This window comes from Sabulibacter ruber, assembly GCF_017355955.1.
In the GTDB taxonomy this organism is placed as follows: domain Bacteria; phylum Bacteroidota; class Bacteroidia; order Cytophagales; family Hymenobacteraceae; genus Nibribacter; species Nibribacter ruber_A.
This window is the reverse complement of sequence record NZ_JAFFID010000006.1, coordinates 115,344-173,014: the sequence shown is the minus strand read 5'-3', so window position 1 is coordinate 173,014 and position 57,671 is coordinate 115,344. Positions and strand designations below refer to the sequence as shown.

The following is a 57,671-nucleotide window of genomic DNA, read 5'->3' as shown; positions in this document are numbered from 1 at the left end:
CCGTTCTTCTTATAGAGCGCCAGCAGTCCTTGTGATTCGGCTAAGTCTATGACCACCTTGGCTGCATCTGCCGCTCTTTTCCACTTCTCAGCGGAGAAAGAAGTATTCATCAATGGTGTTCCGTCTGGATTCACAAACCCGTTGTAATCCGGGTTCCCATTGAACAAAGGGCTGGCAGCGTACAGCAACATACGGCTCTTCACGGCCTGGCACAGCAGCCCTGTTGCTCTGCCGAAGTCTCGCTCAGGCTGCAAGGTAAAATGCAGAGGCAAGTCCTGGGCTGCCAGATCCAGCTCCTTCACAATGTATTCAACACAGGCATCAAAGGGAGTTCTGCTCATTTGCATTCCTGGGTTGTCGGTAGGCAGATCAGGGGCAATCTCCTCGTCACCTATAATGATGACTGGGCCGTACTGTTTTAAGAGCTCGAAATAGAAAAAAGCCCTCAAAAACCTTGCTTCGGCTTTGTATTGCCTGATTAGGTTTGCCCCCTCTCTGTCCTGCAAAATCTGCTGGTTACCATCTATGTGATTGAGGAAGGTGGTAGCCGAACGGATTCCTTTGTAGTAATGATCCCAGAAAACCCAGTAGTTGGAGGCCGCGCTCCAGTTACCCAGGTTCACCCGGTACGGGGTGTTACGCTGGGATACATCAATGTCGTCCGAGATCACATCCCAGGGCGTGTTGTTGGTTCTGTGCGCTTCGTCCCGCACGTAGTTATACACGTTGGCCAGGTAAGATTCGGAGAGGTCCTTCCTGCTGAAGACCTCCTCCAGCGTCATGATGTCATCCGGCACCTGGTCCAGGAAATCCTCGTTACATGCGGAGGAGATGAGCATGAGGCATGACAGAACCACAGCAGAGAAAAAACTTCCCCGCCTTTTATTTGATTTTATATTCTTCATCTTGATTCGGTTTTAAAATTTCAGGTCGATGCCCAGCGTATAAGAGGAAACATTGGGGTAGCTTGTGCCTCTTCCGTCCCCCAACTCCACGTCCCAGAACTCAAAGGGACTCCAGGTGAACACATTGAAGCCGGCCAAAAAGATACTGGCATTGTCTAGCCTAAGCTTCTGGGTGAACGTTCTGGGTAAACCGTAGCTTAACTGCACGTTCTTGAGGCGCAGGTAGCGTCCGTTCTTTACCCACCAGGTGCTGGTCGCGTAGTTGTTATTCGGGCTACCGTCTGAAAGCCTTGGGTAGAAGGCGTCCTGCCGGGGGTTGTCAACTGTCCAACGGTCTTCGATGTTGCTTAAAAGGTTGCCACGGCTCATGGAAACCGGGAAAGGGGTCACTCCCTCGCCGTTCATGTAGATGTCTACATTCCCTACTCCCTGGAATAAGGAAGAAAGCGTGATGTTCTTGTACCCAAGGGTTAAACCAAAACCATACACGATCTCCGGGATGGTACCGTGACCTATCGGAATGCGGTCGAAGTCATCTATTCTACCGTCTCCGTTTACATCCTGAAACTTTATGTCTCCTGGCTGTACTGTGCCGGGGTGGAGTGGCCCATTGGCGATTTCCTCCTCAGTTTCGAACAGACCCAAGGCTTTCAGGCCAAAGCGCTGCCCCACCTTTCGTCCCCTCTGGTCCAGCCATGGATAGGTAGGCGCAGGCTGGTCGTTCTCAATAATCTTGTTTCTGCTGAAGGTGAAGTTTCCTATCGCCTGTACAAAAATGTCATTGAAGCGTTTGGAGTAGGTAAGGCTGGCATCCATCCCTTTGTTCTCGATTATACCGAGGTTTCCGTAAGGCGCTTTCTGTAACCCGACATAGGCCGGAACAGCACTTCTGTTAAGGAAAATACCCTCTCTTAGTTCCTTGAAGAAATCTACCTGCAAGTTCAGATCGCTGTTAAGGCTATATAAGTCCAGGCCCAAGTTGGTTTTGGTTGCCGTCTCCCAGCTTACATCCACTCCGTACTCGCCTATGTCATAGCCCTCGTAATTGTTTCCGCGGTCTTTCCCAAACGAGTATCCAGTGGTGGAGCCAATGGTGGACACATAGGCAAAGCGGCGGCCTGTAATCTGGCTATTTCCCACTATGCCGTGCGAGAACCGAAATTTCGCCATGGGGAAAATCCTGGAAAGAGGTTCAAAGAACTTTTCCTCGCTTACCACCCAGCCCAGCCCAACCGAAGGGAAGAAGCCGAAGCGTTTGGCCGGGGCGAAGTTCTCAGACCCGTTATACCCGAAGTTCAGCTCCAGGAAATACTTGCTGTCATACCCATAGGTGCCTCTACCGGAAACCCCCATGTAGCGGTAGGGAAGAGAACTGTTGAAGTCTCCGGCCTGGGAGTTCAACATATCGCTCTGGTTGTACAGCAGCATACCTTTTACCTCGTGCTTCTTGAGGAACTTCTCGTAGTTGAGGGCGCTTTCAAAGTAAATGGTGCGTTCACCAGAACTGCTGCGGCTGAAGTTCAGGTACCGCTCTCCTCTGTAGGTCTCCTCATACAGCATGTTCCCGTTTTCATCGCGGCCGGTGGCCAGGAAAGTATCAGGTCTTTTGGTGCGGCGCATGCTGGTGTAATTGTACACGTCAAAGGAGAACATAGCGGTGGCAGAAAGGCCATCCACCAAGAACGGCAGGTCCTGGGTTACCCTCAGGTTGGAGAAGAGCTGGTTCCGCCACTGGTTGGCGTAGCCGGTGGCGGTCAGGTTCCCGTACGGGTTATCCAAGGCCCCGGAGCGTTGATCCGCAATCTCTCCGTTCTCGTAGCGTACTGGGTGGATGATGGGGGTGACGTAGTAGGCTTTCTCGAATATGGTCGCCTGCCCTGCCCCCGGATAATTTGCGTTGGCCAGGTACCCCTGTACCCCTAAGTCAACTTTGGTGGTGCTGGATGCCTTTACAGAGAGATTGGTGGTGAGGTTATATCGTTTAAAACCTACCTGATTATTGTAATCCACCAGATCACCCTGCCTGTACAGGCCCACCTCGTCAAAGAAGCTGGTTCCTACGTAGTAAGTAGCACTTTCCGAGCCTCCGCTGATGTTTAAGTTTGCCCTACGCTGGCGCCCGAAATCGTTGAAGAGCGCATCCATCCAGTCCACGTTCGGATACAAATAGGGATCCGTGCCCTGCTCGGTCATCGAGATAGCCTCACTACTGTAGATAGGCGCCCCTCCCCGGTTCATGATCGCCTCATTGGACATGCGCATATAGGTCGGGCCGTCCGCGAACTCGGGCAGTTTGGTGAATTTTGTCACGCCTTCATAGTAGCGGAAGGAAAACTTAGGTTTGCCAGGCGTTCCTCTTTTGGTTTTGATGATGACAACGCCATTCGCACCCCTAACGCCATACACGGCAGTTGCCGAGGCGTCTTTCAGAACGGTGAAACTCTCAATGTCCTCGGGATCCACGTTGGACATTTCCCTTGGGGTACCGTCTACCAGCACAAGCGGTTTGCTAAGCCCCTGGCTGAAGGTGGAGATACCGCGTATCCAGATGTCGGAATCATCAAAGCCGGGTTCACCGGTACGCTGCACCCCAATCACGCCTGCCACCCGCCCCGCCAGGGCATTGGTCAGATTTGCCGCCGGTACCTGTAACGCCTCCACCTCCACGGAAGACTGCGCCCCTACCAGACTGGCTTTTCGTTGCGTACCAAACCCAACGACCACCACTTCGTCCAGGGCAGCATTGTCCTCTTTCAAAGCGACATTCAGCACTTCCCTGCCCTGAACCTGAATACGCTGGGTCAGATATCCTAAATAGCTCACCACCAACACAGCATCAGAGTCGGCATCCAGGATGTAGTTGCCGTCCACATCGGTCAACGATCCTTTGGCAGTACCCTCCACCGCCACAGTTGCTCCGGGAAGGGCTACTCCTTTTTCATCCGTTACCTTGCCCCTGATGGTAATGTCTTTCAGCTTTTGGGCGGATGGGCGCGCAACTCGCCTTTCACTCACCCCAATGGTATAGTCTATCTGCTTGAAGTTAAACTTCGCCTGCTGGGAAACCGATTGCAGAAGGCTCTCCAGGTCTGTTTCTGTTTTGGATAAGGTGACCGTTTGCCTGAGATTCAAGTCACTTCTGTAGGAAAATTTGAATCGGGTCTGTTTCTCGATTGCTTGAAAAAGGTTTTCAACGGTAGGGGATTGTATATTGAGCTTAACGAAGGTCTCCCTAAGGTTCTGCCCTTTCACTTCACTTGCCAGGCTGATGGAGGTTCCCACAGGGGCTACAAGCCCTATGATGAAGACCCGTATCGTCAGCCGCAGGAAAAAGCTGCATAGATGTTTTCTCATATTCTCGGTTTCATTGTTAAATAATCCTATTTGTCAGCTAGCATAACCTTTGGGAAAGCACTATGAACACTCAACAGCCTTTGGCTTCTATGACGAGTTTCTTGCCTTCAACCTTGTAGTCGATATTGATGGAGAACTTGATCAACTCCATTAGTTCTTCCAGTGATAAGTTGGTATAGGTGCCGGTAAGCTGGCAAGGGGCACCGGACTCTACCTGCACCGAGACCTTTACTCCATACCATGCTTCCAGCTTCGGAGCTATTTCCCGTAAAGGCGTCTTATTGAAAACAAGCTTTCCTTCCACCCACCCGAAAACGCTCTCGGGATGGGTAACACCAGTCCTGGACAGTTCTCCATCACGGAGCATCCCTTGCTCATTTGGGAGGAGGAAAACGGCACTCTCTCGTTTCTTGTCCTCTACTTGTACTTTTCCGGTTCTTACCGAAACTATTTCTGAAGCAGATTTATATGAGGAAACATTGAAGGAGGTACCCAATACTTTCGTCCTCAATCCTTCTGTTTCGACTACAAAAGGCAGGTGCTCGTTTTTCTTTACTTCAAAAAACGCCTCTCCCTGGAGCTTCACTTTCCGCTCCTGTGAAAAATCCTGAAAGACTGTAAGTTGGCTATTACTGTTAAGGTAGGCGACAGAGCCATCTGGCAACACAAGCTTTTTTCTTAGGCCCGGGCCATTGCTGTACACATCGAATAAAGCCTTTCCCGATTGTGCAGCGGTACCAGTTGGAGTTTGGTACTGGTAGAAAAAGCCCAAGCCCCCGAGTAGAAGCAATATGGAAGCGGCAACGCTGATGTATGTGCGCGTCACCGTCTTCTTCTTTGCTGCAGGCGAGGGAATGTTTTTAAGGGTCTTTTTGAATAACTCCTCCCGAAACTGCTCTTTGCTCAATGTTGTATAAACAACTGCCTCCTGTTCTTCCTGCTCATGGTACCACTGGTCTAATATGGCTTTTTCCTCTTGAGAGATGGTGCCTCTCAGAGCTTTGGAGATAAAGAGTTCAATCTGTTTCTTGGTGGGCCTATCCGCTTTCATTGTAGGTAAGTGATGGAAAGGGGATATCACTACCTCTGTTTCTGGTTAAGCGTTTGTTAAAATTATTCCGTTGTATTTAACATAGACTTAACGCATGATTTTTGGCAAAATCATGCAGTTGTTATTGCCTAGCAGCCCAATGGTATGCCTGGCTCCTTTCCAAAAGCTTAGCTTGGTTTAGGAACGTTTTTCTGATAACAGCTCCAAAATATATGTCCAAACACAGCCTAGGGCCGGTAAGTGGCCAGCATTACGCGTCTTAAAAGCAAATAGAGGATAGGTTCACCGATTACCTTACACGATTTACCAGAACAGTAAACAAGAAGAATTTAAACAGTGTGTGTTGAATTTGGTTGCCTTGACAAGACCCGTGGCGGGCTAGTTAGGCAAAGTAAGGAGGAGGAGGAGCGGGGCATAGTCCTTAAGTTCTGCCCTTAGAATCGTCAGGGACTTGTGGAGGCTATTATGGACGGTTTGCCGCGATATTTGGAGTGCATCGGCTATTTCATGGCTTTTCAGCCCCTCAAAGCGACTCATTCTAAATATTAACTGTTGTTTTTCTGGAAGCTGATCTAATGCTACTTCCAAAATTCCATAAAGCTCGTTAAACTCCAGAGTAGCATCACAAACGCTTAGGTGCACGTTATCCAGAGTGTCAAGTTCCTGCTCCCATCGCCTGTTTTCAAGCACTTTGAAGACCCGGTACTTTACCGCAGTATGAAGGTACGCGCTCAGGTTTCCTGTGATCTGCAGTTCATTTCTCCTCCTCCAGATGTCGGTGAAGACCTCCTGAACAACATCGTTGCATTCATCCTGTGACTTCAACCGCTTGAGAGCAGAGGCATACAGCGTCTCCCAATATCTATCAAAAATTTCTTTGAAAGCGTTGGAGTCATTCAGCTTTATTCTCTCAATCAATTCTATATCTGCCCTATGCACTTCCATCACTATGTTTTCCCCAAAGGTATTGGAAACAGAAATTCAGTGGGATTACATGTACTTTACTAAATTGTTAAAAAGGCTTTTCCATTGCTCTATAGTTCCCCTTCTGTTCAGTGCTTAGGTGAGCAGACTTGCCCCGCACTACTTGCCAAGCGCCTCCCTCCCGGCTATAGGAAAGTGCGTATTGGGGACCTATGCTAAGATAATTGTTTTGTCGCATGTTTTCCGGAGAGGCTCCACCGGAATCCCTACTTTCAATAGCTTCTCCCAAGCAAGATGGACTCCTCAGGGTTTCCTCAGTTTCTCTGTTGCCGATAGGCGGGCGTGGAACAATCATCACCGATGAGAGCGCCTTGTGTGGAAGTAGGCAAGACGTGTGAATGTCCTTTGATGTCTGATCGAGTTGAAAGTAGGGATGAATGGTCTCTTTGGGAGAGGAGATGTTCCCTGGATTGTCTGCATCGTTCCGGATCCATTTCTGGTCCTGTATTAATACTAATTGAGAGCACGGTGGGTTTGTATCCAATATGTTTTATATCCATCGGATAAATGAATTACTTACTTGTGAGTATAGCTTCCCTATATAATTTAAAGTAATTTGAAAATAGGAATCAAGTCCGAAGTATTCGCTGCTTGATTCCACGGCCCGGCTACCAGTTTTACCCCACACGAAGGATTATGTGACAGCAAGTAATCACCCAACCGGAAGAGCAAATGAAAAAGGCATGCCTTATCCTCATTTTTACCTGGGTATGTTTCTCTGATGGGCATTCCCAGAAGAAAAGCTCCCTTCAGGAGCTAAACCTGAAAGGTAATGTGGTTGCAGTCTACGAGAACGTCTTCAAGGCCGAATATAGGGGTGGGAAGTGGGAAGAAGGCGAGAAGGACTACATGGGGCATACCCTCACCCATTTCAACGAAGAAGGGAATATAACCGAAAGCGTTGAGTTCGATAGGGATGACAGGGTCATAAGAAGGCAGGTATATCTTTATGACACCGACGGATACCTGAAAGAGGGGCTGACCTCTGACTCCACCTCAAAGCAGATCACAAGGCAGGTGCATATCAGAGACTCGAGGAACAGGGTTGTGGCTGTGCAGAATTATGAAAGAGATGGAGAAATGGGCCTCATCCATACCACCGAGTACAGCGACAGTGGAAAGCCGGCCGTCAAAAAGATCACCAACCGTGAGGGCACGGTGTATTACATCCAAAAGTATGAGTGGGATGGGGACCACATGAAGGCCCAGACAAACCACCGCTCCTCAGGGGAACTGGAGGCCACGGTATACTTTACCCGGGACAAAGGAAGCAGCGAGGTAACAGGGATCCATATCATCACGGCTAACGGAACGGTTGTGAACGACCTGGCGCTGTGTTACGAATTCGATGAGAATGGCAATTGGGTGAGTAAACTCACGGTTGACAGAGTGGGGAGGTATTCCACCTTCACGAAAAGAAGGTTTGTTTACCGATAGTATCTGTGAATACTATCTATGGAGATTTATCGCCTCGACAAGGGAAGCTCGAATTGGAGTCGAAGTTATAGGAGGTGTATCCAATAGTTCCTCTTGTTCTTCTTCCTTATGCCACCTAGGATTCTATAAGAAGAAATATTTAATGGTTCTACTACTTTCAGGGGGAGGACTACAAAGCACCCCGACTAATTGAGGTTATGGTTTGTCGGTCAACTGCTTATGCATCATATAGGCGGTGCGCAGGGACAGCTATGCTACTTTGTGACAGTTTCATGTGTTTCTACCAGTACTTAACTGTCGCACAACGGCCTCGTGCATGAGGCGTGCAAAGCCGTCGCTGTAGCATGGTTTATGCACCAGGAGGACCGTCGCTTAGTACCAAATCGCCTATAAGCATACAGACAATGTTAACTTTTAATATAAGGGAAAGTAACGAAAATGATTTTGAGCCCATATTCGATATCTGGGTGAAAAATCAAGGCCAAGCTTTAGGCAAACCCCTGCCCCTGGAGAATATAGGAGAGTTTAAACAAGAACTCTTTCGGGTATTTTCAAACGTCTCCCAATCTGTTTTCTATGTTGCGCATCTTGAATCAGGTCAAATAATCGGTTGGCAGGCCTTGACACCGGTATTCTCAAATCCGCTCCTGAGCAAGCTTATCGCTCAGTCCAGCACCTATGTAGATAAGGAGTTCTTCAAAGAGAATGTAGGCCAGAACCTTTTCAACTATGCGGTCAATGATGCCAGAAGAATCGGGATTAGTCAAATCTATGGCTGGGTAAAACCAGGTAATAATGCAGCGGAGAGAATTGCCGAAAATTTCAAGCACCATAAACTATTCATACCTAACCCAGCCAATGGTAATGTTCCAGCCTTCAATCTGTATGTTATAGAAGTTGAATAAACCGATGCAATTGCTTGCCCTGAATTAGGTCGTTGCGATTCTTTTCCTTGGGTATCTGCTCGCATACTAGGGCGCCCGTTTACAAATTCAGTTATTGGTTCAGAGCGAAGCCTCCGCCGCCCCTACTTTTCAGAAAGGCGCCTAGTTAGCTCTTCCCGGTAATGGGAAACATTCTCAGTCTGCGAGACGTGGATTCCGCAGCAAGCAAGCAAGCAAGCAAGCAAGCGTTTTAGGGATTGTTGGTGTGGCCCAATAATACCGTCGGCATCTGAGATGGGACAGTGCCTCAAAATCCCGCTTCGACTTATCTAATCAGGACTTTCCTGGTCAAAGGGAGGTCCAAACCGAGGATCCTCAGGAAATACATGCCTTTCGGTAGGGATGCTGAATTCAGCAGCACCCCCTGGAGCAATTCCGGGCCATTCGCGGCCCGGTTCAGAACCACTCGGCCCGACCCGTCATAGAGTACCAGGTCGACCCGGCCGGCAACGGAGCGTGCATCCCCGTACCTCACGTAGAAGTCCCCCTGGGTAGGGTTAGGGGAAAGCACCAAAGGAGAGGCGAGCTTACCCGCTTCCTCCTCGGTCCCGGTGACGGTCTTCGCCTGGCTGCTTATCCTGACTACCCAGTAGTCATCCATTCCCCGCCCGTCCTGCGTTCTGTCCCAACCCAACCCGGACAGGGAGTATCCCCCGACGAGGAAGTCCCCTCCCGGCGTTTCCAGCAGGGAAGTCAGCAGCTCATGTTCGTGCCCTCCCAAGGTTTTGTCCCATTGCTTCCCCGCGTCGGCGCCGAGTTTGACCACCCAGTAATCATAGGTGCCCGTGTTTCTCGATGCCTCGGTCTTGTCCCGGGTTCCGTCCGAGGAGGACTCCCCCCCTACCAGATAGCCTCCGTCGGAGGTCGGGATGATCCTGGTGATACGGTCGGACCCATGCCCTCCGTACCTCCTTGACCAAAGGGTGTGGCCGCCCGGGTTCAGCTTGACGAGGTAGAAATCCTCCAGCGCGGTCGTGTTCGGCGTTTCACGGGCGTACGTGTTGCCCCCCAGCAGGTAGTTTCCGTCGGAGGTGAGGACAGCGGAACCCAGTTGGTTGTCCCCCTCCTGCACAATCGTCCGGTCCCACGCCTTGTTGCCGTTGGCGTCAACCTGGACCACCCAGAAGTCTTCGTCCGAGGAATTCGCAGTCTTGTGGCCGCTCGCCTTTGAGTTAGAGTATCCACCCAACAGAAAGCCTCCCTGGGGAGAAGCCACCAGGGAGGTAAGGAACTCGGAATCATCCCCGCCGAAGGTCCTGTCCCATTGCTTCTCTCCCCTGGCATCGACCTTTACTACCCAATAGTCCATGTACCCCCTGGTGGCCTCCGACTTGTCCAGCCCGACACTTGAGGTGGAGCTACCCCCGAGCAGGAACCCCCCGTCCGGGGTGGGGACCACGGCAGCCAGGTAATCCGACCCGTTCCCCCCGTAGGTTCTGTCCCATTGCACCTTCCCCGCCTTGTCTATCTTGAGGACCCAGTAGTGCCAAAGCCCTTTCCTCGGGGATGTCTTGACCCCGCTGACCGAACCGTCCGAGTGGCCTGCCAGCAGGTATCCCCCATCGGGCGTCTTGACGATGGACCTGAGCATGTCAGTTCCAAGGGAGCCGTAGGACCTGTCCCAGTCCTTGCTGCCGTCCTCCCCTATCTTCACAAGCCAGAAATCCTCGTATCCCCAGGAACCATGGTACTCGGTCCTGTCCCCGCCGATCTGGGAATTGGAGGTTCCTCCCAGGAGATACCCTCCCCCGTGCGCGTTGACCATATATTCCAGCCTGTCCCCGCCGCTCCCCCCAAAACGCCTATCCCAAATCTTGGTGACGGGGACAAGGCTTGGCAGCACCTTGTCCGTAGGCTTCACTTTCAGTACCCATATATCATTCCCGCCCCTCGGATAGCCGGATTTGTCACCGCCCTCGTCCGACTTGGAGTAGCCACCCAGAAGGAACCCGCCGTCAGGGGTGGGGAGCGCGGCACCCAATACATCAGCCTGGGTGCCCCCGAACGCCTTGTCCCATTCCTTGTTGTACTCCCGGTCAAGTTTGAGGACCCAGAAGTCGAGATCGCCCCTGCTGACATCTGTCTTATCGGTGGAGGCGCCGGAGGAGGAGGAGCCTGCCAGGAGCATCCCCCCGTCGGGCGTGAACAGGATAGAGGAGAGCTGGTCCTCATAGTTCCCTCCATAGGTTCCGTCCCAGAGCTTTGTGCCATCGGCAGCCAGCTTCACTACCCAGAAATCCATCCGGTACCCCCCGGAGTAGGCACTGACGTTGCCCGCCGATTTGTCGAACCCCTTATCCGAGTTCGAGTTTCCGCCCAACAGGATATCCCCCTGGGGGGACATGACGACGGTGTTCAGCTGCTCCCAACCCTCGCCGCCCAGGCTCCTATCCCATAGCTTGTTCCCCTCCTCATCGGTTTTAACCACCCAGTAATCGAGGCTGCTGCCGTGGTTGCCCTTTCTGGGCTCCGTCTTCTCGCCTGAGGCGTCCGACCCGGAGGTCCCCCCCAGGATATACCCGCCGCCCGGCACCAGGGCAATGCTGGAGAGGTCATCCAGGTAATCCCCCCCGATGGTCTTATCCCATAGCTTGGTGCCGTCAGGGCTGAGTTTTATGATCCAGTAGTCCGTCTGCCCCCTTGTCGCCCCGGTTTTGTCGCCGGATATGCCCGAGAAGGAGGAGCCCCCAATGAGGAATCCCCCATCCGGTGACTGCACCATAACCTTGAGCTCGTCCTTTGTCGAGCCCCCGAAGGTCCTGTCCCAGACTTTGTTGCCGTTGCCGTCCAGCTTGAGGACCCAGTAGTCATCATTCCCCCTGGTACCCTCCGACTTGTCCCGCATGGCGGCACCGGACCAGGTGGTCCCCCCGACCAGGTACCCGCCGTCGGCCGTGGGTATGACCGAGGATAGGAAATCCATGCCCCCGCTGGAGAAGGTCTTGTCCCAGGCCTTTGTGCCGTCGGCGCGTAATTTCACCACCCAGTAGCTCCTGGAGCCATTGCTCCCCACCGTCAAATCCCCTACGGCGCCTGAGTTTGTAAACCCTCCCAAAATAATTCCCCCGTCGGGGGTGATGGCCATGGAGCGGAAGATGTCATCCCCGTCCCCGCCCAAAGTCCTGTCCCATTTCTCGAAGACAGGGATCTGGGCCAGTATACCGTTGCTGGTCAAAATAAGGGATACAAACAGGGCAAGGGTGTAGACAAGCTTTGTTGTTGTAAAAAAACGCATATGATAATCTTCTATAGAAATGGCGTAGACTCGCCTGGGGGTGTATTGAGGGATCCTATTGTCCTTTAAAAAGTCTAAATATACAGCTTCAGGCCCAACACCCGTTACTCCCGGGACGAGATTCAACCATTCTATTTTTACCTACTGCTTCCCAGCTAAAAGAAACAATTTTCCGGTTGGCCAGCCTTGGCAGAAGCATACCCGAAGCCAGACGGGGCGGCGGATTAGTGGCAAAGGGGGCCGAGGGCTAGGGCTATCCCTCTCCGGTTGTCGTAGGGACAGGGCAGCCCGGACCCTCGGAAGTGCAATGGAGCATTCAAGGGTTGGAAAAACCCGGTGCAGGGATATATGTATGCTGCTGGTCCAGGGCAATGAATACCAAATGGGACTGGACGGTACATCGGGGAGAAGGAAAGTGGGACACGGTCCGCAGGTGAAAGGGCCGGAGGGCACCTATCCGAGGAGGGATCTTCTAGCCGAGGTAAAATCCTTACCCTGTAGGGGATGCTCTGTAGAGCAGATGTCCTCTCTTCATATGAATGGATATCGGGGACCAATATGGCGGCCTCCCTGCCAAGGAGCCCTATTTTCGTCAGAGGAGGAAAGCCCTTCCCTTCCCAAACGCCGCCCTATGCTTTGCCCTCCGCAGCCTGGGGCCTGAGGGAGACCTGCCCGGGGTAGGAGCCCGGGATCTGGTCCCCGAGCAGCCTGCCCCAGGGGCGCAGGCCCTCTATCCGGTCGAAGACGATCTTGAGCATCCTCTACCGCCGGTGGGGCGGATTCACTTGGGATTGAAGCCACTGCTGGAGATGATCCGCAATCACCGGATCTTGTTATAAGATCCTAGTAAGATCATGCCGAATAGAAAAGCTTTAAGTAGCGGAATCGCTTTTTCACCTGTTTATTCTTCATTGGCTCAAACCGGAATAGCTCATCATCGTCCTTTCGGACTATTACGCGAAAAGGTTGATCCATCTTCCTGGTCAGATGATAGATGCTCTCAAGTTCCGCGAGGTCCTCAAACCAGCTAGCCATTCCGTATAAAGAGGGGAATGGCTTTTTACTTAGCTTTCTGTAAACCTCAGGCGCTAAGGTTATGGATAGCCTGTTGCCATTGCGGAACCGGGTTTTCTCCAGCAGTGAATCGGTGGAATTGGGCGTTGGCACGTTCATTTTGTGCCAGACATTCTTCGTGAACGGGGTCGGTTTCACCAAAGCTTCTCTCTGCTCGGGGTGCGGGGTGATTTCCAGAACCGCGTCCACCACGTGCGTCGCCTCGTGCAGCAAGACAAACAGAAAGGCGTCCAATCCGCCTGCCTCCACCTTGATTTCATAGCCCTGGTTTTCTGATCGGTCGAAACAGGTTGATTCTTTCTGGGTAGCCCACTCCGAAACGGTCTCATGGAGTATTCCCGCCCGAAAGGTAATGTTGTACATCTTAGTGGAATCCGGGGTTTTCACGGGCGAGGTGAGCGCCGTGTTGGGCATGTTATCCATGAAGCTGATGCTATGTAGATGCCCTTTGAGGATCCTCTGGTGCAGGGGAGGCAAAGCAGCGAAGGCTTTCTCTACCTTGGCTTTCTCACCCGCCGTTAACGCATGGTCCGATGGATCCATTCCGGCTTCCCTGAACATCCTGAAAACACTTTCCGGTGCCGCATAGACCCTATCTCGTGGGTTGGGATGGGACTGCTGCGTGGGTGCCTGCGCGCAAAGGCTGATAGAAAAGATGAAATGAAGGGCGCAAACGAAACATATCCGGAGCATAGCCTTTGATGTAGATAGATACTGATACAAAACTTTCTTAATCACGGGCAGTAGGGCGGTGGGTTACAGTAAGGCAATCCCATGGAGGCGGCTATCAACAGATTCGGAAAACCGATATGTAATAAGCTGCCAAGTACTTTCCTAAACGGATTGAAACCGTGATTCTTTGGGATACCTTGCAGGAAGGCAGTTATACAAGGTAGGTGTTTTCCAATCACTTCAGAATAACAGACCGCAAACGTTCCTGGTGTTCATCGCCCCAATTCCCAAGGGCTGATAAGACGGGGATCAGGGATTCCCCAAAGTCAGTCAGGCTGTACTCCACCTTCGGCGGAACAACCGGGTGGATAACCTTTGAGACCAACCCGTGCTCCTCCAGCTCTTTCAGCTGCATGTTCAGGACCCGACGGGAGGCGTCCGGTATCTTCCGCTGCAATTCGCTGGGGCGTCTGTTCCCCTCGTTGATAAACCACAGCAGACGGATTTTCCATTTACCGTAGAGCACCTCGCCGATCAGGTCAAGGCCACAGTTCAGGCTTGGCGGTATTTTCCTTTGGTACATATTGTAATGTTATCCCATTGTTTGAAAAGGTGCAATAGGGGATAAATTTATCCCTATATGATTCGTTTTTCCGTACTTGATGTGGCTATACATACCTCCCATTTTTGCATCAAAAAAGAAAGGTATGGAACAGCACTTTGATTTCAACAACGAGTTGTCAGGCAAGGTCGCCCTGGTGACCGGCGGCACCAAAGGAACCGGGAAAGCCATCGCCGAGCGCCTGCTCCAGGCCGGGGCAACGGTCATCGTCACCGCAAGGAACCAACCCGAAGCCCCGAATGAGGACCTCCATTTCAACTCGGCTGACCTAAGCACGCCGGAGGGCACCCGAAAAGTAGTCCAAGAGGTCTTCTCACAATACGGCAATCTGGATATTCTGGTAAACAACCTGGGAGGGTCGGAGACCCCGGGCGGCGGGTTTGCCGTGCTGACGGACGGGGACTGGGAAAAGTCCATCCAGACCAACCTGCTGGCCCCTGTTCGCTTGGACAGAGGGTTCTTGCCCCGGATGATAGACCGGGGAAGCGGTGTCATTATCCACATCACCTCCATCCAGGGCAAACTGCCGCTGTATGACTCCACCTTGCCTTATGCCGCCGCGAAGGCCGGACTTGCCAATTACAGCAAAGGCCTGTCCAACGAGGTGGCGCCCAAGGGGGTGCGGGTCCTGTCCGTCTCACCAGGCTGGATTATGACTTCAGCCGCTGCAAAAATGATGGAACGGATTGCCCAAAGTTCAAACAGCACAGTGGAGCAGGCCACGGAGAATGTTTTGGAGTCCTTAGGCGGGATCCCGATCGGGAGGCCGGCCAAGCCCGAGGAGGTGGCCGAGCTGGTTGGCTTTCTGGTTTCCCCAAGGGCCAATTACCTCACCGGGACGGAATACGTCATCGACGGAGGGACAATACCAACCATTTAACAACCATAAAACAAGAAAATATGGACTTACCGAATGTTGTGTCAGATTTAGTAAAGGCGCAGAATACGCACGACAGTGCTGCTTACGCCAACTGTTTCACTGAAGAAGCCATGGTGATAGACGAGGGAAAAACCTACCATGGGAAAGCCGAAATCCAGCAGTGGATAGAAGCCGCAAACGAGAATTACAAATCGGTTATGAAGCCGATTGAATTCAAGGAATCCGAAGCACAAAGTGAATTAAAAGCGGAGGTATCAGGTTCATTTCCCGGCAGCCCGGCTGTGTTGAGTTATCATCTTGTATTAGAAGAGGAACTGATTCAGTCATTGAAAATAACAGGCTGAAAAAGGTACTTCAAGAAAATGATAGGCAAACAAGGGCTGACGTGGTTGATGCAACGTCAGTCCTTATCATACATCCGAATCTGTCTTTTAGAAGCTGTCCAGCGTTATCCAATTCTACTCGCTTCGGGTACTCTGGATTCCCGATTAGCGGCTACTTTCCTGAGAACAGCCGCTAAACAGGAAATTTCAGGACATGTGCCAAAACAAGTCAAATAAGCTAAACAGCTTCATAAACCTGGGCTGCCCGCACCGGTTGTAAGGCGGCAGACCAAGCGGTCACCTGGTCAAGCATAAGGTTAAGCTGCTTTTGGTGTTCAGCAGTGGATTTGAATACGGTATAGTTCTCAAAATCAGTGAACAGAGACAAGGCCACCTGAGCCCGAACATCGGCCACCAACAGCTCCCCCATAATCAACCTCAGGTGTTCCACTGCCCTTGTCCCGTTGGCCGACCCGCCGTAGCTCACAAAGCCGGCGGCCTTGTTCCCCCACTCATGGTACAGGTAATCTATGGCATTCTTGAGTGCGCCGGACGTGCTGTGGTTATACTCCGGCGTGACGAATACATACCCGTCAAAGGATCCGATTTTTTCTGACCACCTTTTGGTATGCTCATGGGCATAGTTCTTCCAGAGGGGGGATAGTGGTTCATCGAAAAGCGGAAGGAGATAGTCAGCTATATCCACCAGTTCATAGTCCGCATCCTGCCGCTCTTTCGCCTCTTCCACTACCCATTTGGCGACTTGCTCATTCACCCGGCCCGGCCGGGTGCTTCCGGTTATGATTGCGATTTTTACCATATTCTTTTATTTGTTTGATTGGAAAGTCTATTGGATTTCTTTGCGCTCCTCTACGCCTGTTACCAGCGTTTTAGCCTTTAAAAGGGCGCATTAAGCCTACACTAAGCTCCCTGGTTGTGGATTGGCGTGGGGCCTACCATGGGCAGGTACTTCTCCCTGTTCTCAAAAATGACCCAAACGTTTATGGCGAAAAGAGCCAGGCTCATGCCAATGCCCGCTATGTCATGTGCAAGGTGATGCACGACAATGCCGACCATTACCGGGAATATGATAAGGGCACCCAGGGCCCTGTACCTGGGAATGGCGATGAGGACACCCCCCACTATCTCAGCGACAGCCACGAGGGGAAGAATCCACCCGGTGGCTACAAGGGCCATTATAATGGGCATCATTTCCGGGGAGGGTTCCGGCATGGGCATGTAGTGGAAGAATTTGTTCAGCCCGAAGCTGACCATCATCAGGCCGAACAGAAGGGTGAGCGCCGATAGGATTTTGTTTTTCATGATTCATTCTGTTTTTCAGGTCAAAATTACCTACCTTCACTATACAAAAGTTAGGACTATGTAAAAGGATAGTAGTAACCTATTGGTTACTATATAACCCTGAACCGTAATGAAAACAGAAGAAGCAGATCAATCGGAAAGCGGAGGGTGTTGTGAAAGCCTGCCCGCTATCGAGGATGCCCTGTATGTGATAGGGGGCAAATGGAAGCTCAGGATCACCTTGGTGCTGATAGAGGGGGGAAGCAAACGCTTCAATGAACTTCAACGGGCGCTCAAGAACATTTCCCCCAGGGTGCTTTCGCATGAGCTGAAGGAGCTGGAGCTTAATGGCTTCGTGAAAAGAAACGTCTACGCAACGGCAACCCCCGTGGTGGTAGAATATGAAGCCACTGAATACAGTCTGACCCTCAAAAAGGTACTGGAGGCGCTGGTGGAATGGGGACGTATGCACAAGCAGAAAATAAAAGAGATTCCCCTTCCGGCGTAATTGCTTATCCCTTATAAAAGCGGTAGCAATGGCATCTCTCGGTTTCGGTAAAGGGTGTTATTCCTGTGTGAACATTACCACCGCTTTAAAGACATAAGCATCAGGAACAGGGCTGCTCAGGAGGCATTCCTCACATACTACCCCGTCAATTAAGGGCGCTTCAATAGGCCATTTGCACCCACGTGAGGGGGCGCATGCAGTAAAGCCGGAAGGAGAACCATACCTCCTGCCCAGGTTAACCATTGCCCACAGATCGTCAAACGGGCTGGCGATGGGGGATAGATCCCGGTGCCCTACCAGCGCTTGGGTGAAGGGCACCGGGATCTATCCCCTGTTCCGGCAGGTGGTCCAGAATTTTGAACCCAGCCCCGTTGTCTTCCCATGGCCCAATGCCGTGGTATTGCATCAGTCCCAAAGGATACTCTCCACCACTTTCTTCATCCCGTTGCATTGGTCCTCGTTCGTGAAATAGACATACCCGAACCTCTTTGCGGGGTTGACCATGAAGGAAGAGGTGTAGCCCAGGTTATTCCCCCCGTGCCAGAAGTTCTCCTTCCCCCCAATCTTCACAACGGCTAAGCCAAGAGTCCAGGATTCCACCCCGAAATACTCCCTTATGGGGCTGCTTTCCTCCAGGGAGACGAAGGGTACAAACATCTCCCTATACCGTTTCTGCTGCTGCATCAACCCGACCAGAAAAGCCGCGTAGCTTGGGACGTTCGAGTACAGCCCGCCGGCGGGATCAAAGACGGTCCTGTCCCGCTCGTCACTCACCGGCTGCCCCTTTTGGTAACCGCCCGCCAGGTTTTGCCTGATACCTTCAGTCAGCACGAAGTGGAGTCCATTCGGCTTCAGGTCCTCTGCGACCTCTCTTTGGAAAATGCCCTCCAGGCCCTTCAGGGAAGTACCGCATAACTTCGCCAGGACTCTGGCCAGGTACACGTAGGCCTCCCCGGAATAGGAGAACCGTTCCCCCGGTTCCGAAAGCAGCCGCAGTTTCTCACCGTCGCCCCAGTTGGGCAACCCCGTGGTGTGGCCCAGGACCATCCTCGCCGTGATCCGCCTGTACCGCTCATCGTCGATGTTGTCGGCAGCCAGGTAGTCCACCAGGGGTTTGTCGATGTCCAATCTCCCCTCTTTGGCCAGTTTTAGGGCAAAAAAGGCGAAAACCGGTTTGGACAGGGAGGCTGCTTCGAATACCGTCGAGGCGGTCACCTCTTTCTTTGATTCGGTGTTGGAGAACCCGAATCCCCTGGCATAGACGACCTTCCCCCCGTTGATCACCGCGATGGACATCCCCGGCACCTGGAGCGAATCCATGGCTTTTCTGATTCTCTTCTCAAACTCAGCCGCCCCAATCGGCTTCCCGCTAAAGGTTCTCATCTGGCCCAAGCCTACCTGGCTGATCAATAGAAATAACGGGATCAATTTTCTCACCTTCTGTACTTTTTGGATGCAGCCAAACAACTGTGGGTACGACGTTCGGCATTAGGGCCGGTTGCCCACGACCTTTTCCGTCGGACCCAGGTACTGTGCCCGCTGCCGTTCCAGGACTCCACTAAGTTAACGGTTTACCCAAGATTGCCAAATGGACTGGTGATCCTCGCCGGGCCGGACAGGTAATTGCCCTGTTACCGGGTGATGAACCCGAAGTATCCCCATGCATCCAGGGAAAGGGTGGGAAGCGACTTGAAGGGGTAAAGCCGGTAGTAGTGGAGGTCGGACCATGCGCTCCTGCCTGGTCTCGTTGGGCTGGTAGCGGTTCCTGATGATGACGTACCTCAGCCGGTAACCGGCGTAAAGCCTCGCGTTGTCGTTGGTGATACCCGAAGCGGATACATGGATCCTGGTGGCGTTGGAGATACTCATACTAGGCAGCTGCCCATCGAACGGCTGGGTCCCCTAAAAGCCAAGAGGCGAGAAGATCCGGAGTACGTCACCAATCAGTGGGGGTGTTAAGGGCGGAATACAACGGAAGTCCCCTTTGTAAGAGAAAAGCCCCGGCGTTATGCTAATCCTTCATAATGCTTTTTAAACATACGGTACACATTCTCAGCTAACAGAGGATCTGGATTGGCCCTGCTCAGAATTATATAAGCGCTTATCTCCTCTTTGATGGCATGAATATAGTTGTTCGGATTGAAGAGGCGTACTGCTAACGGAGAGTACACTCTAAATCTAATGGTGTTATGTTTGTCCTCCCCTTCACCATTTGCCCCGATAAACCCAAAGGAGGCATATGGATTTACTTTGGCAAAATGGAACAGCATTATTTTAGCGCATGTTGCAAGTACCCTTCCGCAAAGCCTATCTTGTGTTGTTGCTGAAAACCGTTTAGGTGAATTCTTCAGGTGCTTCAGGTAGAACTTCACAATGAATACCTGGTGATCGTACTCTTCTACATCAACAAAAATACACCGCTTTGTTCCTCTGGTATTCTTATACCGAAAGGAAAAGCGGTGTATGAAATTGCATTGGTTAAATTCGGAATATCCGGGGATTTTGCCAACAAACTTATATTGGTACCCGCTGTATTCGTTCTTACCCTCTAACCCGGTATCTATCACAAATTAAACAGCATAAGAATAGACATTGCATCTCTTTGCCTCTACCTCTTTTTTGGTAAGGATTTTAAAAGCAGATGCGAAAGTGTCTAAGTTCTTATGGACCGCCGAAGCGACCTCTACCTTGTCTCCGCAAGGCTTAACCTTAGTTGTTGCTTTGATATTGCCCATAAATTGAAATTAAGATTACCACTTCCCATATTCACACCCTTCTTATTAAAAATGTGACTACTGTTATTGATACTCTTATCTTGTGCAAAACTGGATAATAGCAAAGAAAGTTGCAAGGATTCTCACATAAATAAATGAAAATCAATGGCTTGAGCTGAAGAGTTTGTTGTTGTTATTGTTGTTATTATGCTTATTATTAACATGTTATAGAAATGAGATTGGTATTTCATGGTTTATGTTGGATAAACCTTTCATATGCCAAACATAAGGCTCACAGAAAGTAAGCATCTGGTTTTCGTAAAGCAACCATCAAGCAAACAACAAAAAATTACTAAATACCTCTGAGTTTTCTTTTGCCCATGAACAGCCCCGGCGTTGACCGAGGCTTTTTTTACTTCTTGGCGTTATTGGCTATTCCAGTAGCCTGTATCCCAAGTTCATTAATCGCAAGAAAATCTTCTGCTGTATGTGTCACATTTCTTCTATCAATTGCTTTGTCTGTGATGCTTTTGGCTAGTTCCCCGCTTAAATCAAGGATGGATAACTGCTCAATTATAAAAGATGCCTTGAAGAAGTTAGGAGTAGCAAAATAGATTTTCAGCAATTATTATAGAGAAACTGCATTACGGCTATGAATGTTGAATCAATTTTTGACAAAGAGATTTATTTACGTTTAACCCCCAGTAAACTACAGAGTATTTCCAGGGCCAGGAACGGGTGAATTTAAGGTTCGGCAAGTGAGTTTTCAACAAACAACCTTTCCCCGTATACATCCTTTATCAAAAGTTATTTCCAGTAGTCTTAGGAAGGGGGGGCAGTAAATAGCCTCCCTTTCGCTTTCCCGGCAACCAGGTGGCTCCTTTTTGCTTAGGCGTCCTCCATTCCTCGTGCCCGGCAAGGTTCAGGTTTGTCATCCTGCAGGAAAAATACCTTATCCCGAAAGGTAATGACAGGCTTTATGTGACTGACTTCCATATAGGAGACAGCATCCTTCTGAAGGGTGGGAAGCACCCCATAAAAGGAACCGAGTATTCCTTAAACCAACAACTTTAGGTTCTTCAGTCCCTTGAAGAGCATCTTGACCCCGATCCCGTCAAGTTCCCTAAGCAAGGCCATGAAGCAGAGTCTCTCGCCTTACAGCAAGGAGCCAAGTATACGTAACTTCAATTTCCCGCAGAGCGGCTCTATGATGTCCTATATAGCGGGCATTCTCTCCTCATAGACCATGTTTCCGTTCATTAGCGGTTCCTTTTTCACCTTCTTCTCTATAACTTGTCTTATCACACTGGCAACAGGCGAGTGATTGGTTTCCCTTGGGAACGCGCTTTCCTCAGGGAAACGGATACCGATCGGACATGGAGGATACCCTAGATTGCACCATAGACCAAACATAAAGCGAGTTGGAAAACCCAGTGGAGAGATCACGCATAGCAGTATTGCTAGTGCCGGGCTTGACAGCGCCTGAGACCAAGTCCCACTCCACCGGTCCGTACTGGGAGGTTGCGGGTACTCTGTTCGTTAAGTAATCAAAATCAAGCTTGCACAACCCAACAACTTCAATAAAGCAGACGATGAACTATCAGGAATACAGCGCCTACTTCAAGGATATAATGGAGAGGGCCGCCGCAGAGCAGCAGCCCCCCTATGACAACCCGGACTATCTGGCCTACACAAAACTGAACTGGTCACGCATGAACCGTTGGTTCAAGACCGGGGAACTATCGAAGGAGTTTTTGGAGGTTGTCGCTAGGATTGACCGGCCCCAAGACTGGATCGTGATCACCGAGCCCTGGTGCGGCGACGCGGCCCACAACCTGCCCTTCCTCGAGATGGCAGCGCGGGAGAACCCGCTAATATCCATCTCCTACGAGCTAAGGGACATGGCTCCCTTCAGGATCGAGCAGTACCTCACCAACGGCACCAGATCGATCCCGAAAGTGGTCATCCGGGATCGGGAGGGCAATGACCTGGGGACGTGGGGGCCGCGCCCTGCCAACTGCCAGCGGGTGTATGCCGAACTGCAGAGAGAGAAGGCCCCCTTTGAGAAGGTGAAAGTAGAGATCCAGAATTGGTACAATGCCAACAGAGGCGAGGACCTCCAAAGGGAATTGGCAGGTGTGCTCTCCGGGACGCTATGATCCCCGTTTGACGGCGGTTCTTGCCCGCGATCCTGTGCTGCATAGGGCGCCATAAGGTTTTTCCATAGTTAGACCTGTGGCATGCTCTGAGTAAGAGCCCCCACACTACCCACTAGAAAGATGACGCCGGTGCTGAGCCTTTCCCAAAGAAGTGTCAAGGCCAGGCATACCGCCAAGACTACCGCCCCTACCACTGCCGGACGGATTCGGTGAACAGGTGGACGCCCACCACAGCGATCACCGAAACGGAGGCCACGCTGAGGCCGTCCAGGAAGAGCCTCGGTGCTCTCCGGTTCAAGGCTGCATCACAAGTGACATGAAAGGCCGAAGCAGGCCTTTCCCCTGTTAAAAGTTAAAATGTTTATAAAAATAGCCTGATTCTAAAGTAAGCCAACTATATTTACCCAGTATATAAGCTGCGTGCGTTTATTCAGTCCCTATATCGCCCCCTTTCTGTTGCTGCTTTTTCTGCGGATAATGACCCCCGAAAATGCAGTGTTGGCTTTGCACGCCCACGAACATACAGAGCACAAAACCCCTTCTAGTGGAGGATCCGTTAAAACTGAAGACGGTTCTATCCTTGACACCAAGCACACGCACTGCCAGACAGACCAATACTTCAACCACCATTTCACATCTCCCGAATTCCAAACCTTCACCTTTCCGGATGTGGCGTTTGTAGACGGGTATGCGGTGCAGGAAGGTTTCGCCTGGCAATTCACGTTCCCCAACAACATTGCCCTCCGAGGGCCCCCCTCCGCCTAACCAGGCCTCTTTTATTTTTCCTGATTCCACAAAACCTGCGTGACCGCTGTGCCTAGGCTTGCGTGCTGTTGGGCGGCTTGCTTTCGCAGGAAGTGCGCTTTGGCCGAACGCTTGTGCCAACAAGGTACTACTTGGATTTCTGCTGCCCTAGGCTCAAGGTTGGCATGTTGAACAGGTTTGCCATCCGTTGAACTGGCACAACAAGCGCACCGCTATCAGGTCCGGAACCTAAGAAGAACGCCCTTTTTGCCCCTGCCTTTGAAGTCCCTGTCTGTTTAGGGCCTGGTTTTTAGGAAACAAGCCCTGATACAGATAGCCCCTGTTCGTTTGGACCTTTGCCTGTAGGATCCCATCCGGGGTACTCTTGTGGTCTATTGTTGCCAGCAGGCTGATCCTTGGGATTCAATTCGATCCTAGCCCAGCTATGGAATGCAGCCACACGGCAGAAGCCCTGTGCTTGCTACTTACGCCCTTTAAGAGGACATAAGGCTCTCCTATTCTTCTGAAAAAAATAATTCATTTCTACCTATAGATCCTTCCGATGAGACCATTAATACCCAAATACATTTTCTCTCTGGTGCTATCTCTGTTCATCCTCTTCCCTTTTCTAAGCCAAGCCCAGACCTGGCAACACCAGCGGGGCCGGGAGCCTGACCAGTACACCAATGTATTCGCACCTTCGGCCCAAAACCTGTTTGTAACGGGATACCCCAAAATAGGGCTGTACTCTACTAACTCGGGGCAGACTTGGCAGAACGCAACGGCTCCCGCTGAAGTAGATTTCACCCTTACCCATTTTCTCAACGCCACCAGCGGTTGGACAGTCAATGAAGCAGGTCAACTGCACCAGACCCAGGATGGGGGCCAAACCTGGACGCCCTTGCCCTCTTCGCTGAGAGGCTATCCTCAGCTTTTGCGCATCATAAGCGAGCAATCTGGTTTGGTCATGATGTATGATGAGGAGAGTGGTGGTTCAAAGCTGTACCACACCCAAAACCAAGGCCAAACCTGGGCCGAGGCCGATTTCCCCGAAGACATGTTGGTCAGCAACATTGTGATGATGGGGCAAACCGGGTACATGGTAGGGGGAAATTCCATCATGAAAACGGTAGACGGGGGGCGCACCTGGCAAAACCTGACGTATCCCACGCATGCCTCGGGAGAGTATGGTTTCTACCACGTCAGCTTCATTGACGCGCAGACCGGTTGGGTGCTGGACCATCATAACAAGAGTATCCTGCACACCTCCAATGGCGGCCAAACCTGGGCTGCCACAGCCCTACCGGAGAATGTAATCGGGAACCCCAGCCTAAGTTTTTCGCAGTTTCGTTTTCAGAGCACTACCGTTGGGTTTCTGGTAGACACACAGCATTACATTTACAGAACCACTGACGGCGGCCGGTCTTGGGTCAAAGTGCTGGACCAGCCTGGTCAGTATCTCCAATACCTCGACGTCTCCGCCGATGGCCGAACGGTCATTGCCTTGTCGATAATGACGCCCAACACCGTGTATGTGAGCACAGACGCCGGGGAGACCTGGCAAAGCAAAAGGGAGGCTTTTGTTTACCATGATTTATCAGACGTCACGTTCCTGAACACCACCCAAGGTTGGGCCGTAGGTGATGCCGGAACCCTCATCCGTACCAGGGACGGAGGCCAGGCTTGGGAAAATGTGCCCCGCCCCGCCCCTTTGGACAAAGCCTCTTTCTCTAAAATCGCGTTCGCCGATGACCAGCACGGCTGGGTAGTGGCCTCCAACCCCGTCGCTCTTCTAGCCACGTCGGACGGCGGTCAGAACTGGCAGGCACAAACCCTTCCGGCCCATCCCCTGGGGCATGACTACGGTCTTAACCATGTGTTTTTCCTGAAGCGGGCGGAGGGCACCAACGCACCGCCCAAAGGCTGGGCGGTGGGTAGCTCCGGTACTATTCTGCGCTATGACGGAACCGCTTGGCAGGCCCATTCAGAGTTCTTCGGGGTGAAGGGCATGGAGTATACCGGTGTTTACTTTTTGGAGGAGAACACCGGTTGGGCGGTGGGCCGAAACGGCGTGATTGCCAAATCCACGGACGGAGGCCAGACCTGGACCAGACAAACCAGCGGCACGCTCCGTACCCTGAATGCCGTGCACTTTACCGATGCCCATCACGGGTGGGCCGTGGGCGACCATGACTATGTGCTGAAGACCATAGACGGAGGCCAGACCTGGGTGCCGCAAACCATCCCGCCCGCCTTTGTATCGCACTTCTTTGACGTGCATTTCACTAGTGCCCACCGGGGTTGGGTAACCGGCCGCAGAGACAGCCACGGCACCATTCTCTCCACCACCGACGGCGGCCACACCTGGGCCGAGACAGAGTTAGACAACCGTACCTTCGCGCATTCTTTCACGGATCTGAACCATGGTTGGGCCGTTGGCCAGAACGGTGCTGTTTACCGGTTCACGGACCATGCCACGGGTACCGATGACCAGAGCCCTGCCCCTGCCACCCTTACCCTACAGCCCCAAGAACACACCCTCCGCAACTTCGCTTCTACTATAGCCCTGAAAGATTCAGTGGTGGAAGCTAGAGAGTGGTGGGAGACCGATTACCACTTCACCGGCATGGGGAACAGCTACATCGAGGAGTTCGCCGAGAGGTTTGAGGTCTCGGGCAAGGCGGCGGTAGTGGGCGTGGTGAGCTACCATACCGGAGTGGTGTCCGCTGAATCGGAAAATGTGGCCGAGTTCAACGTGTTTGACCTAGACGCCAATAACCTCCCAAATCGTAAACTGGGCCGCAAAGACGTGTGGTTCAAAGACATGAAGCTGGACCAAACGGCCATGACCACCACGTTCAATGCCCCGGTGCCAGTGGAAAATGCCTTTTATCTGTCTCTCAACTTCACAGACTACGCCCACGGCGGCTTTGAGGGAGATAATCTTGCCTTGTTACATACCTCCAACAATTCACGTCCCGCCAGTGACCAAGGAGTAACCAGGAACGCCGTTAGATTGCACAGCCATTCTGGTCGCATCTGGAAAGACTTCCGTGCGGAGCAAAACTACAATGGGTACTTGGGGATGTTCCCCATCGTGCAGTTCCAGAACGTGACCGGTTTGAAGGAGCAGTTTGCAAGCAACGGCACTCTGAAACTGTATGCTCCATTTCCTAATCCCGCCCAAGGCAAAGTGCAGGTGAAATTCGGGCTGGCGGCCACCGCGGAGGTGGAGGTGCGCCTGGTGGATTTGAACGGCAGAACTGTGCTGCAGCGCTCTCTTGGCCGCAAGAACACCGGTGAACACGCCACCGAGCTGCAGCTTCCGACCAGTGCTCAGGGCCTATACATTCTGCTCGTGCAGGCCGGTGACCACCGCATGGCAAGCCGCCTGTTGATTCAATAGATTGTATGTTTCCACCTTATTCCCCGCTGCCAAACAGCGGGGAACCTTTTCATTCTCAGCCCATGAAGAAATATTATTTCTGGTGGCTTTTGCCAGCACTCCTCTTACTGGTCCCCACCATCGCACTTGCCCAGACTACCCGCACCCTCCGGAACTTGTTTCCCCAACACCCCCAGGAGCTCCGCAAATACACCAACTCCGGCACCTGGGGCTATTGGCTGGGCCAGAACTACCGCTTCAACCAGCAGTATGCCGAGAAATACTACGTGAGCGGCAACGCCAAAGTAGTGGGCGTGGTGAGTCACCACGGCGGGCGCTATACCAACGGGAACAACCTGGCTTCGTTCAGGGTGTACAGTGTGGGTACCAACAAACTGCCCGCCGAGCGCCTGGGCAGCAAAGACGTGCGCTACGCCGATCTGCGGCTCAACGGCTCCGCCATGACCACCACCTTCGACGCGCCCATTGCCGTGGCTGACTCGTTCTTCGTGACCTTTGACCTGCACGATTACGCCCACGGCGGCTACGAAGGCGATACCATCGGGCTTTACAGCGGCATTAACGGCAGCCGCCCCACGGCAGATTTCGGGAACTTCGGGCGGAACGCCGTGCAGGCCCATGAGCATGCCTACGAGAAATGGGTGGACTTCAGAACCCAGAACTTCACCAACATCGCCACGCACTTCGCATTGTTCCCCATTGTGGAAGTGACCGTTACCGGCCTGAAGGAGGGGTACATCCAGAAGGAGCAGCTCACCTTGTACCCACCCGTGCCCAATCCTATCCAGAGCGGGCAGGAAGTCGAGATCCGGTACGTCCTGGCCAGTTCCTCCACCGTCACGATCAGTTTACTTGACTTGAACGGCCATCCCCTGCTCACCAAACCAGTGGGGCGCCAAGCCCCGGGCAAGCACACCTGTTCGCTTTCCGCCGCTGCTTTGCCAGCAGGCACCTACCTCTTTCTCCTGCAAGCCGATGCCATCTCCCTAGCCACTAAACTTATCATCAAATGAAAAAACTACTCCCCCTCTCCCTCCTATTCGCTCTCTTTTTCTCCGCCTGCGGCGATGAGGACACCGAACAGGAAAAACCCGATACCGAAAATCCGGTCATTTCCCTGCTGCAAAGCAGCCCCAACTACGGCAAAGGCACCGTGTGCAGCCAGGCAGAAACCCACGTCTTTCCGGTGAGCACCGGGGGCAAACTGACGCTGCACCTTCAGTTAACCGATGATGTGAATCTTTCGCAGTACAAGATTGACGTGCACAACAACTTTGACTGCCACGGCCACAGGAGCGGCCTGCGCCGGGGCACACCCTGGTTTATGGTGCGCATCAAAGAAGCCACTGGCAAAGATTTCAAAGCCATCGAAGAGCTGGAGGTCCCGTCCGACGCCACGCCCGGTAACTACCACCTCCTCCTGTACGCCACCGACAAAGCCGGTACCGAGGCCACCCCGCTCGTCTACAGCATCCAGGTTACCGACCCCACCGACAATACCGCGCCGCAGATGACCCTCACCAGCCCAACGGCTGCTGCTACCACCCTTAAACGGGGCAGCACCCTCAGTTTTACCGGCACCGCCACCGACAATTATTCCTTAGCCGAGGGAAAGGTGGAAATCAGCTACACGGACCCTGCCAACACCCCCTTCACCGTGGTCCAGGAATTCTTTCCCGCCTCCACGGGGACCCAAGCTGATTTCAGCGTTCCCTTCACCTTCGCCTCCTACATGCCTACCGGCGAATACAACTTCCTGGTGGAGGTTTTTGACGGCAGGAATAACTCGGTGAACAAACAACTGAAAGTGATTGTGGAGCCATAGCCGCTTTCAGGTTCCTTACTGCTACGGGATTGTTTTCCAGAAAATAGACCCAAAGCAGCCTGCGGGCACTATCTGGAAGCTCGCGTCGGCGAAGGCCTAATAAAGGTCAGGCGATTCTTACAATCAGGTTTAGGGGTTGTTTCCTGAAAACAGATTCAAAACGCACCAACGAAGCTGAACACTTTACATGAAATCCTTTCTTACTCAAAATCCAAGCCTTAGAAGAATTACCACGCTTCTGGCCCTTCTGTTCGTGCTGTGCTGGCTGGCGTTGCACCCTTCCAGGGCGGAGGCGCAGCAACGGCAGTCTATAAGCGGGCAGGTGCAGGATGGGCAAGGGCAGCCGGTGGTGGGCGCTTCAGTGCATTTGCAGGAGACTTTGCAAGGCACCCAGACCGATGCGCTAGGCAATTTCCACCTCCAGAAGTTGCGGCCGGGGCATTACCGGCTGCACGTCTCCATGATCGGCTTTGCCCCTCGTACGCAGATGGTGACGGTAACCGAGGCTCCTGTCCACCTTTCCGTGACCTTGCAGACGTCTAATCAGCAATTGCAGGAGGTGGTGGTGCAAAGCCACGGGACGCTCCCGAACCAGCAGGAAAGCGCGGTGCTCACCCAAACCGCCGATGAAACCTACATCCACCGGAACGCCGGGGCCTCGCTCATGAATACGTTGGAGAAACTGCCGGGCGTGGGTTCCATCAACATGGGCGTGGGTATCTCCAAACCCGTCATCAGGGGCTTGGGCTTTAGCCGCGTGCTGGTCACTGACAGCGGCATCAAGCAGGAAGGGCAGCAATGGGGCTCTGACCACGGGCTGGAAATTGACCAGTTCAACGTGGAGCAGGTGGAGATTGTGAAAGGCTCGGCATCGCTCATGCACGGGTCCGATGCTTTGGGCGGCGTGGTGCGCATCTCGCATCCGGTGGCGGTGCAGGAGGGCCACTATGCCGCTACGGTACGGGGCATTTACCGCTCCAACAATGACACGTACGGCACTACGGTGGCCACCTCGGGGAATCGCCGCGGCCTCACGTATCGCTTCCGGGCCACCCACTTAACCTACGCCGACTACAAAGTACCCGCCGAGACCTTCACCTACAACCGCTTCGTGCTGCCCATTCATGGCCACCGGCTCAAGAACACCGCGGGGCGGGAAAACCATTTTTCGGGCACGGTGGGCGTGAACAAGAACTGGGGCTACTTCCACCTTACGGTGTCCAACTACAACCAGCAGGTGGGTATCTTCAGCGGGGCCATGGGCATCCCCAGATCCTACATGCTTACCCCTGATGGCAGCCGCCGCAACATTGACCTGCCCAGCCAGGACATCAATCACTTCAAGATCATTTCCAACAGCAACCTTCAGTTAGGCAAGAACTGGCTGGAGGCTGATCTGGGCTACCAGCGGAACAACCGCAAAGAGCTCTCGCTGCCCCACGCCCACGGTGCCCCTTCCGAAGGGAACCACCACCTGGCCACGCACCTGGATCTACAGACCGCCACCGCGAATATCCGTTACTTTCCGCATTTCAGCGGGAGACTGGAGCCTACCTTTGGGGTGCAGGCGCAGGCGCAGAAAAACACCCACAGCGGATTCGAGTTTCTGCTTCCCCACTTCCGAAGCCACCAGGCGGGCGTTTTTGCGCTAGGTAAGTACCGACTGCACGAAAAATGGTTTGCCAGCGGCGGGCTGCGCGCCGACTACGGTCATCTTTCCGCCGAGCAGGAGCAACGGGCCTTTTATTCCGAGGGCCGTTATGTTGCCGACCTGCAGCAGAGCCCGAACGTGAACCGGGGTTTCTGGGGCTGGAGCGGCTCACTGGGCATGGCCTACAACCCCACCCAACGGCTGGGATTTAAAGCCAATTTTGGCAAAACGTTCCGGATTCCCGCGCCCGCCGAGCTCACCGCCAACGGCATGCACCACGGCACGTTCCGGTATGAGCAAGGCGATGTGACTTTGAGACCCGAGCAGGGTTACCAGCTGGACGTGGCCGTGAGCTTTGATACCGAACGCCTGCAACTGTCGGTTACGCCTTTTTTCAATCTGTTCCAGAACTACATCTATTTGAGCCCATCGGGCATTTTTCCCACGGTGAACGTAGAGGGCACGCTTTACCCGGTGGCGGAGGCGGGACAGCTGTACCGGTTCAGGCAAACGCGGGCGATACACACGGGAGCCGAGGCTACTGCCAAATACATCCTGCTACCGGCTTTAAGCCTGGGAGTGACGGGTGAATACGTCTGGGCCCAGAACCGCACGACCCAACTGCCCCTGCCCTTCACCCCACCCTTCAACCTCCAGACTGATCTTGAGTACAACCTCCCTCCAGTTGGGGCTTTCCTGAGCGACGGTTACCTCAAGCTGAACTACGGCTACTATGCGGCGCAGCACCGGGTAGAGCGCAACGAACCGGCAACAGGCAGTTATTCCTTGGTAAACCTTTCCACGGGCATCAGCCTTGGTACACAGAAATGGGGGCAACTAAGCTTTCAGGTTCAGAACCTCTTGGATGAGAGATACCTAAACCATCTTAGCCGGTACCGCATCCTCAACCTGCCGGAGCCCAGCCGAAACTACGTAATCTCGTTGGCAGTGCAGCTGGAACGGAAGCCCAAAGCCTGACATTTTCCAAAGTCAGGCTGCCTATCTTGAGCTGAATAGCGCAAGGCTGTTTCAGGCCTCTTTTCTGAGAAACTGAGCAGAAACCATTGGCGGAAATGGGGTTGGAAACCAGTCGTTGCCTTCTTCAATTTATTTGAGGTACCTAAAGCAAGAGGGATAATCTAAGAACTTAACCAAGTTCTTAGATTATCCCTCTTGGGGTGAAAGTCCTGTCCGCTATCTCACAGATAGCCGTTAAGAATTCGTGGCTTTTTATGAAAACAAACCAAAATCGAAGCGGCCTTTCCCAATCAATAAGTTTATTTCAGAATTAGGTGCCACTGGCCATTCAGCCTTAATTGACGTTTACCGGAACTTCCATGTAATGGAAGAAGCTCATGTTGTAGGTGGTATTTTTATAGACCACCCCAAAGTAGTAGTCCCCCGTCTCCCAGGCTTTGGATCCGGTGATAGGGCCAGCCGGGGTGTTGTTGTCAGTGGCGGCCCCGATGGTCAGGTTTGGCCATTCACGCACCATTGAATAGCTAGCCTCATCAAAAACCGAGTTGGTGAAATGGTCCACCGTTGCCCAGTCTTTGTGTTCATACACATCATAGACAATGGCTTTGCCGAAATCAATATTCTCAATGGATTCTGGCCGATGGTTGGCTTTCTTGTTGATGAGCAGCAGATACATTTTGCCGCTGCCTTTTACCCCAGAGATAGCCACCTGGGAGTTGAAGAGATCTCCTTTCTGCAAGCTGGTACCAGGCGTTACGAACCTGCCGTTTCGGTAATAGGGTGCCTCTTTGGCAAAAATATTGAAGATGGACAGCTTGGGGTCTACCGGCAGGTTTTCGGCGGTATAGAGGGAAAGGTTCTTCTTCACCTCCAGTTTGGTGCCGTTCTGGTCATTCACCGTGATCAGGAAATCGTACTTCCCCTCGGGCGCATCGGCGGGAATGTCAAAGTGCTTGTGCACCGTGGCGGTGGCAGACCCATTGTATTCGGTCCAGTTGACTTCATGGCTCCAGACTTTGGCGTAGGTTTCCCCGCTTCGCTGCTGAATCTTCACCACCACGTTCTCAATTTTGTTTCCGGCCTGGATCTTGGCATTGAAATGGAAATCCCGGCCCACCACGGCCATCTCGTTGTTGTTCAACCCAATTTCTATGTTGTCAATGGTTGGTTGCGGCAACACCGGGGCATCATCGTCATCGCAGGAGGCAAATATGCTTAAGGCTAAAAGCAGGAACAGGTATTGCTGTAGATATACTTTCACGTTCATCGTTTTTACTAGAAAGGGTAAAGTGTACAATGGGCATCTTTCGCTACACCCAGTCAGAGATTTGGCGGAAGGTGCGCTTACTCAAATAGGCACAGAGCCTCTCAGCCATAGCCCTACAACTGCGAAGGCTATGGCTGGAATGGTTTGCATCGTCCCTCAGAAGTATTCTGAAGAATTCATCGAGGCCCTGAAGAGGTGTTTACTTAATGCGATTCGCTTGTTTCAAAGCCGGTGATGATGAGCTTGGTAGGCTGGGAAGAAACCTTGATTTTGGTGATTTTGGTAAAATCCGTCAACAAAACCTGGTGCACCTCTCCCAGAGACGGCATGGCGATATAGGCAAATCTCTGGGTAGCCTCCATTACCGGCTTCAAAGTTTCAGCGGCGGCAGTCGCCGGAATCACCGATCCTTCTTTATTGAGGTTTCCGGTGGCCAAATCATACACCTTCAGGGTGCCGTCTAAGAGCAGGATCAGCAGGTTTCGGCCTTCCTTGTCTATTTTACACTGCATAATGGTAGTGCTCTCCAAAATCGGGGTGATTCTGTTGCCGGTAAGGTCAACAAAGTAGGCTCCTTTCAGATTGGTATAGCCCACGAACTTCTTGGCTTTTTCGGCATACAGTATGGTTCCGATCCGAACCGCTCCAAACCCTTCCGGATTAGGGATCAGCCGCTGCTGCCCGGCCTGGGTCACCACCAAGGCACCTCCCTCGGCCCCGAAAACGGCGTTGGTTCCATCTGTGGCATTGCCGTGAATGCGGCTGGTAGGGAAAGTGGAAGCGACAACCTCTCCACCCGTGGCATCGATGATCTTCACCCCGTGCGGGCCGGCCAGCGTGGAGGATTTGTCCACGAAAGTAACCCCGTAGGTACCGTTGTTGAACTTCACCATGGCCCCGTGGTGCGGGTCTAAACCGGCATTGATCACCCGCATCTTCGCGCCTGGGGTATGGAAGTCAGCTTCTCTGGCCACCGAGAGGGTGCCATCTCCATCATTGAACACAATGGACTCATCGCCCTTCGATTTGAAGTGCGATGGTTTAATCCTCTCGCCAAAAATAGCGGCGAACTTAGGAGTGCCTTTCACGTCAACGTGGTCGCCATGGTATTCCAGGCCACTGTCAAAGAACTCCACCAGATTCTGGGTACCGAACAGCATAGCCGCGTACCGCCCTGTAGCCGTGGGGTATAGGTTGGCGTTGGGGTACTTGGCTTGCAGAGATACCGTGGTGCCATCGGCGGGCTTTACCTGGGTGATGGTGGTAGAGGTACCATCGGCGGTGAGCACCCGCACGTACTCAAACTCCTTCATAGACTCGTCTACAATGGGTTGAGGATCTTGTTCGTCTTTGTCGCTGTCACAGGAGGCGAAAAGGGCAATGGCAAGTATACATAGAAGGGTGTGGCGCAAAATATTCTTCATGGGGGATAACGGAGTTAAATGGAAGGTATAAGAGTAATTGTCAAGGGTCATCAGGTGTAAGTACTGTTTTAGAAGTGCTTTCACGGTCATGGTTATTTGATTGAAAATTTGGATTTGCCCGAGGGCGGATGCTTGGCTGCACCTATCATCAAGGATCAGCGGTGGTTTCATTTCTCATCAAACAGCGATGGAGGGCCTCTTAGGTAAACCGAGGGCTCGGTAATGGTTTCCGGGGAGGAAATCTGGCGCACCGGCCACCGCGGAAGAGCGACTTCCGGCTCAGGTTCTGACCACTGCAGGACCGGCACTACCCCGGCCGTTTGGCAAAGGCAAAGCGTGCAATGGTCATGGGCGACGGAAATAGCTTTACCAGAACCATGGGCATGGTGGTGGTGCCTGACTACGAGGCCGTGCACCGGTCCGCAGAGCATGGCTACCAATAAGCAGGCAGCCATCCACGTCGGGGGTAGGAGATGGTATTGTGTGGGTCTCCTCATAGTGACAGCGCGGAAATATTTACTTTCGCAGGATAGGCTGACAGAAGACATAGCCACCGGAAACCCATTCCCGGTAGCCGGGTTGCACAATCATAAGATGGGAGCATCAGCGTAAGCGTTTGCTTCATGGCAAGTAAAAGGGGCGAAAGAAATAGCAATGCTTACACCAGGCCAGGCCCGTCAAACAGGCAGTACCTAAACCGGTAAAAGCACAAAACAGAGAGGGAGAAGCAGACTGCTCCGTTACATGACAAGCAGTAGTTGCCTCTGAGTCTGAAATTGTTTCTGAACAGCCTGAAATCAGGAGAGAGCACAGGAGTAAGTCGCTCCCTTCAAAGGGAACAAAAGTACCTGCTACTAAAACGCCGTAAAGAAACCTGGTTGCTTAAACCTGCGGAGGAGGTGTGAAAATGGGCGAGGAAGTATTTATCCAAGTATCACCGCTGTGAAGAGGTAATGGTGGAGATGCGGTTACCGGAGCAAGAAAGGAATACTCCTCCATTTGGGCTGGCAGCATATCGGCTAAGATGGTCTGCGTCACCGGTAAGGATTGCTTTGGTTCTTCCTGCTTTGTTGCGGCTTCTGACAGAGAGCAAAGTGGCGAGGTTTCCGTAGATGAATCTTCCACCCCGTGCATGAGCGTGTGAATAGCAGGCACGGCCACTCTGAACAACAGCAGACACTGCAGCGTCAAAATAAACAAATACCGGTATGGAAGCCTTTTATCCAATTTACTTTCTGATGATGCTCGTAGGCATGGAATGAGCCGTAAAATTATGATTTATTGGTTAGGAACCGCGTAATAACCATAAACTTTTGTTTTGTTGATTGAAACACGTCTCCCCTTCCTCCGTTTTTTCGGTGGGTTCCCTGATACCCCAGGAGCCCATAGGCTAGACTAGTTCACCTACGGACATAGAGGCTAGGGTATTTGTGTTTAGATGCCTCCAAAATGGATTGCATACCATCTGCCTTTGAAATCCTTCTCCCTTACTCCTTTGGCCCTGAATCCTCCCTAGGGATGATGTGCTGTCTTTCCTGATATCCGTACCCCTTTCCTTGTTGCGGGGTGGCCCCTTAGGTTCGGTTTCCATGTCGAACAGGTGGATACCGATAAGCAAGGGGATCAAAAGGATGGCATTGCGAATTGCGTGCAGCAGGAAGCCCATATTGAAGCCGTGCCGCACCCTCAGGTAGCCCATCAGCAGCCCGCTTATGAACTGCGGGAGCACCAGAATCGGCCAAAGTCCCTCCTCTCCCTCGTAACGGCTGATGTGCACCAATGCGAACAGCGCGGCCAGAAGATAGAAGACCAGCGGGTAGAACCTGCGCCACCCCTCCCTCAGGAACACCTCCGTCTTGGCTCTCCCCAGTTTGCCCGCGGCCTTGCTCAGCAGCAGGGCGAATTGGACCAGCGCGTTGCGCTCGAACCTGAGGCCTAGCCGAAAAATCAGTTCCTCAATAAAAGGCATCACCACCATCAGGGAAAGAATAACAGCCCCTGCGGACCACTCTTTCAGCGTATCATCGAGATTATGATCCTCGTAGGCAACCAACCCAAGCCATTGAGCCAGTTCCTTCAAGGATTGCACGAGAAACATTGCCCCATAATCGATTGCCAGCAGCGAGAAAAGCCTTTTGGCTTTGAGTGAGCCTGTCTGCACAGGGCTAGGCTCCTCCCTTGGGTTCCTGAGGAAGCCCAGTAGGTCTCCGCCCGTTTCTCTCAAAGCCTTCAGCATCCATGAAGAAGTTTAAGGTATCCGTTCGCAAAAGCCCTGCCACATGTGCCAGGCTACGCCGAGCCTACGGGGTGTGGGGCCACTGGTACCGCCGCTCACATCACCTGTCGGTGGAAAGTTCAGCATGCGCCTTTTCGCGCCATCCCTGTACTAGACAAGACAACCAACTGCCCACAGCCCCTCATTGGGAGTGGTCCGAAGACGGGTTCAATGTAACTCTACCTCCCAGTCCTCAAACCCTGGCTCCACCCGATAGCCATCCTCCCCAGAGCGGCAGGCAAACCGTATCCACTGGGCCGCCCTTTTCATGGCGTGGGCTTGGTTCAGCACCCTGCCGTCTTCATCCATCCTGATGTTGTTGGCGAAAATGGCGTACGCCTGCTCAACCAGGCTAGCCTCGTGCTTCAGTTCCTCGCGGTAATCGATTCCTTTGAGGATCGTCTCATCGCCTATCACATAAGTCAAGGTGCCGTTGGTGTAGTAGAAAGCGAAGTGCCTCAACGCGCTCTTGAAATTATTTGACAGCTCCAATACCTTGTTTTTCCTTTTCCAGAACATTCTCCCTTGTCTCGTCTATGGTCCCAGGATTCTCAGCCAGAAGAACCTTTTTCATTTAGTTTGCGGCAACTCATTGATACGGTGCCCCTTGCAGGTAAGTGGGTCAAAAGGTGGTCAGCCCCAACGCCCAAGCACCCTGTGCTGCCTAATCTTGCCGTGCCGCCTTTTGCCTTTCCACTGTTCCATTCTGAACCGCTTCCAGTTCCTTTGGTTATTCCTTACCGTGGAGTTCTTCGTCTCCCACCCATGGGGGAAGCAGAAGGAGCATTCCCTTTTCCCGTGGACCCGTCGTGCGATCTGGACGTTGTGTAGACTTCCCTAGAAGCAGGCCATCTAGAAGTTGAGATAATCCTTAAGTGGGAGGAAAAAGACACGCAACCTGAAAAACAATGGTCAATCGCTAGTAGCCGCATCGTCTGCCGACAGCTGATCCATGATATTTTTCAGGAATTTCGTTTTGTTCTTTTTTACTTCTTTGAGAAAAGGAGAACCTTCATTAGGGTTAGATACATATTTTTCCCCCCATAGGGCTATTTCAACCAAAGCAGGTATCAAATCAACCCCTTTGGGGCTAAGCTTATAAAGCCCTTTTACCTTATTATCGGGGTATGGTAATTTGATGATGATGCCATTATCCTCCAATACCTGTAATCGTTTCGCTAATATATTGGTGGCTATCCTTTCTGCAGACTTTGTGAAGTCTCCGTAAGTACGGGTTTTGTATACCATCAAATCCCTCACAATCAACAGCGACCACCTGTCTCCGAAAATATCCAAGGATGAACTGATAGGGCAATCTGAGCGCTTATCACCTGATTTCATGACTTTTTATCTTTTTACTTGCAAAATGCAAGTAGATATTTAGCTTTGCACTTGCAAAACGAAAGTAAAATTACCATTTTAAATCAAAACAAGATGACAGACTATCAGAAAGAATCTCAAGGTAAGATTTTGGTTACGGGGGTTTCAGGTGGAGTTGGAAAAAGTACCGTGGACCATTTATTGAAAAAAGGAGTTCCCGCCAGCCAGGTCATCGGACTTTCCCGGAAGAAAGAAGGATTGGAGGACTTAGCTGCCAAAGGCGTCGAAGTTCGGCTTGGGGATTATTTTGATTATGATTCGTTACTACGTGCCTTTGCAGGGGTTGACAAAGTAATGCTTACCAGTACCGTCGCTTTTACAGATCGGTTCACCCAACACTATAATGCGATTACGGCTGCCCGCCAAGCGGGTGTGAAGCACGTAGTGTATATGGCCATTATGCGTAAAGCGGGTTCGGGACGTATTATACCGGAAGTTACGGAATCAGACCTTTTTACGGAACAAGTGCTGAAATCTTCCGGGCTTGCCTATACCATTGTCTACCACCCGCCTTTTACGGATGCTTTATCGTTCTACTATGATGCCAACCCTTATGAAAATGGCCTAAAAGTTCCGGCGAATAACGGGAAAGTGGCACCTGCCACCAGAGATGAATTGGCGGAAGCCCACGCCGAAATACTTTCCACCCCGGGACACGAAAACAAGACCTATGCCTTAGGCGGCAGCGATGCTGTTTCGTTTGCGGACATTGCCAAGATTCTAACGGAAATCAAAGGACAACCCGTTTCTTTCACCACCATTACAGCCGCAGAATATAGTGATGGGCTAGTTGCGAAAGGAGTTCCTCCTCAGGTTGCCGAATTTTTAACGGGTTGGGCGGAGGCCATTGAAGCAGGTGAATTCGAGTATCAGTCTGGCGATTTGGAGCGGTTGTTAGGCAGAAAGACCAAAACTTTCAAGGAGTACACAGAATCAACCTTGGCCAGGATCCCTGCCGACTTACAATAAACGAAAGGCGGAGAATTTACTTTTTCAGCTGAGGTGTGTTAAAAAAAGATGGACAGTTAAATTGCTTAGTTGCTGTACTGGAATTGTTATAATTTATTAGGACTACCCTGACTAAAGCTGCTCTGTCATCTTGCAGGGGTATTTACCCTTGTCAACTGATACCGACATTGTCCTTTTCGGGGTTCCGCATGGTCGCGATCACTTTCCAGCCTTTTGAATGGAATAATCTGGCGGTAGCTTTTCCTAAACCGGCCGATGCTCCTGTGATGAAAATTCTCTTCTGCATAACTATCTCGTTTTAAATTGTGCAATGCAAAAATCAGTAAACCTTCCGTTGCTGGATTAACCGAAATGGTGGAAATAGTAGGCGGAATAACCGTGTGTAAAGTGATAAGATACTCCAAAGGCTTACGCTGCCGAGAGGTATGAGAAAGATGGATAGGCTTTATACCTGGAAGCATCAAAGGGCAACTGTATGACTTAACCGATTCGATTTATGGTTAACCAGAATGTCATCGATAATGGATTGATTGAAAACCGTTTGTTTGGTGCTAACCACCGAGTCAACCGAGAAGGCAAGCAAGGCTTCCTCCACCGATAAGGTACCCTCCGCGGAATCCTTCCGGCCATTGAAAGCAAACGTGTCGGGGCTACGCTGACATTGGCTGTTGAGGTTGATGCGGCCTACCTGCCCGGCCAGCAGATCAATCAGCAAACCGATTTCCTCACTGTCCCGGCTGAAAATGCTGACCTGCTGCCCGAAGGAAGACTCCGTGATATAATCAACTGGTATTTCAACATCATCAAAGGGCACGATGGGTATGATGGGCCCGAACTGCTCCTCCCGGTAGAGCTTCATGGCCTCATTCACCGGGTATACTATAGCAGGTTTCATCAGGGATCTATAGACCGAACCCCCACCGGCAGCGGCATTCAGGATAGCCCCCCCATGCCGGGCGGCATCTTCCAGGCATTTCTGTAAATACGTTGGCTTCTCCGGTTCCGCAAGCGGAGTGATCGCCACCCCTGCCGTCCAAGGCATCCCGATCGTTAACTTATCTACCTCTTCCACCAAGCGCTTGTTGAAACGGTCGACAATGTCCGTATGCACAAACAGGATTTTCAAGGCCGTACACCGCTGCCCGTTAAAGGAGAGGGCTCCGGAAATACACTCTTTGACAGCCACGTCCAATTCGGCATCATCCATGACAATTGCCGCATTTTTGGCATCCAGACCTAGCACCGACTTCAGGCGATTAGATTTAGGGTGCATCTTCTTGAGGCTGTCTGCTACCTTGCTCGATCCGATCAAAGCCAGAACATCAACTTTGCCGGACTGCATCAGGAAGGGAACCGTGTCACGCCCCCGGCCATACACCGTATTCACCACGCCCTTCGGAAAAGCCTCCCAGAAAGCCTCTAGCAATGGTTCAAAGAGGAGCGTACCGTGTTTAGGCGGTTTGAACAAAATGGTGTTCCCCATGATCAGTGCCGGAATAAGCGTTGTAAACGTCTCATTCAGCGGGTAATTGAAGGGGCCCATGCACAAGACCACCCCATAAGGCATTTTTTTGGTTTGGCCGATGAAGTTCTGCTGTACCTGGAAAGCAGAAGTGGAGTTATTCAGTTTCTTTGCCGCTCTTACCGTGTCCTGTATGTATTCGATGGTCCGGTCGAACTCCTTCTCTGCGTCTGCGGAGCTTTTGCCGATTTCCCACATGATCAGATTCACAATCTCATCTTTGCGCTGGACCATTTTCGTGGTAAAGACGTCCAGGCACCTGATCCTTTTCTGTACCGGCATGGAGGGCCATGGGCCCCGCCCGCCGTTGTAGGCCTTCACTGCCGCGTTCAGCGCCAATTCGGCCTCTTTGCTTGTGGCCAGCGGGTAGCTCCCGATCAACATTGGTGACTCCTCCTCCGATGAATCGTTCGTATTTTTAAGATAAACAGGGGAAAATACCTGGTGCACCGGCCCGTCCCAATCTTCCAACTCCCCGTCGATCAATATACGGCGCTGGTGAATCGGCCTTTTCAATCTATTCTCGGCAGGAACTAAATCCGGGTGAATGATCAACCGCTGTAGTTTGTTCTCTGATTCCATAACATTTAAGGTTTTAATTGACTTGTTTTTTTGGGGTACCTGCCTGGGATTGGATGACACTACCCCTGTAGGAAATAGGGCATCTTGAAGAAGAGGTAAAGACTAGGATCTATTGCCTCTTGGATTTATCAGCCTTTAGTAGAATGGTGAGTGGGTAATCAAGTATTACTGATTATCCATTCCTGCTCCTTTCAGTCGTAATCAAAGTAGGTAAAGCAGATATTTCGTATATCGCCGTGAATCTGGCACAGTTGACTGGCGGTTACACCTTCTTTTAAGGTTTCCGAGGGAGCCTCTACGATTTCATCTAGTAAATCATCCGTAAGGAGGACATAGGAGTGGCTGTCAATGGAATTTTTAAGAAGCCGATGGGACTCAATGACAGCCCTCCCGTATAGTTTCTCAAAGCCCCCCACCCTGTATTCAGAAACCTCTCCGTAATGCGCGATCAGCTTCAAGGACAGATTCGAATCATGGTGAAACAGATCAGTGAATTCGGCCACTTTCTCATTGAAGTGGAATAGCATCTGTTCATACTGCCTTAGGATTTCAGAGCCGGAAGGAGGCGGCCCTATTCTATAGAAAAGAACCGCGTCTCCTTCTATCTCCGATACCTTGAGACCCAGAATGTTATTCTCCAGAATGGACGACAGCAACTCCATGATGATAAGTTTTCCTTCTGCCATGTCAGTTGAGTTGACAAAACGGGTAAAACCACTGATATCCGGCATCACAATCAATCCTTTCGATGGTGTATGGGTATATCGCCCGGGAACCAGTAGGTTGTTGGACAATTTGGATTGTTTTTCGGGTGTCTTTAACATTCCGTTCCTATTAAATGGTTTACTGCCGGACCCTACTCACACCTCGTTTGCAGGCGCATAGATTCCCAGAATTTCTGTCCGCTTCCCGAAATTAGAACTGGCTAAAAGTATTTATTTAACGTGCTGTTTTTTCCAAAAAACAAGATGCTGGCCTCGGGGCTCAGCATCTTACTCTACTTCCTACCATGGAATCTCACCTGTGCCGTCCGGATTCGTCTCTTCACAGAAAAGTTTTCCAGTCGGACCGTCCTGGCCAATCAAGGCATATTTAACGATACGTTTCGCAGCCACCTCAACGGAGCCGCCATTCTTACCCGTGAAATCCGTCGCCGTAAAACCAGGGCTAACGGCATTCACCTTGAAGGCCGTATCGCGCAGCTCGTAAGCAAGGTTAACCGTATACATATTCAGGGCGGCTTTTGAGGAGAGGTATACGACCCCTTTTACATGGTAGTAGATGTAATTGGGATCACTGTGCAGGGTAAGAGAACCCTGACTTGAGCTAAGGTTCACGATCCGTGGTTCCGGTGAATTTTTCAGAAGATCAATAAACGCTTTGATCACCCTTGCCGGACCATATACATTGGTATCATAGACTTTCTGGTAAACGGCTATATCGGTATCTATGGCGGTCTGAGGAACCATATGCCCTTCGCTGTCGATATCAATGCCGCTGATTCCGGCGTTGTTGATCAGCACATCCAATGTCCTGACTTTGCTTCCGATTTCCATGCGGGCGGCATTGACCGAATCCTGGCTGGTAACGTCAATTTGAACGGCTTCAACGTTGGTTAGTCCTTCTGCCTTTAGCTGTTCTGCGGCTTTCAAACCGTTGCTTAAATTACGGCTGCCAAGAAAGACAAGGAATCCTTTTTGCAATAACTGGCGTGCTGATTCGAAGCCGATGCCCTTATTTGCCCCGGTAATTAATACTGTTTTCATTTTTTTTGATTTTGTATATCGCAAAGATCGTTGGGCGATAAATGCCATATTTTGACTTTTATCAAAAAATGAAAACGTGGATGAAGACAGACAACCAGGCTGTTTTTCAGTTTACTAGTATCGTCAGCCAGATGATAACACCGCGTTTGCGCTGTCCAACGGCACATTGGAAGATTGCCGGGACGGTTTACCGGTTATCAACCAGTTATATAGAAAGCTGAAGACGGATGCCGCTCAGCGCTTTCTCAGGCGGCTCAGGGTCTCCGGTTTGATACCCAGGTAGGAAGCAATCATGTTTTGAGAGAATCTTTGAAAATATTCGGGATGGTTCTCCAGCAGGTCCTGGTACCTTTCTTCCGCATTCATACTTATGGCAGTATGTATTCTTTTTTGTGTTGTAACCGCTACTAATCTTTGCTCAAGCCGAAGAAACTCGTCTATAGCGGGTATCTTCGCCTCCAAAGCATGCAGTTCTGCTGGTGATATCTGCAGGATCTCCGAGTGTTCGACCGCATCAATATGATATCGGCTAGGGGTCTGTGTCACCACGCTTTCCCAATCCGACATCCACTTCCCCTCCAGGGCGAATGCTACCACGGCTTCCTGACCGCGTTCGTTCACGGAGTAAATCCGTAAAGCTCCGCATACCACAAAACAGATGTATTTACAGACGTCGCCCTCCTGTACCAGGAACTGACGGCGGCGTAGCTTTTTGAGCTTGAAAGCATCCCTGATCAGTCTCTGGTCAAATGGGGAGAGCGGGAGTTTCGTGTAATTCCGGAAATAGTCAAATAGCGAATTATAGATATCATCCCGGTGCTCTTCTGCTGTGCTTCTGAATGATGAGCTTTTAACGGCAGGCAATTCTGTTGTCTCCGTAACTGCTGCCTGATCGTTTAAGGTAGAGCGTGCTGTCATATACTATATGATTTATATTAATAATGTATAGAAAAAACTTAATTGTGCCTAATCGTCTTCTTTGCTGGTTCAGCAGGTAATCGATCTCCTCGAATAAAAATCAAGGTTTTACAGGTGTCGAGATGGCTGCCGTATACCTGTGACCGTACAGTAAGGCCCATGAACTTCTGCTATTAACTATTATCTGCGTATGCAATGCGCTTTTGCTACCCGGGGTATGCACATGGGCAGCTGTAGGAATTCCTTCCCAAATTCAATAAACGTCAACGTGTGTTTATGATTAAAATTAAAATCTGCGCGGCATGGAGCGGTTCACTTTTGTTCAGCAGCCTACCTGGGTACTGCCTTCCATAAACGATTCATCGATACTTGATAACTTGGTATGACTACTTCTCTCTGGGTCACCACCTTCCTTATGCGCCTGCCCACCACCTTTTTGAGGCATGTAACCACCACATCCTGGTCAATCTCCGCAAATTCAAGCTTCAGGGTTTCCTTCATGAAGTCTACATAGTGGTCTATCCTATTCGGAAGGTCGTAAATCCATTCCTTTTCAACTTCCAGAAAATCGTCGCTTTCGTTTTCTATGGGGAACCTGTCAGAGGCGACCATCTCTTGGAAGGCAGCCATGCTTCTAAAGATTAGGCCATCGCTTCTGAGGTCCTACGGTAGGAAGATAACAGTGCCGTTGTTCAGTTGGAAAACAAAGCCATAGTTCGTGGTAAGCTGGAAACGAAAGAAATGGAAGAAATCCTCGCAGTACTCAGTTAATAATATCTGCTCTAATTCAGCGAACGGTTTGACCTCAAACTTCTCCATATGTTTCATTTAAGCTTGCCTAACGTGTGGGGTATTGGCGTTGGCTCGATTCCAAGCATCACCACCAGTATGGGTCTCCTCCCCATATGGGGAGGTTTTTTGCCCTGTTGTTAACTATTTCAACTTCGGGCCTTTGTCGAGACGATAAGCAATATACGTAATCCTTTGCTTCAGCCTGGATTCTGTCTCTTGTTTGTCTCTCCTACTGTCCCTCTGTTTCAGAGACAAATCTCCCTGAAACCCATCAAATTGCACCAGTGTCCTATACAACTACTGTTATGCTTTTCTTAACTTAGCCTGGCCCTACTGCCTACAATAGCATATGAGAACACAGCTACATTTCCTTCTTCTCTTCCTTTCCTTCTCTGTGTTCTCCTGCAAAGACGAGGAGGAGCCAATGGAGTTGATAGAACCAAAGAAACTACGCATCTCCACAATAAGCATGGTAGATGAGATGAGTGATACTGTTCTTACCACTCATTCATTTGTATTCAATAGGGCTGGCCAGTTGGATGAGGATTCCAGTGTGAACTACCGCTATAACAGCAATAAACTTTTAGTATCGATGCTGCTAAAAGGCGGCAATTACCAGGAAGATTATACCTATGATGCTACAGGAAGGATGATTAGGGTAAACTTCTCAGAAAGGGAGAAGCCAAACCAGATACCATATGGAGGGTTTTGGCTCTTTTACGATTCGTCAGGGAGAATAAATCGACTGGAAGGCGCAGTTGCTGGGCGAAAGCAATTTGCCATTATCTTGTCCTATGACCTTGCGGGTAATGTGACCAAGGAGGAAGGCTTCGAACTAAGCCCTTCCGGGGAGCGCTCTCCAAGGCTTTACTTAATCGAGATCAGTTATGACTCCAAAACGAACCCTTTCAAGGCGCTAGGAAGCCCTTACTCTAGGTTTTATATGCCTTCCCAAGCCTTGCAGCACAACCTTCACTATTATTCAAGCTCCAACAACCCGGTTAAAGCATCCTACACAATTTATGATATAGATGACCCAGGCCAAGTCCAACAGGCTTTCAACGAGAGCTTTACCTACAAATACAATGAATTGGGTTTTCCTGTTGAGGTTAGAACCACCTCATCATTGTTCAGGCTGGAATACTCATTGTACTAAGGTATCCCTAACTACTGTTTGAAACAACCACCTATCTGTTGGGCCAACCAACTTTCCAAGGTTTGGACAGTGCATCAATCATGGGAAAACAATTACTATACCTGCTGCTGGTTTTAATGCCTTTGATCAGCTTCTCCCAGGCAACTCAACCTGCTCAGAAGAAGGCTCCGGCTAAGGAAGCAACCGTAAGATCAGCCCCTAAGGTCTACATCTGCGAAGGGGGCAGTGCCTATGCTTACCACAGTTCCCCTTCCTGCAGTGGTCTGAACAGGTGTACCCATACGGTCTCAGCTGTCACCCGCTCAGAGGCTGAGAATATCCACAGCAGGAGACCCTGCAAGAAGTGCTATTAGTACGCCCCTCCCCTATATTTGATACCACTAAACATGGCAAAGCACCTCCCCCTATCCATCTTCCTTCTGCTTGTACTTGCAGGCTGCCATCCAAAGGCTGGCAAAGTAGCGCAGAACAGCTCCCCATTGGATGCCTTCAAAGGCAGGAAGCCCTTGATAATCCTTGATGGCAGACCCATACCCCAGGACTCATCCTTGAAGCAGTATGCCACCAGAGCAGAGATTGAATCTGTGGAGCTGATCGAAAACAGCGCTGAAAGCAGGGATTACCTCAGTATGACCTACGGGGCAGCAGCCAAAGATGGGGTAATCAAGGTCACCACCAATACCTTTAAGGCTAAACTCAGACAACAGCTCTTTGACTCTCTTCTTGAAAGGCTGAGAGCCTATGAGCATGCCCCATCAACGTTCCTGTTCGTGAAAGATGGCTTCCCCATGAATGAGGAGGATATTGCCAAGCTGAGGGACCTAGCGCCATCTGAACTGTTGGATGTAGTGTCATTGAAGGTGGAGGCAGCAAAGGCGATCTATGGGAGTGCTGCCAGGGAAAACACAGTCCTGATTAACACCCGCAGCACAGGTAACAAGTAGCCTGAATCTATTAGCGTTTGGTCCAGGCAAACTCCTTTAAACAAATACTATACAGCATTGAACACAAGAGTTATTCTGGCGTTAGCCCCTAAACCGTACTGGATTTTATTATGTATTGGCCTCCTGCTGAGGATACCAGAAGGTCCTATTGCTATCAAATGGTCCAACATCGCCTTAAACCTGCTCCTCTTATATGTGGGTTACAGGATAGCGTTGATCACCCATGAGCTGGGGCATCTCCTGTTCGCCCAGATGGCTGGGGGCGCCCCAAGGAGGATGGTGCTGGGCAGGGGCCACCACTACTTTGGAGAAGATCTGGGTAAGGGCTTGCTGCAGCTGCTCTAGGTCTTGCTTCGTGGCGATTTCAAGGATGTTCATGCGTCTCTCTCCTCCAAAAAAAATAATTATTGCTCTTCTGGAACTTTTTCTATAAAACTTGGAACAGTTTGTGCATCTGCGAAAATGTGCAGTTGATTAGGCGGCGCTTCGAGCCGCTTCTCGGGTAAAGGTGCCGGGCCCTGAGGCTCCAGCAGTTTCTGCCGGGAGGCGGCTATCTTTTTGGCCGCCGCAATGATGGGAAGAGCTTTCTTAGATGTGGCATTCCGCTTCCCACTCATCACGGAACTGATTGTGTGGATAGAACTACCAGGCAGCATCCGGTGGATGACTTCATAGTCGCCTTTGCGTAGCCACCTTTTTATATCTAATAGCTTTTCCATATTTTGTACTGTTATAATGGCACAATACTATCTTATTTTCAAGTAGGTTGCAAACTTTCACCAAATTATTTTCAAGTGAGTTTGTATGTCTATTGTGGTACAGACAGATACACTACAAAAAATATGTTACTAGGAGAAAAGGTTAAGCAAGCGATTAGCGCATCACCTTTTAAGACTGAGGATATTGCAGAAGAGATTGGAATCACTCCAAACAATCTTTATAGGATTTATAAGAAGGATTCTTTTGAAATAAAGTACCTATTGAAAATTTGTGAGAAGCTTGAGCTTCCAGTAACATACTTTTTAGGAGAAGGCACTTCAATTTCTAACTCTGGTCAAATGCAGGTTGCTCATCAAGTAGGGAAAAACCGGCAACAGGTCAGCACTGGAGGCGAAGACGTGAGTGAACTAAGACACCAGCTAGAGATTTGTCAATTAGAGCGAGCCAATCTGGAGCAGCGGCTGAAGGATAAGGAGGAGTTGATAGAAGTGCTGAGAAGCAAATAGCGTTTTGGGGCTGTTTTTGGAAAAGAGGTTCAAAACGGGAGTAAATGATCAAATCATAGATTAAATGAAGAAAATTTTACTAGTAGTATTACTAAGCATTGCATCAATAATTACTCAAGCACAGGAGTCTTTTAAAAAGGGACATTACTATACCCATGAAGGCATCAAGGTGGAGGGCTTCCTACGTTGCCTCGACGCTAGAATGTCAATCTTAGGCAATGTTCCAGCCAGCATCAAGTTCAAGGAAAGCTTGAGTTCTTACAAGTCCAAACATCTTAAAATTGACCAGGTTTCTTCTTTTGTGATTGAGAAAGACACCTTTGCAACCATTGGAGCTATTAGTGTTAGTCCTACTTGGGGCAACTTCCCTAAAAGTTTCGCACAGATTTACATTACCGGTCCCATGAATATGGGAGTTCATAGAAGTTCGTCCACCTCCAATGTGGCTGTTTCTTACTATACCACACTCATTCTATTCAAAGATTCCTCTGCGTACTTAGCGGTGACTAACATTAAAAAGCAAAAGGTTGAATTATTGAAGCTCTTCCAGGATGTTCCTTTTGTTCAGAGTAAGTTGATCAATATGGAAATGCAGCTGGAAGATTTGCCAAACCTAGTAATTGAGTACAATACACTTATTGCTAAGAAAGATTTGTAATATCACTTAAGATGAAATGAAGGTAATAGCTAAGGAATTTTGAATCTATTTGGGGCTGTTTGTGGAAAAGGAGACTTAAAGTAATTTAAACTTACCTGTATGAAGAACCAGTTAGACTTCAAATCACTCGCAATCGGGTTCCTGAGCGCCGCCCTGCTGATCATGGGTTTCAGCTTCAAGAACAGCACCCCTGGCCAAGGCGGCAGGTTCCAATCAGAGGTCGGGGAAAACGGTGTGATCGTGCTGGACACCGAGACAGGAGCCTATATCATCAACACAGACATGACCAATAGCGGATGGCGCAAGGGTGATTTCCAGACTACCTATAAGCTAAGCAAGGATAACCTGGTGAAGTAACTACTGGTCCAGAAGTAAATACAATTTACCAAAGGTTGCAGCGGCTGAAGGATAAGCAGAGGTTTATTGAGGGTCTTAGAGGAATATAGTAATAGCAGATTATTAGAAAATCCACAATCAAAGCAGTTACAAAAACTATTATTTAGATATAAAATTTTAGACAAGTTATTAATGGCACCATTGAATTCAATTGAAAATATAATTAGTCAAGTTTCTAAGATAGAAAAACAAATTGAAGAAACTGACTACCGCGACCATGAAGGAGAAACGTTTGGAAGTGAAAACGAGTATTCTTACAAAACCTTAATTAGTGGATTAAATGCTATTCTATTAGACATAAAAGCACTCACCAAGCAGTCAACGAAATTTTTAAAATACTCAACATATAATGAACGAAATCAAATAAATGATAACTTATCTAATCTTAGTTACTATTTTCATTCGCCTTCTAATATACTATCACATTTAGATGCCTTAAAAATTTTAATCAGGCCCTATAACATTAGATTTACTCGAGACAGATTTCTAGAGCTTGACAATGAGCTTGAGACGTTAACCATTAGAAAACTGGAACTAGAAGAGAGCACTCAAAGCACAAAAGAAACTTATAAAGAAGCTAAAGAACTTATTTCTAAAATCAATGAAAAAACTTCCAATCTCGAAGAAAAAAACGGCGTATTAGAAGAGTTGATTTCTGCTTTGGAGGAAAGGAAAACGAACATAGAAGAATCTTTAGACGAGCTAGCAGAAAATATATCTAAAGCAAACACTACTCTTACTCAGATCGAAGAAAAAAAAGAATCTGTCAATAAATCTAAAAACAACGTTGAAGGCAGCGAAAAGCTTATTGACAGCTTTGTATCTAAAGTTCAAGAGAGGGAAAAAGCGTTCGAAAATGTAAAATTCCTAACGGACAATTTAGAAAACAGACTTGTAGAAATCAATACCGAGCATATTTCATTAATCCAACAAGCCACTACACTTATAAATGATTCTAAAACTGCGTTAGGATATACAACAGCAACGGGGTTAAGCTCTTCTTTTCAGAATCAATATAATGCAGAATTAAAAAGTAATCCACATAACTGGATTTGGGGTGCAGGAGGATTTCTAGCTTGCGCTCTGGGAATAGGTATTTGGTTAGTGCTAGATAAAGAGATAAGCACTTCATCTCTTATAGGAAGAATAACCATGCTACCACTACTGATTTCTGGAGCCATTTTCTGCGCTAATATTTACGTAAAGCGAATTAATGTTATTCAGGATTATGCATACAAGATGGTGCTTGCCCAATCAATAGTGGGCTTTTCAGAGCAACTAAAAAAACATGGCTCACCTGATTCGAATGACGAATATGCTGCATATATTAAAAAAGTACTTGAAGAAATCCATCAAGATCCATTACGGCGAACAACTAACAACAACAAAACAGGAACTGAGGATTTGAACAACCCACTTTTTGACACATTAAACAAAGCGATTTCTACTCTTGAAAAAGTAGCTGGGTCAAAATCATAAATCAGAAGATTCTAGTATATAAACACAATGAATGTGACTTTTAAAGATTGGGGTGAAACATCAGAAATATATGACAAGATACTTGCTGAAGCACTTAATAAAGATTTAGCAAATGAATCTGAAGCTCAGACCAGGTTCGACATAATTGACAGAATAGTTAGAGATGTTTTACAATATCAATATGGCCAAGTAAGCGTTGAGGAATACACTTTTGGAAAGAAAGAGGGATACGTTGACTACTTATTAAAATGCGGTGATTACATTATCATTATTGAGGCAAAAAAAATTGGTTCAGCTTTCCCAACACCAACAAAAAGAAAAAAACTAAAACTTACAGGCTCTGTATTGGGCACAGGTGAAATTAAAAAAGCAATTATTCAAGCAGAGCAATATGCCAAAGAAAAAAATGCAGATGCTGTAGTTGTTACGAATGGAACTTGTTGGTGTATATACTCTAGACTAGAAGCATTACATCATGACCAAATTTATGCGACAGTACTATTCCCGTTTGATGTTGTATCAGATGCAGAACAATTATTCAATATTCTATCCAGCCCAAATGTAGAAAACAAAAGCTTACATAGTTTAACTACTATTTCAGATATAAATGTAATCAATACTTTATCTAATACTTTTAAAGACTCTAATGCTAGAGTAGATCGCAATAAGATTGCAGATTATATTTCTTTAGCTTTAGATAATGCAATTAATGGTGAGTCAATCTTAAATGACGAAGAAAAATTAAGGTATTGCTTCGTTCAAACTGATGCTAGAACAAAGTACGATTCGACTCTTGAAATTTATCTATCTGATAAAAAGCCTACTGTTGTTCTTCCTGCAAGGAGAATAAAAAAAGAAAAGAAGGATGACGAATTAAAGAGGAGCATAGGAGCAATTGAATCTAATAGCCATCAACCAGTAACGCTATTGATTGGTGGTGTTGGAGCAGGAAAATCCACTTATCTATCCCATTTCCAAAAAATACATGCGAAGACCCTCCTAAAGGAGAAGAAATGCTTTTGGGTATACATAGACTTTGAAAAACTAGGCAACGAAGAGGCAAAGAAATTTATATACAATTCACTATTAGAGTTCTCTTTACAAGAACATGAGTATGTAAAAACTGACTATGACAACTTAATTGCCCCCGCCTACAAAGAACAATTTTCAAATTTAGCTAGAGGCCCATTTGCAATTTCAGCAAGAGATCCTGAAAAATTCAATGAACTATCTCAGTCTATAATATTGAATGATTACAATGAAGTCTATCCTTATGTAGAAAAGATATACAAACATATCTCGAAGGAGCACTTATGCATAATTGTCATGGACAACATTGATCTCTATGAAAATGACACTTTAGAGATCAGTGTACTTTCTGAAGGAATAGCATTATCTAAAAAGATAAATTCTAACATATTTATCTCAATTAGAGACACAACCTTTGTAAAGCACAAAAACGATTCAATATTTAATGCATACGAATTAAGAAAATTCTGGATAGACGCACCGCCGTTAAGAGAGGTATTATCAAAAAGACTAAAATTTGCGGGGGAGATTTTAAAAGGTAAAAAAGCTGAACTAACATTACACAACGGCTTCAAGTTACAAGTACAAGATCTAAGCTTGTTTTTTGACATAGCACATTCTTCTTTACTACAAGAAGTGTCTGCTCGGTTTATTGAATGCGTAGCTGACGGCAATATCAGAAAGGGAATCAACTTAGTTAGCAACTTTCTAATATCAGGACATATCCAAGTAGAAAAGCAAATCGAGAATTACATTTCTAACAATAGTTTTAACAATATACCTTTTCATGAAGTTTTCAAAGGATGTGTTCAAGGCTTATGGAAATACTATATTGAAGACAAGGCGGAACTAATAAACATTATAAACTCTGGCCTGAATTCAAAAAAGCTACAATTCTTAAGAGCTTACATTTTAAATTTTCTAAAGTTAAGAGGAAAGGATAAGAGCACGCTAGACACACCAGTTCAAACAATAATTGAAACTTTTTCTGAATTAGGTGCCATTGAAAACCATATCATTAAGACTCTAAACGCATTATTAAAGGGAAAACTGATTGATGCTGATGGGGTGGCAGAAATTGACTCTACATCAATAGTGCACATCAATCTCTCCGGCGCCTACTATTATGATTTTCTTCTAAAAAGATTTGAATATATAGAAGCGGTTCTATTTGATACACCTATATTTTCTGATGATGCATGGGACACAATACATTCATTAAGTATTCACATCAATTTTGAAGGTGATTCACTAAAAAGAATGAAATTTAGAAAAGATCGAATAGTAAGCTTCTTTACTTATATAAAATCGATCGAGGATGAAGGGATACTAAAGACAAGCCTGAACAGCTTAAATATTTTATCTGATATTGAAAAAAGCATCAATATACAGATGGATGAAATTATAAATAAAATCAATTTCTATTCTTCCAAAAGAAGAAAATAGTTCAATATTTGAATGTATGCTTAATGGAAATCAATAACATCCTTCAAGCATACATTTATTTTTATACAAAATTATTAAACCTCTATAAAATTTAAAGGCCCACGCATCTGCGTGGGCCTGTCCAAGCGCGATGGCTTGATATTTTTCAACCGGAACACAAAGATATTTCTTTTGAACCGAGTAATGCAAGTACTGGAAGAAAAAAATAAAAATAAATACTTCCTCCCTAAGCTGAACTTAAGTAATAGCTAATTTATAACGTAAGTGAAATACTGTATAAGAGATGTCTTTTAGTTAAGTTACTCAAGTATAGTGGATCTCACAAATCCAATATTCTATGTGTACTTTACCCCCCATCATTCAGATTGCTCAGCACCTAGAGAGCAATGAACAATCTATCCAGATCAACTGCGCTGGCTGTCAGCAGATGCAACTCCAACTCCAGAAGCTGAGCCTTTCTATGAACACCTCCATGCAAGAGGCAAGAACTTTGCTTGAGGAGATGAAACAACTTCAAACCCTGCCTAACACTATGACCAACCTCTAACCCTCTCCCATGAAAGCCAAACGCAACATCAGACATGACCGCCCAGACAAGCAAGGCTATGTGGCCATTCGGTTCACCGTTAACCTAGATGGGAGCAGATTCTATATTGAGACCGGGGAGCGCTGCCGTCCGGAGAACTGGGACGCAGACATGCGCCTGGTCACTTCTAAGGAAGACTACCACCATGAGATCAACGAGAAGCTTCTGAATTGGCAAAAAAGCCTGGAGTTAGTGGACAGGAACTATAGAAGTACCCGCAGAGTGCTTACCCACCAGAAAACCAAGATCAACGTAGCCACGGGCAAGCACTTGGTGGAAATCACTATTAATGGGATCAATCCACTATTAATCGGTTCCGGAAGTTTAGGGAGTTTAGGCGCAACCAATTTTATTTGAGGAGTTTGACATGAAGTTCTACCAAGAATCTCAGCACTAAATGCTGGTTACCCTGGAGCAGACAATGAATAACTTTGGGAAGACCACTGATCGGCTCAAGACATTCCTTAAATGGGCAGACCTGCAATATGACGCGCCGGTGAATCGCAGATACCAACTCTACACCCCCCTAAAATTTATGAGGGTGTAGACGCTCTGAGCGCTCAGGAACTGCATGCTATATATAGCCTAAATTTTCAGAAGGAAGAGATAAAGAAAAAACTGTTTGAGTTGTACTAGGCTAAGGGCGTATTAAAAAAGAGGACAGTTCGCGCTTCTCTGAATGGGTAGCCACTATGGAGAAAAGCCGTGATATTTTTCTCTTCTGCTGTTACACCGGGATGCGCATAAGTGATGCATCAAAGGTGACTATGTTCAACATTCAGCATCAATAGCAGATCATCTACCTGCACGCACCAAAAATAATCATTGATTCTATTCTAAATTGATTGGCTGAAATTAATACTTATTAGACAAAAGTAGGTATTACAAACGCCTGTATTGCATTGCGATACAGATTTAAAAAAATTTTCTTCAATGAATATTATATTTAAATATGTTATACCTAATCTTTTAAAAAGCTTTTATACAATTCTATCTTTTCTCTTTCACTTTGTAACAAGCGTTCTAACAAGGCAATTTTCTCATCATAAAGAGAAACTATTTTATCGACAGGATTGAAAGTTGGGTAATAATTAAATAAAGCAGCATTATCGTTGTTATTAACTGTATTACCAATTATGTTGAAAACTGCCTCTTCATTGAAGTGCTTTATCACCTCAGGTGTAACCTCCAGCACTTTAGCGATTCTCGCCAACATCTCCTCCTCTACCATATCACTAGACTCAATGCGGCTCACCGTCTGCTGACTTACGCCCAGCTCCTGCGCCATGGCTTCCTGTTTGATTCCTCTCAGCTCCCTGATACGGCTGATTTTCCTTCCTAAGTGCATGGGTTTCGTAGTTGTTTCCATAATCCTAAATAAAATACCTAACAGCAATATACTACCTGGCAGCGAGTAACGAAAGTGCAATATAGGGGAAAATTCCCCTTGGGCGGCGGGATTAAAAACGACATAAGTGCTTGCATTTCTCCTTTCCTTTATGCGAGAAATTTAGCAGTGTACTGCATTCAACCAACAGTAGCTTGCCTTTTCTGAGCTGGTTCCAAACCGCGAACCGGCTCCAATCCCTTCCTTTCCTAATCTACCGATTCATCTGAATACCTCCACGTGTCCACCTGAGTACCTTACCCATAATCCTGAGTAAAATACTCGCGGTTTGGGTTCGCTACCCCAAAACCCCAGAGTACCTTCCGAAATAATATCCCGCCTCTTAAGAGGCTTTCTTGTTTTGATCTTACCCTTGTCACCGTGTACCCAAAGCAGCAGAGCACATGTTAGCGTTTCCCCTCCCTTTCCTGCCAGGTAGGCTAAGCTCCCTGACGTGTACCCGCACTCTATACTTATGGAGCGTTGGCACCAGTTCCATGCTTCCCCTGCTGCGGATAGTCCGGCTGCTAGTTCTCCTGACCCCAACCTCCCGGCTATCCTGGTCGATCAACACAACTCCCCTTCCCTGCCTTCCCACTATCCCACCCCTGTCTTTCTTCTCTCTTCCCTTTGCCCAGAATTGGACGCTGCTCATCTGTCCGCCGGAGTGATACCTTTCTCTACTCTCTGACGCCCGTGTTCCAACGCACGTCTTTGTCTCATTCCTTATGTTAAATTAATTTCTTGCGATGAACCATACAAAATGGCTCACGGGCTTCCTGTTGCCCTCCTGTTTCCGCCTCCCCGCGCTTCTCGTGCTGCTCTGCACCGGTACCCTTTCCTCTTCCGCCCTCGCCCAAAAGGCGGCCTACCCGGCGGAGGGTCTGTCCATCGGCCAGCCGCTGCCCCCCATCCCCCTTTCTAATCTCCTTGGGCATCCTTCCCCCACCGTCCGGCTTTCCGACTTCCCTGGCAAGCTCCTGCTGCTGGATTTCTGGGCCACCTGGTGCGGCAACTGCAAGGCCGCCATGCCCAAGCTGGACGCCATCCAGCGGGAGTTCGGGGAGAAGGTGCAGGTGCTATTGGTCAATTCCAAGTCCACCGGCGACACCCCCGAGAAGATCCGGGCGTACTTCGAGAAATGGCGCAACCCCGACGGGAGCCGCTTCCTTTTGCCCACCGTCGTGCAGGACACCCTGCTGGACCGCCTCTTCCCCCACAAGCTCATCCCCCACCTCGTGTGGGTGAGCCCCCAGGGCACCGTGCAGGCCATCACCGCCCCGGACCAGGTTACCCCGGAGAATATCCGCAAGGCCCTGCAGGGGGAAACGGCCACCCTGACCCGCAAGAAGGACGTGGACCTGAGCCGCCCCCTCTTCACCGAGCCCGAGCTGCCCACCACTCATTTGAAGCACTACAGCATACTGTTCCAGGGGCAGCTGGAGGGCGTACCCAGCGGCACCCGCCCCCGCCGCGCCGCGGACGGCACGGTGCAGGGCATGGCCCTCACCAACACGCCCCTGGTCACGATGTATGAACTGGCGCAGCGGGCCCTGCTGCCCCACCTGTCCGAGAAAGGACTTCTCTTCGAGATCCGCGACTCTTCCGGGCTCTTCCAGGGGAAATCCTCCCTTTCCGCCGAGGACTGGTTCCGCCAGCACGCCTGGTCCTACGACCTGGTGGGCCCCGCCGGTCCACCGGACCAACTGTTTGGGCAACTGCTGGAGGAGCTGAACCGCTCCACCCCCTTCCAGGCTTCGGTGGAGCCCCGGGAACTGGACTGCCTCGTGCTCGTGCGGCAAAACAGAAAGAAGAGCCCACCGCCCAGCCAGGGAGGCAAGCCCCAGAACCGCCTCTCGGCCAAAACCGAGGTGGGTTTGCGCAACCTGCCCCTGAGCGCCCTGGTGGCCCGCCTGAACTCGGGGGATGACCTCCCCCTGCCCGTGGTGGACGAGACAAACCACGCGGCCCCCGTGGACCTGGACCTGACCGCCCCCTTCTCCGACCTGCCCGCCCTGCGGCGCGACCTGCAGCGCTACGGCCTGGACCTGAAACCCGCCCGGCGGAAGGTGCCGCTGCTGGTGGTGCGCGAGAAACCTGTGAACATGAACGGAAAGTGAATCCCTCACCCCTAACCAAAGACCCGATGAACCTACTATATCCCGCCCCCGGAGGGCAGACCCAGCGCCAGGCCTAGGCCTCTACCGCTGAACAAGGCCTCCCTCTCCCCGTGAGAGGGTTCCCTAGGGGGAGAGGCCTGCAGGAAACCCCGGGCGGCACCGTCGCTTTTCTTCATGGGCACGAACAGGCGGAATTCCCCCCGCCCGGGCCCCTTCCTGTCCCTCTCCCCCGCTTTCACCCCGCACCGGCCATTTTCCCCTTCTCCCCGCCTGCCCTTAGCGGCATCTGTCAACCTTAGAAAACCATCCCTTACCCCAATGCACCTTCCCATGAAACACTTTTTACTTTTCCTCTGCCTTCTCCTTTGGGCGCTCCCGGGCCGGGCCCAGCACCGGGTCACCGGGCGCGTGGAGTCCGCCGCCACCCACTCGCCCCTGCCGGGGGCCTCCCTGTTGCTGAAAGGCACCCAAACCGGCACCATGACCGAGGCTGACGGCTCCTTCTCCTTCCCCTCCGTGCCGGACAAAGCCGTGCTCGTGGTCCAGTTCCTAGGCTACGCCTCCCAGGAGATCCCCCTCTCCCTTCCCCTGACGCAGCCCCTGGTGATCTCCCTCGAGGAGGACGCCACCGCCCTGCGGGAAGTGGTCGTCTCCACGGGCTACCAGACCCTGCCCCAGGAGCGGGCGACGGGTTCCTTTTCCCAGGTGAGCGCGGAGCGGCTCCAGGAGCAGGTGGGGCCCGACGTGCTCAGCCGCCTGGAGAGCGTCGCCAACGGCCTCACCGTGGACCGGGGCACCGATGCCCGCGGCCGCCTCATGGTGCGGGGCCTGAGCACCATCATGGGCCCGCGCACCCCGCTAATCGTGGTGGACAATTTCCCCTACGAGGGGGACCCCGCAAGCCTCAACCCCAACGACGTGGAGAGCGTCACCCTGCTCAAGGACGCGGCGGCGGCCTCCATCTGGGGCACCCGGGCAGGTAACGGCGTGCTCGTCATCACCACCAAGAAGGGCCGCTTCCAGCAGCCCCTTCGTGTGGAGTTCAACTCCAACGTCACCGTGCAGGACGAGCCCAACCTGTGGTACGCCCCCCAGATGGCCAGCGGCGATTTCATCGACGTGGAGCAGCTGCTCTACGCCCGCGGCTACTACAACAGCACCCTCAACAACGTGACCCGGCCCGCCGTGTCCCCTGCGGTGGAGATCCTCCACGCCCGGGCCCGGGGCACCCTCTCCCCCGAGGCGGCCGAGGCCCAGCTGGCGGCTCTCCGGCAGGTTGACGTGCGCGACGAGTTCTCCCGCCACCTGTACCGCCGGGGTCTCAGCCAGCAGTACAGCCTGGGCTTCCGGGGCGGCTCGGCGGTGAACGCCTGGCGGCTGGGACTGGGCTACGACCACAGCCTCAGCCAATTGGAAGCTACCTCCGGGCGCCTGACCCTGCACGCCCAGAACACCCTCAGACCCGCAAAGAACCTGGAGCTGTCCACCGCCCTCTACTTCGCCCAGGGCCGCAGCACCGGCGGTAAGCCCGGCTACGGGGAGGTGAGCATGCTCAATGGCCAGCTGTACCCCTACGCCCGC

51 protein-coding genes (2 of these 51 cut by a window edge) are annotated in these 57,671 nt (G+C 50.1%); 23 read left to right on the top strand and 28 right to left on the bottom strand.

The features are described 5' to 3' along the window. The 4 genes from JT719_RS22630 to JT719_RS22615 all read right to left on the bottom strand — a co-directional run. On the bottom strand, positions 1-839 hold the start of the coding sequence (locus tag JT719_RS22630) for a RagB/SusD family nutrient uptake outer membrane protein (protein ID WP_207436041.1). Its footprint begins 964 nt before the window's first position; only the first 839 of its 1,803 coding nucleotides appear in the window; its start codon is at positions 837-839; its stop codon lies off the left edge, out of view. Between the two features lie 78 nt (positions 840-917). Then, positions 918-4,259 carry a SusC/RagA family TonB-linked outer membrane protein gene (locus JT719_RS22625; RefSeq protein WP_207436040.1) on the bottom strand — a complete coding sequence of 1,114 codons (3,342 nt, stop codon included), beginning with the start codon at positions 4,257-4,259 and terminating at the stop codon, positions 918-920. Between the two features lie 70 nt (positions 4,260-4,329). Continuing rightward, positions 4,330-5,310 (bottom strand): FecR family protein, encoded by a 981-nt coding sequence (locus JT719_RS22620; protein ID WP_207436039.1) that lies wholly within the window; start codon positions 5,308-5,310, stop codon positions 4,330-4,332. A gap of 378 nt (positions 5,311-5,688) precedes the next feature. Then, positions 5,689-6,255 carry an RNA polymerase sigma factor gene (locus JT719_RS22615; RefSeq protein WP_207436038.1) on the bottom strand — a complete coding sequence of 189 codons (567 nt, stop codon included), beginning with the start codon at positions 6,253-6,255 and terminating at the stop codon, positions 5,689-5,691. Positions 6,256-6,966: 711 nt separating this feature from the next. Between JT719_RS22615 and JT719_RS22610 the strand changes: the two genes are divergently transcribed. Then, complete coding sequence (locus JT719_RS22610) at positions 6,967-7,731, top strand: hypothetical protein (protein ID WP_207436037.1); 765 nt, start codon at positions 6,967-6,969, stop codon at positions 7,729-7,731. Between the two features lie 404 nt (positions 7,732-8,135). Next, a complete protein-coding gene (locus JT719_RS22605) occupies positions 8,136-8,636 on the top strand; it encodes a GNAT family N-acetyltransferase (RefSeq protein ID WP_207436036.1) in 501 nt (166 codons plus the stop codon). A 304-nt stretch (positions 8,637-8,940) separates the two neighbouring features. On the opposite strand, the gene JT719_RS22600 is transcribed toward JT719_RS22605, so the two are convergent. From JT719_RS22600 to JT719_RS22590, 3 genes are all read right to left on the bottom strand, one after another. Next, the gene (locus tag JT719_RS22600) at positions 8,941-11,910 is read right to left on the bottom strand and encodes a T9SS type A sorting domain-containing protein (RefSeq protein ID WP_207436035.1); all 2,970 of its coding nucleotides are present in this window, start codon (positions 11,908-11,910) and stop codon (positions 8,941-8,943) included. Between the two features lie 852 nt (positions 11,911-12,762). Further along, a complete protein-coding gene (locus JT719_RS22595; protein WP_207436034.1) occupies positions 12,763-13,527 on the bottom strand; it encodes a hypothetical protein in 765 nt (254 codons plus the stop codon). A gap of 364 nt (positions 13,528-13,891) precedes the next feature. Beyond that, a complete protein-coding gene (locus JT719_RS22590) occupies positions 13,892-14,239 on the bottom strand; it encodes a winged helix-turn-helix transcriptional regulator (protein ID WP_207436033.1) in 348 nt (115 codons plus the stop codon). 79 nt (positions 14,240-14,318) lie between these two features. Between JT719_RS22590 and JT719_RS22585 the strand changes: the two genes are divergently transcribed. Both JT719_RS22585 and JT719_RS22580 read left to right on the top strand, forming a co-directional pair. Continuing rightward, positions 14,319-15,158, top strand: a complete 840-nt coding sequence (locus JT719_RS22585) for an SDR family oxidoreductase (RefSeq protein ID WP_423227984.1) — start codon at positions 14,319-14,321, stop codon at positions 15,156-15,158. Positions 15,159-15,178: 20 nt separating this feature from the next. Then, positions 15,179-15,502: a DUF4440 domain-containing protein gene (locus JT719_RS22580; protein ID WP_207436032.1), complete on the top strand. Its 324-nt coding sequence runs from the start codon at positions 15,179-15,181 to the stop codon at positions 15,500-15,502. Positions 15,503-15,719: 217 nt separating this feature from the next. Here JT719_RS22580 and JT719_RS22575 read toward each other — a convergent pair whose 3' ends face one another. Both JT719_RS22575 and JT719_RS22570 read right to left on the bottom strand, forming a co-directional pair. Continuing rightward, on the bottom strand, positions 15,720-16,301 hold the full coding sequence (locus tag JT719_RS22575; RefSeq protein WP_207436031.1) for an NADPH-dependent FMN reductase: 582 nt from the start codon (positions 16,299-16,301) through the stop codon (positions 15,720-15,722). A gap of 101 nt (positions 16,302-16,402) precedes the next feature. Then, on the bottom strand, positions 16,403-16,804 hold the full coding sequence (locus tag JT719_RS22570) for a DoxX family protein (RefSeq protein ID WP_207436030.1): 402 nt from the start codon (positions 16,802-16,804) through the stop codon (positions 16,403-16,405). A 109-nt stretch (positions 16,805-16,913) separates the two neighbouring features. Here JT719_RS22570 and JT719_RS22565 point away from each other — a divergent pair, with 109 nt between their 5' ends. Next, on the top strand, positions 16,914-17,291 hold the full coding sequence (locus JT719_RS22565; protein WP_207436029.1) for a winged helix-turn-helix transcriptional regulator: 378 nt from the start codon (positions 16,914-16,916) through the stop codon (positions 17,289-17,291). Positions 17,292-17,696: 405 nt separating this feature from the next. On the opposite strand, the gene JT719_RS22560 is transcribed toward JT719_RS22565, so the two are convergent. The 3 genes from JT719_RS22560 to JT719_RS22550 all read right to left on the bottom strand — a co-directional run bounded on the left by JT719_RS22560 (position 17,697) and on the right by JT719_RS22550 (position 20,630). Beyond that, positions 17,697-18,728 carry a serine hydrolase gene (locus JT719_RS22560; RefSeq protein ID WP_207436028.1) on the bottom strand — a complete coding sequence of 344 codons (1,032 nt, stop codon included), beginning with the start codon at positions 18,726-18,728 and terminating at the stop codon, positions 17,697-17,699. 569 nt (positions 18,729-19,297) lie between these two features. Then, positions 19,298-19,858: a hypothetical protein gene (locus tag JT719_RS22555; RefSeq protein WP_207436027.1), complete on the bottom strand. Its 561-nt coding sequence runs from the start codon at positions 19,856-19,858 to the stop codon at positions 19,298-19,300. 559 nt (positions 19,859-20,417) lie between these two features. Further along, on the bottom strand, positions 20,418-20,630 hold the full coding sequence (locus JT719_RS22550; RefSeq protein ID WP_207436026.1) for a hypothetical protein: 213 nt from the start codon (positions 20,628-20,630) through the stop codon (positions 20,418-20,420). 967 nt (positions 20,631-21,597) lie between these two features. Between JT719_RS22550 and JT719_RS22545 the strand changes: the two genes are divergently transcribed. The 6 genes from JT719_RS22545 to JT719_RS22520 all read left to right on the top strand — a co-directional run bounded on the left by JT719_RS22545 (position 21,598) and on the right by JT719_RS22520 (position 30,768). Continuing rightward, positions 21,598-22,164, top strand: coding sequence for a thioredoxin family protein (locus JT719_RS22545; RefSeq protein ID WP_207436025.1), 567 nt, complete (start codon positions 21,598-21,600; stop codon positions 22,162-22,164). A gap of 477 nt (positions 22,165-22,641) precedes the next feature. Then, on the top strand, positions 22,642-22,929 hold the full coding sequence (locus tag JT719_RS22540; protein ID WP_207436024.1) for a hypothetical protein: 288 nt from the start codon (positions 22,642-22,644) through the stop codon (positions 22,927-22,929). Positions 22,930-23,470: 541 nt separating this feature from the next. After that, complete coding sequence (locus JT719_RS22535; protein ID WP_207436023.1) at positions 23,471-26,314, top strand: YCF48-related protein; 2,844 nt, start codon at positions 23,471-23,473, stop codon at positions 26,312-26,314. A gap of 62 nt (positions 26,315-26,376) precedes the next feature. Then, on the top strand, positions 26,377-27,327 hold the full coding sequence (locus tag JT719_RS22530; RefSeq protein ID WP_207436022.1) for a T9SS type A sorting domain-containing protein: 951 nt from the start codon (positions 26,377-26,379) through the stop codon (positions 27,325-27,327). Beyond that, on the top strand, positions 27,324-28,139 hold the full coding sequence (locus tag JT719_RS22525; protein WP_207436021.1) for a DUF4625 domain-containing protein: 816 nt from the start codon (positions 27,324-27,326) through the stop codon (positions 28,137-28,139). Before JT719_RS22530 ends, JT719_RS22525 begins: the two co-directional genes overlap by 4 nt. A 187-nt stretch (positions 28,140-28,326) precedes the next feature. Then, positions 28,327-30,768: a TonB-dependent receptor gene (locus tag JT719_RS22520; RefSeq protein ID WP_207436020.1), complete on the top strand. Its 2,442-nt coding sequence runs from the start codon at positions 28,327-28,329 to the stop codon at positions 30,766-30,768. 334 nt (positions 30,769-31,102) lie between these two features. Here the strand turns inward: JT719_RS22520 and JT719_RS22515 are convergent, their stop codons facing one another. The 7 genes from JT719_RS22515 to JT719_RS22485 all read right to left on the bottom strand — a co-directional run bounded on the left by JT719_RS22515 (position 31,103) and on the right by JT719_RS22485 (position 37,075). Further along, a complete protein-coding gene (locus JT719_RS22515) occupies positions 31,103-32,029 on the bottom strand; it encodes a DUF4625 domain-containing protein (RefSeq protein ID WP_207436019.1) in 927 nt (308 codons plus the stop codon). Between the two features lie 209 nt (positions 32,030-32,238). Further along, a complete protein-coding gene (locus JT719_RS22510) occupies positions 32,239-33,543 on the bottom strand; it encodes a hypothetical protein (protein WP_341350792.1) in 1,305 nt (434 codons plus the stop codon). A gap of 83 nt (positions 33,544-33,626) precedes the next feature. Continuing rightward, positions 33,627-33,914 carry a hypothetical protein gene (locus JT719_RS22505; protein WP_207436018.1) on the bottom strand — a complete coding sequence of 96 codons (288 nt, stop codon included), beginning with the start codon at positions 33,912-33,914 and terminating at the stop codon, positions 33,627-33,629. Positions 33,915-34,341: 427 nt separating this feature from the next. After that, on the bottom strand, positions 34,342-34,650 hold the full coding sequence (locus tag JT719_RS22500) for a hypothetical protein (RefSeq protein ID WP_207436017.1): 309 nt from the start codon (positions 34,648-34,650) through the stop codon (positions 34,342-34,344). Between the two features lie 199 nt (positions 34,651-34,849). Beyond that, a complete protein-coding gene (locus JT719_RS22495) occupies positions 34,850-35,695 on the bottom strand; it encodes a CPBP family intramembrane glutamic endopeptidase (RefSeq protein ID WP_207436016.1) in 846 nt (281 codons plus the stop codon). Between the two features lie 207 nt (positions 35,696-35,902). Then, positions 35,903-36,253 carry a DUF7677 family protein gene (locus JT719_RS22490; RefSeq protein WP_242693418.1) on the bottom strand — a complete coding sequence of 117 codons (351 nt, stop codon included), beginning with the start codon at positions 36,251-36,253 and terminating at the stop codon, positions 35,903-35,905. Positions 36,254-36,646: 393 nt separating this feature from the next. Beyond that, positions 36,647-37,075: a winged helix-turn-helix transcriptional regulator gene (locus JT719_RS22485; RefSeq protein WP_207436015.1), complete on the bottom strand. Its 429-nt coding sequence runs from the start codon at positions 37,073-37,075 to the stop codon at positions 36,647-36,649. Positions 37,076-37,126: 51 nt separating this feature from the next. Between JT719_RS22485 and JT719_RS22480 the strand changes: the two genes are divergently transcribed. Next, positions 37,127-38,083, top strand: coding sequence for an SDR family oxidoreductase (locus JT719_RS22480; protein ID WP_207436014.1), 957 nt, complete (start codon positions 37,127-37,129; stop codon positions 38,081-38,083). Positions 38,084-38,234: 151 nt separating this feature from the next. On the opposite strand, the gene JT719_RS22475 is transcribed toward JT719_RS22480, so the two are convergent. The 6 genes from JT719_RS22475 to JT719_RS22450 all read right to left on the bottom strand — a co-directional run bounded on the left by JT719_RS22475 (position 38,235) and on the right by JT719_RS22450 (position 43,501). Continuing rightward, on the bottom strand, positions 38,235-38,369 hold the full coding sequence (locus JT719_RS22475) for an SDR family NAD(P)-dependent oxidoreductase (protein WP_207436013.1): 135 nt from the start codon (positions 38,367-38,369) through the stop codon (positions 38,235-38,237). Positions 38,370-38,543: 174 nt separating this feature from the next. Continuing rightward, the gene (locus tag JT719_RS22470; protein ID WP_207436012.1) at positions 38,544-40,187 is read right to left on the bottom strand and encodes an NADP-dependent glyceraldehyde-3-phosphate dehydrogenase; all 1,644 of its coding nucleotides are present in this window, start codon (positions 40,185-40,187) and stop codon (positions 38,544-38,546) included. A gap of 191 nt (positions 40,188-40,378) precedes the next feature. Beyond that, complete coding sequence (locus JT719_RS22465; RefSeq protein ID WP_242693417.1) at positions 40,379-40,873, bottom strand: DUF2652 domain-containing protein; 495 nt, start codon at positions 40,871-40,873, stop codon at positions 40,379-40,381. Between the two features lie 318 nt (positions 40,874-41,191). Continuing rightward, positions 41,192-41,953, bottom strand: coding sequence for an SDR family NAD(P)-dependent oxidoreductase (locus tag JT719_RS22460; RefSeq protein ID WP_207436010.1), 762 nt, complete (start codon positions 41,951-41,953; stop codon positions 41,192-41,194). A 234-nt stretch (positions 41,954-42,187) separates the two neighbouring features. Further along, positions 42,188-42,871 carry a Crp/Fnr family transcriptional regulator gene (locus tag JT719_RS22455; RefSeq protein WP_207436009.1) on the bottom strand — a complete coding sequence of 228 codons (684 nt, stop codon included), beginning with the start codon at positions 42,869-42,871 and terminating at the stop codon, positions 42,188-42,190. Positions 42,872-43,201: 330 nt separating this feature from the next. Next, positions 43,202-43,501: a hypothetical protein gene (locus JT719_RS22450; protein WP_207436008.1), complete on the bottom strand. Its 300-nt coding sequence runs from the start codon at positions 43,499-43,501 to the stop codon at positions 43,202-43,204. 511 nt (positions 43,502-44,012) lie between these two features. Here JT719_RS22450 and JT719_RS22445 point away from each other — a divergent pair. Then, positions 44,013-44,819, top strand: coding sequence for a hypothetical protein (locus JT719_RS22445; protein ID WP_207436007.1), 807 nt, complete (start codon positions 44,013-44,015; stop codon positions 44,817-44,819). Positions 44,820-45,205: 386 nt separating this feature from the next. Then, positions 45,206-45,763, top strand: coding sequence for a hypothetical protein (locus JT719_RS22440; protein WP_207436006.1), 558 nt, complete (start codon positions 45,206-45,208; stop codon positions 45,761-45,763). A gap of 189 nt (positions 45,764-45,952) precedes the next feature. On the opposite strand, the gene JT719_RS22435 is transcribed toward JT719_RS22440, so the two are convergent. Together JT719_RS22435 and JT719_RS22430 are read right to left on the bottom strand one after the other, a co-directional pair. Then, complete coding sequence (locus JT719_RS22435; RefSeq protein WP_207436005.1) at positions 45,953-46,141, bottom strand: hypothetical protein; 189 nt, start codon at positions 46,139-46,141, stop codon at positions 45,953-45,955. A 26-nt stretch (positions 46,142-46,167) separates the two neighbouring features. Beyond that, positions 46,168-46,482 carry a hypothetical protein gene (locus JT719_RS22430; RefSeq protein WP_207436004.1) on the bottom strand — a complete coding sequence of 105 codons (315 nt, stop codon included), beginning with the start codon at positions 46,480-46,482 and terminating at the stop codon, positions 46,168-46,170. A gap of 123 nt (positions 46,483-46,605) precedes the next feature. Between JT719_RS22430 and JT719_RS22425 the strand changes: the two genes are divergently transcribed. The 7 genes from JT719_RS22425 to JT719_RS22395 all read left to right on the top strand — a co-directional run bounded on the left by JT719_RS22425 (position 46,606) and on the right by JT719_RS22395 (position 52,940). Further along, positions 46,606-46,989 carry a helix-turn-helix domain-containing protein gene (locus JT719_RS22425; protein WP_207436003.1) on the top strand — a complete coding sequence of 128 codons (384 nt, stop codon included), beginning with the start codon at positions 46,606-46,608 and terminating at the stop codon, positions 46,987-46,989. A gap of 64 nt (positions 46,990-47,053) precedes the next feature. Then, complete coding sequence (locus JT719_RS22420) at positions 47,054-47,647, top strand: hypothetical protein (protein WP_207436002.1); 594 nt, start codon at positions 47,054-47,056, stop codon at positions 47,645-47,647. A 99-nt stretch (positions 47,648-47,746) separates the two neighbouring features. Beyond that, positions 47,747-48,004: a hypothetical protein gene (locus JT719_RS22415; protein ID WP_207436001.1), complete on the top strand. Its 258-nt coding sequence runs from the start codon at positions 47,747-47,749 to the stop codon at positions 48,002-48,004. A 66-nt stretch (positions 48,005-48,070) separates the two neighbouring features. Then, the gene (locus tag JT719_RS22410; RefSeq protein WP_207436000.1) at positions 48,071-49,522 is read left to right on the top strand and encodes a coiled-coil domain-containing protein; all 1,452 of its coding nucleotides are present in this window, start codon (positions 48,071-48,073) and stop codon (positions 49,520-49,522) included. Between the two features lie 33 nt (positions 49,523-49,555). After that, positions 49,556-51,997: a hypothetical protein gene (locus tag JT719_RS22405; RefSeq protein WP_207435999.1), complete on the top strand. Its 2,442-nt coding sequence runs from the start codon at positions 49,556-49,558 to the stop codon at positions 51,995-51,997. Between the two features lie 337 nt (positions 51,998-52,334). Continuing rightward, positions 52,335-52,544, top strand: a complete 210-nt coding sequence (locus JT719_RS22400; RefSeq protein WP_207435998.1) for a hypothetical protein — start codon at positions 52,335-52,337, stop codon at positions 52,542-52,544. 9 nt (positions 52,545-52,553) lie between these two features. Next, the gene (locus JT719_RS22395) at positions 52,554-52,940 is read left to right on the top strand and encodes an Arm DNA-binding domain-containing protein (protein WP_207435997.1); all 387 of its coding nucleotides are present in this window, start codon (positions 52,554-52,556) and stop codon (positions 52,938-52,940) included. Positions 52,941-53,544: 604 nt separating this feature from the next. Here JT719_RS22395 and JT719_RS22390 read toward each other — a convergent pair. Then, the gene (locus JT719_RS22390; protein WP_242693416.1) at positions 53,545-53,931 is read right to left on the bottom strand and encodes a helix-turn-helix domain-containing protein; all 387 of its coding nucleotides are present in this window, start codon (positions 53,929-53,931) and stop codon (positions 53,545-53,547) included. Positions 53,932-54,719: 788 nt separating this feature from the next. On the opposite strand from JT719_RS22390, the gene JT719_RS22385 reads away from it, so the two are divergent. Together JT719_RS22385 and JT719_RS22380 are read left to right on the top strand one after the other, a co-directional pair. Beyond that, positions 54,720-56,090, top strand: coding sequence for a TlpA family protein disulfide reductase (locus JT719_RS22385; RefSeq protein ID WP_207435995.1), 1,371 nt, complete (start codon positions 54,720-54,722; stop codon positions 56,088-56,090). A gap of 330 nt (positions 56,091-56,420) precedes the next feature. After that, positions 56,421-57,671: the 5' portion of a SusC/RagA family TonB-linked outer membrane protein gene (locus JT719_RS22380; RefSeq protein WP_207435994.1), read on the top strand. It continues 1,956 nt past the right edge of the window; only the first 1,251 of its 3,207 coding nucleotides appear in the window; its start codon is at positions 56,421-56,423; the stop codon falls past the right edge of the window.

Coding starts and splice junctions, on each gene's coding strand:
- JT719_RS22530 (WP_207436022.1), top strand. CDS start 26,377: ATGAAGAAATATTATTTCTGGTGGCTTTTGCCAGCACTCCTCTTACTG.
- JT719_RS22625 (WP_207436040.1), bottom strand. CDS start 4,259: ATGAGAAAACATCTATGCAGCTTTTTCCTGCGGCTGACGATACGGGTC.
- JT719_RS22435 (WP_207436005.1), bottom strand. CDS start 46,141: ATGAACATCCTTGAAATCGCCACGAAGCAAGACCTAGAGCAGCTGCAG.
- JT719_RS22415 (WP_207436001.1), top strand. CDS start 47,747: ATGAAGAACCAGTTAGACTTCAAATCACTCGCAATCGGGTTCCTGAGC.
- JT719_RS22595 (WP_207436034.1), bottom strand. CDS start 13,527: ATGGATCCATCGGACCATGCGTTAACGGCGGGTGAGAAAGCCAAGGTA.
- JT719_RS22420 (WP_207436002.1), top strand. CDS start 47,054: ATGAAGAAAATTTTACTAGTAGTATTACTAAGCATTGCATCAATAATT.
- JT719_RS22465 (WP_242693417.1), bottom strand. CDS start 40,873: ATGGCAGAAGGAAAACTTATCATCATGGAGTTGCTGTCGTCCATTCTG.
- JT719_RS22605 (WP_207436036.1), top strand. CDS start 8,136: ATGTTAACTTTTAATATAAGGGAAAGTAACGAAAATGATTTTGAGCCC.
- JT719_RS22490 (WP_242693418.1), bottom strand. CDS start 36,253: ATGTTCTGGAAAAGGAAAAACAAGGTATTGGAGCTGTCAAATAATTTC.
- JT719_RS22585 (WP_423227984.1), top strand. CDS start 14,319: ATGTGGCTATACATACCTCCCATTTTTGCATCAAAAAAGAAAGGTATG.
- JT719_RS22580 (WP_207436032.1), top strand. CDS start 15,179: ATGGACTTACCGAATGTTGTGTCAGATTTAGTAAAGGCGCAGAATACG.
- JT719_RS22400 (WP_207435998.1), top strand. CDS start 52,335: ATGTGTACTTTACCCCCCATCATTCAGATTGCTCAGCACCTAGAGAGC.
- JT719_RS22615 (WP_207436038.1), bottom strand. CDS start 6,255: ATGGAAGTGCATAGGGCAGATATAGAATTGATTGAGAGAATAAAGCTG.
- JT719_RS22425 (WP_207436003.1), top strand. CDS start 46,606: ATGTTACTAGGAGAAAAGGTTAAGCAAGCGATTAGCGCATCACCTTTT.
- JT719_RS22390 (WP_242693416.1), bottom strand. CDS start 53,931: ATGCACTTAGGAAGGAAAATCAGCCGTATCAGGGAGCTGAGAGGAATC.
- JT719_RS22590 (WP_207436033.1), bottom strand. CDS start 14,239: ATGTACCAAAGGAAAATACCGCCAAGCCTGAACTGTGGCCTTGACCTG.
- JT719_RS22535 (WP_207436023.1), top strand. CDS start 23,471: ATGAGACCATTAATACCCAAATACATTTTCTCTCTGGTGCTATCTCTG.
- JT719_RS22545 (WP_207436025.1), top strand. CDS start 21,598: ATGAACTATCAGGAATACAGCGCCTACTTCAAGGATATAATGGAGAGG.
- JT719_RS22455 (WP_207436009.1), bottom strand. CDS start 42,871: ATGACAGCACGCTCTACCTTAAACGATCAGGCAGCAGTTACGGAGACA.
- JT719_RS22620 (WP_207436039.1), bottom strand. CDS start 5,310: ATGAAAGCGGATAGGCCCACCAAGAAACAGATTGAACTCTTTATCTCC.
- JT719_RS22565 (WP_207436029.1), top strand. CDS start 16,914: ATGAAAACAGAAGAAGCAGATCAATCGGAAAGCGGAGGGTGTTGTGAA.
- JT719_RS22470 (WP_207436012.1), bottom strand. CDS start 40,187: ATGGAATCAGAGAACAAACTACAGCGGTTGATCATTCACCCGGATTTA.
- JT719_RS22485 (WP_207436015.1), bottom strand. CDS start 37,075: ATGAAATCAGGTGATAAGCGCTCAGATTGCCCTATCAGTTCATCCTTG.
- JT719_RS22385 (WP_207435995.1), top strand. CDS start 54,720: ATGAACCATACAAAATGGCTCACGGGCTTCCTGTTGCCCTCCTGTTTC.
- JT719_RS22525 (WP_207436021.1), top strand. CDS start 27,324: ATGAAAAAACTACTCCCCCTCTCCCTCCTATTCGCTCTCTTTTTCTCC.
- JT719_RS22495 (WP_207436016.1), bottom strand. CDS start 35,695: ATGCTGAAGGCTTTGAGAGAAACGGGCGGAGACCTACTGGGCTTCCTC.
- JT719_RS22460 (WP_207436010.1), bottom strand. CDS start 41,953: ATGAAAACAGTATTAATTACCGGGGCAAATAAGGGCATCGGCTTCGAA.
- JT719_RS22540 (WP_207436024.1), top strand. CDS start 22,642: ATGACCCCCGAAAATGCAGTGTTGGCTTTGCACGCCCACGAACATACA.
- JT719_RS22610 (WP_207436037.1), top strand. CDS start 6,967: ATGAAAAAGGCATGCCTTATCCTCATTTTTACCTGGGTATGTTTCTCT.
- JT719_RS22600 (WP_207436035.1), bottom strand. CDS start 11,910: ATGCGTTTTTTTACAACAACAAAGCTTGTCTACACCCTTGCCCTGTTT.
- JT719_RS22395 (WP_207435997.1), top strand. CDS start 52,554: ATGAAAGCCAAACGCAACATCAGACATGACCGCCCAGACAAGCAAGGC.
- JT719_RS22520 (WP_207436020.1), top strand. CDS start 28,327: ATGAAATCCTTTCTTACTCAAAATCCAAGCCTTAGAAGAATTACCACG.
- JT719_RS22575 (WP_207436031.1), bottom strand. CDS start 16,301: ATGGTAAAAATCGCAATCATAACCGGAAGCACCCGGCCGGGCCGGGTG.
- JT719_RS22440 (WP_207436006.1), top strand. CDS start 45,206: ATGGCAAAGCACCTCCCCCTATCCATCTTCCTTCTGCTTGTACTTGCA.
- JT719_RS22475 (WP_207436013.1), bottom strand. CDS start 38,369: ATGCAGAAGAGAATTTTCATCACAGGAGCATCGGCCGGTTTAGGAAAA.
- JT719_RS22505 (WP_207436018.1), bottom strand. CDS start 33,914: ATGGCTGCCTGCTTATTGGTAGCCATGCTCTGCGGACCGGTGCACGGC.
- JT719_RS22430 (WP_207436004.1), bottom strand. CDS start 46,482: ATGGAAAAGCTATTAGATATAAAAAGGTGGCTACGCAAAGGCGACTAT.
- JT719_RS22570 (WP_207436030.1), bottom strand. CDS start 16,804: ATGAAAAACAAAATCCTATCGGCGCTCACCCTTCTGTTCGGCCTGATG.
- JT719_RS22445 (WP_207436007.1), top strand. CDS start 44,013: ATGAGAACACAGCTACATTTCCTTCTTCTCTTCCTTTCCTTCTCTGTG.
- JT719_RS22450 (WP_207436008.1), bottom strand. CDS start 43,501: ATGGCTGCCTTCCAAGAGATGGTCGCCTCTGACAGGTTCCCCATAGAA.